Here is a 54,990-nt window from a genome sequence, read left to right as displayed (position 1 = left end):
GCGGAGGTGGTTTTCCTTGAGCAGCTGCTGGACGTGCTTGGGGGCGGACCCACCGGCACCGGTTTCGAAGAGTCCGCCGCCGTTCATGAGCGGGACGACTGAGAGCATCTTGGCGCTGGTGCCCAGTTCCAGGATGGGGAAGAGGTCGGTGAGGTAGTCGCGGAGCACGTTGCCGGTGACGGAGATGGTGTCCTCTCCCTTGCGGATGCGCTCCAGCGTGAAGGCGATGGCCTTGACCGGGGACATGATCTGGATGTCCAGGCCCTCGGTGTCGTGTTCCTTCAGGTACTCGTTGACCTTGGCGATGAGGTTGGCGTCATGGGCGCGCTCTTCGTCCAGCCAGAACACGGCAGGGGTCTGGGAGGCGCGGGCACGGGTGACGGCCAGCTTGACCCAGTCGCGGATGGGCGCGTCCTTGGTCTGGCAGGCGCGCCAGATGTCGCCCACGGAAACCTCGTGCTCGACCAGGACGTTGCCGGCGCCGTCCACGATCTGCACCTTGCCGGCTTCCTGGATCTCGAAGGTCTTGTCGTGGCTGCCGTATTCCTCGGCGGCCTGAGCCATGAGGCCAACGTTCGGGACGGTGCCCATGGTGGTGGGATCGTAGGCGCCGTTGGCACGGCAGTCATCGATGACCACCTGGTAGATGCCCGCGTAGGAGCTGTCCGGCAGCACCGCCAGGGTGTCCGCTTCCTTGCCGTCCGGGCCCCACATGTGGCCGGAGCTGCGGATCATGGCAGGCATGGACGCGTCGACAATGACGTCGCTGGGGACGTTCAGGGTGGTGATGCCCTTGTCCGAGTCCACCATGGCCAGGGCCGGGCCGTCTTCCAGGCCCTTCTTGATCAGGTTCTGGACGCCGTCGCGCACGTCCTCGGGGAGGTCCTCAAGGCTGCTGAGGATGGCGGCGAGGCCGTTGTTGGGGCTGATGCCGGCTGCCGAGAGCTGCTTGCCATAGGTGTCGAAGAGCTCGGTGAAGTAGGCCTTCACCACGTGGCCGAAGATGATGGGGTCCGAGACCTTCATCATGGTGGCCTTGAGGTGGGCGGAGAACAGCACGCCTTCTTCCTTGGCGCGGGCCACCTGTGCCTTGAGGAATTCGTCCAGGGCGGCGGCGCGCATCACGGTGCCGTCGATGACCTCGCCGGCGAGAACCGGGAAGGCCTTCTTCAGGACCTTTACGGAGCCGTCTTCGCGGACCAGCTGGATGGCGATGGTGCCCTCGGATTCGATGACAACGGACTTCTCGTTGGAGCGGAAGTCATCCTGGCCCATGGTGGCCACGTTGGTCTTGGACTCCGGGGTCCAGGCGCCCATGGAGTGCGGGTTCTGGCGCGCGTAGTTCTTGACCGACAGGGGTGCGCGGCGGTCCGAGTTGCCCTCACGCAGGACAGGGTTCACGGCGGAGCCCTTGATCTTGTCGTAGCGCGAGCGGATGGCAGTTTCCTCATCCGACGAGGGGTTGTCCGGGTAGTCCGGCAGTGCGTAGCCCTGGCCCTGCAGTTCTGCAATGGCGGCCTTCAGCTGCGGGATGGATGCGCTGATATTGGGCAGCTTGATGATGTTGGCTTCCGGCGTCTTCGCCAGCTCACCGAGTTCAGCAAGGGCGTCACCGATCTGCTGTTCGGGGGTCAGGTAGTCACCGAAGACGGCGATGATGCGGCCGGCGAGCGAAATGTCGCGGGTCTCCACCTCCACACCTGCAGTCGAAGCGAACGCCTCGATGATGGGCAGGAACGAATAGGTAGCCAGCATCGGCGCTTCGTCGGTGTGGGTGTAGATAATCTTGGACATGCGCGGGCGTCTCCCTGTGGGTCGGCTTGGTTGTGAAAATTCGGTCTATTTCACCATGTACAACTTACCCGAGGACACGGCGTTGAACCGTACCGGAGCCCCAGCGTTACCCCCTCAGTGGGGAGGATTACAGCGATGGAGAACGGCCGACGGCGGCACGCACCCCAGAGCCGAAACGCTGCGGCCGCTCCCCTTTGGAGCCGGCATCAACCCGCCTACACGGCCCTACATGATACGTCACTACTGTTTACAAACCTGTCATATGGCGATAAATTCGCTAGGTCACTCCCAACCCGGGCCCAACCCCGTTCAGACAGGACAACAATGACACGCACCCGGTCCCTGGCCTCCGGCCTCCTGACCTTCTCGGCAGCGGCTGTATTGGCATTCACTTCGGCCGGCGGCGCATCCGCCGCCCCGGCATCGTCCGGCGACGAAACCAGCCCCTCGGTGGCCAGCGTCAGCGTTGACACTGCCGGCGCCGCGGATTACTGGACTCCGGAACGGATGCAAAGCGCGGTCAGCGGTGACGTCCTGGCCGGCAAGGCGCTGGAACGCGGCAACCGCTCCAACGCAGCCCTGGTCGAAAAGGGCAAGCCGTCCACCACCAAGGCAACCAAGGGCAAGCCCACCATTGCCAAGAGCGAAACCCCGGTCAATCACATCGGCAAGGTGTTTTTCACCCTCGGCGGAACGAACTACGTTTGCTCCGGCAACGCCGTCTCCTCGGTAAACGGCAGCACGGTCTCCACCGCCGGCCACTGCGTCAACGAGGGTCCCGGCGCTTACGCCACGAACTTCGTCTTCGTGCCCGCCTATGACAACGGCGCGGCACCCTACGGCAAGTGGACCGCCCGCTCCCTCTACGCCCCCAGCCAGTGGGTGTCGAACGGTGACATGACCTACGACACCGGATTCGCCGTCGTCGCCCCCTTGAACGGCAAGAACCTGACGTCGGTCGTCGGCGGCTCGGGAGTGGCCTTCAACCAGGGCTACGGCCTCACCTATAAGTCCTTCGGCTACCCGGCAGCGGCACCGTTCGACGGGAAGACCCTGTGGAGCTGCACGGGCACCGCGACCAAGGATCCCAACAACCCGCAGTTCGGCACCCAGGGCATTCCCTGTGACATGACCGGCGGTTCCTCGGGCGGCCCGTGGTTCATCGGCACCAGCTCCGAGGGCGTGCAGAACTCGATCAACAGCTACGGCTACAACGGCTCAGCGGTCATGTACGGCCCCTACTGGGGCTCCGTCATCCAGGCCACCTACACCAGTGCAGCAGCCTCCTAAGGAGCCGGACTCCGGCCAGGATCCTGTCAGCCACGCCGACCTGGACCAGACACCCGAGGAGATCCTCGAGTACTGGACCAAGGAGCGGATGGACCAGGCCCGGCCCCGGGAGCTCAAGCTTCCGGCGCCGGGGCCGGGTCCGGTTGACCAGGAAGACCACCAGGACTAACCGGGCACAACGACGACGGCGCCCGTCCCCTTCGCGGGGACGGGCGCCGTCGTCGTTTAACAACCATCCGTTGCTCCCCACCGGCTCCCTAACTCTCGTTACCATGCGGGAAAACGACAATTACGGAGCAGTCGATGAAGGGTGCCGGTCAGTGGAAGAAGTGCCGCGCTCCGGTGAAGTACATCGTGATGCCGGCGGCGTTCGCTGCCGCAATGACTTCCTCGTCCCGCACGGATCCGCCGGGCTGGACGACGGCGCGGACGCCGGCGTCGATCAGGATCTGCAGGCCGTCAGCGAACGGGAAGAACGCATCCGAAGCGGCCACGGCACCGCGGGCACGCTCAGGGGCGTTCGAACCGCTGGTGTTTGAGGCACCGCCGGCACCTTCGACGTCGGACTCCACCGTCACGCCCAGGGTGTTGGCCCGCTCCACGGCCAGCCGGCAGGAATCAAGCCGGTTGACCTGGCCCATGCCGATCCCCACTGCGGCGCCGTCCTGAGCGAGCAGGATGGCGTTGGACTTGGCTGCCCGGCAGGCGGTCCAGGCGAACGCGAGGTCCGCGAGGGTCTTTTCGTCTGCGGCTTCGCCGGCGGCGAGGGTCCAGTTGGCGGGGTTGTCGCCGTCGGCGTCCACCTTGTCGGTGGCCTGGACCAGCATGCCGCCGGAGACCTGGCGGAACTCGGTGGGGTAGCGGCCGTAACCTTCGGGCAGGGCGAGCAGGCGGATGTTCTTCTTCTTGGCGAGGATCTTCACGGCCTCGGGCTCGAAGCCGGGCGCGATGACCACTTCGGTGAAGATGTCCTTGACGGTGTTGGCCATCCCGGCGGTGACGGTGCGGTTGGCGGCGATGACGCCGCCGAACGCGGAAACGGGATCACAGGCGTGGGCCTTGGCGTGGGCATCGGCGATGGGATCGGCGGCGTCGGCGGATCCAACGGCCACGCCGCAGGGGTTGGCGTGCTTGACGACAGCGACCGCCGGCTCAGCGAAGTCGAAGGCGGCGCGCAGGGCGGCGTCGGCATCCACGAAGTTGTTGTAGCTCATGGCCTTGCCGTGCAGCTGGTCCGCCTGGGCGATGCCGGCGGGGGCAGCCTTGTCCACATAGAGCGCCGCCTGCTGGTGCGGGTTCTCGCCGTAGCGCAGGACCTCTGAACGTTCCAGGGACAGCCCGGCGTAGGCAGGCCAGTCGATGACGCCGTCGCCGTCCTCGTCGAGGAACTGGCTGGCGGTCCAGGTGGCCACCGCGTTGTCGTAGGAGGCGGTGTGGGCAAAGGCCTTGGCAGCGAGGCGGCGGCGGGTCTTCAGGTCGAAGCCGCCGGCTGCTGCGGCCTCCACCACCTGGCCGTAGAAGGACGGGTCCACCACGATGGCGACGGCGGCATGGTTCTTGGCTGCCGACCGGACCATTGCGGGGCCGCCGATGTCGATCTGCTCCACGACGTCGTCCTGGGCGGCGCCGGACTTGACGGTCTCGACGAACGGGTAAAGGTTCACCACCACCAGGTCGAAGGCCTCGATGTCCATGCTGGCGAGGGTTTCCATGTGGGCCGGGACGCGGCGGTCGGCCAGGATTCCGCCGTGGACGCGCGGGTGGAGCGTCTTCACGCGGCCGTCCAGCATCTCGGGGGAACCGGTGACCTCTTCGACCTCCTGCGCGGGAATGCCGGCGGCGGCGATTTTCTTCGCCGTCGAACCGGTGGAGACAAGCTTCACGCCCGCTGCATGCAGGCCCTGGGCGAGCTCCTCCAGACCGGTTTTGTCGTAAACCGAGATCAGGGCCCGGCGGATGGGTACACGGTCAATGGATACGCGCTCATGCTGCGTGAAGCTCACAAATGTCTCCGTCTTATCTCGCGACACAGGCCGCGGTTGGTGGGGATAGGGCCAGTTTATCGCGAAGGCCACGGTTGCCCGCCGTGCGCTCCGGAGTGTGAACGTCCCGGGGCGGGCTAAAGTTTTGGACAGGAGGCGGCGATGAATACTTACACCACTGTGCCCAGCGGCGAACAGGTGGTCCAGGAACTGCCCTGGCGATGGAAAGTCCAGGGCAGGATCTTCCTGATCGGGGGTCTCGGGTTCATGTTTGATGCCTGGGATGTGACCCTGAACGGCATCCTCATCCCCTTACTGTCCAAGCACTGGTCGCTCTCGGCCGGCGAGGCGGCCTGGGTGGGAACGGCCAACCTGATCGGCATGGCCCTTGGCGCCTTCATCTGGGGCACCATCGCCGACACGGTGGGGCGCAGGAAGGCTTTCACGGCCACCCTCCTGCTGTTCTCGGTCTTCACCGTGCTGGGTGCCTTTGCACCCGACTTCATCTGGTTCTGCGCCTTCCGGTTCCTCGCCGGCTTCGGCCTGGGCGGCTGCATCCCGGTGGACTACGCGCTGGTGGGTGAATTCACCCCGCGAAAGCAGCGCGGAAAGGTGCTCACCGCCATGGACGGCTGGTGGCCGGTGGGTGCGGCGCTGGCCGGGTTCGTGTCCGCCGGGCTGGTGGCCCTCTACGGCGACTGGCGCCTGACCATGCTGGTGATGGTCCTGCCCGCCCTGCTGGTGTTCTGGGTCCGGCGCAGCGTGCCGGAGTCGCCGCTGTTCCTCATCCGGAAAGGCCGGCGCGAGGAAGCGGCGAAGATTATTGACGGGCTGGTGGAGGCCACCGGGGCGGAACCCCGGGCGTACAGCCTCCCCGACGCCAGGGCAGTTCCTCGGCTCTCCGCCGGCAGCGCCTGGACGCAGCTGCGCTCGGTGTGGCAGTTCAACTGGAAGATCACCGCTGCGGCATGGTCCCTGTTCTTCAGCATCCTGCTGGTGTACTACCTGTCCCTGACCTGGATGCCCAGGATCCTCATTGGCGCCGGGTTCGCCGAGTACAAGGCATTCGTCACTACGGCCTCGATGGCCGCCGTCGGGTTCCTGGGCGTGGTGGTGGCAGCCCTCCTGGTGGAACGGGTGGGCCGCAAATGGATTCTTGCGGTGACCGGACCGCTGTCTGCCCTGACCCTGGTGATCGTGGCTATCGTGGTGGACATCCCCACGGCTGCAGTGTTCTGGCTGCTGGTGTTCGGGTTCGTGGTGCAGGTGGCCATTCCCGTGCTGTACGCCTACGTGTCCGAGCTCTACCCCACCGAACTGCGCGGTACCGGTTTCGGCTGGGCGTCGACGTTCTCGCGGCTGGGGGCAGGGTTTGGGCCGCTGGTTTTCGCCAACTACTTCTGGCCCGAACTGGGGCTGGCCACATCCTTTGCCCTGGCCGGTGCCCTGGTGCTGGCGTCCGTGCTGTGGATGGGCTTCTTCTCCCCCGAAACCCGCCAGCGGCGGCTGCAGTAGCCGCTGCCTGGCGACACGCTTACCCATTTTCGACGCGCACGTTCCCTTTCGCGCACCATATCTAGGGCGCGCAAAGTAATACGCGCCCCGGAAGTGAGGATGCGCGTCGCGGAAGGGCGCTAGGCGGCGGAGTAGGAGGGGTCGGCGGCGAGGGCGGCCAGGGTGGAGACCAGGAGGCGGCGCTCCACCACCTTGATGCGTTCGTGCAGGGTCTCCTCGGTATCGGAGTCCTGAATCGCCACGGCTTCCTGGGCAATGATGGGGCCTGTATCCACCCCGGCATCGGCCCAGTGCACGGTGCAGCCGGTGACCTTCACGCCGTAAGCCATCGCGTCACGCACGCCGTGGGCGCCGGGGAACGCGGGCAGCAGGGCCGGGTGGGTGTTGAGGTAGCGGCCGTTGAAGGTGTCTATGAACTCCGGGCTGACGATCCGCATGAACCCCGAGGACACCACCACGTCGGGTTTGTATGCTGCCACCGCCTCGGTCAGCGCAGCATTCCAGTCGGCCCGCTCAGGGTATGCCTTGAAGTCCACCACGAAGGTGGGGATGCCGGCCGCCGCCGAGCGTTCCACGCCATACGTTCCTTCACGATCGGCGCCCACCGCTGCGATGTCCACGTCGAGCTCCCCTGCCTTGACGGCGTCGATGACTGCCTGGAGATTGGACCCGGTGCCGGAAACGAGGACAACGATACGCATTGGTCCAGCTTAGGTGCAGGCTCGCGTACGCTGGAAAACATGAACAGCGAGCCGGGCCGCAGCGGGCCGCAACGGGTTAAGCCCCCGCTCAGCGACGCAGCCAGGGCCTCGCTCGCCACGACCCACACCCTGTTCCGCATGTTCGTCGTCACGGTGCTCGGTTCGTTCTTCGTGTACCAACTGGACGTCGGTTATCTGTGGCTGGCCACGGTGTTGACGGCTGCCGCCCTGGTCCTCGGCGTCGTCCTGCTGGTGCGGGCCGTGCGCCTGAAGGAATCCAGGCTGATTCTCTTCGGCACCATTTCGGGACTGGTGGTCGCAGCCGTCATGGTGCTGCTGATCGTCACCACCATGGTCCTGTTCGATCAGGTGCGCGAGTACCAGGCATGCATGGGCAGGGCGCTGACCGACCGGGCCACCCATGAGTGCATGGTGCAGTTCCAGCAGGTCCTGCCCACCGGCGTGCGCTAGCCACGCTGCCTCCAGCCCCAAGGGACTCTGACCCTTGCCGTCCTAGTGGACCAGTTCCGCTTCGCGTTCCGCGGCGGCGGGTTTCTCCCGCTCGAGCCAGGGACCGGCTGCGTAGCCGATGACGACGCCGGCACCCACCTCGGCGGCCACCCACACTGCCGTCCACAGCGGGTCGGGTCCGATGGCTGTCAGGCGGCCCAGCCCGGCCGATCCGCGGGCAAGCCAGGCCAGGCACAGGGTCAGCAGGCCGGCTGCCGCGCCGACGAGCAGGCCGAGCACCAGGGTGGAGGCAGCCGCCGTAAACCAGCGGACGTGGACCTTGATGGCGAGCCATTCGTCGAAGTGGTTTTCGCCCTCCCGGAGAAACCACCATCCGGCCATGGCCCCTGCCAGCACGGGGACGATCATTGCCACGAAGGCGTAGTCCAGCGGTCCCGACGGGATGGCGGCGAGGACGGGGATGGATGGAAGCGGGCCGACCGCCGTGCCCAGCGGACCCACTTGGGAGCCCGCTCCCATGGCAAAGCCGGCCCCGGACGTCCAGGCGAGGGCGAAAACCACCAGGTTGGGCAGGAAGCCAAGCTGCGCGATGGTGAGGGCGGCACCTCCCACCGGGCCGGCGTCGAGCGCTTCATAGACGGAAACCACCAGGTTCCAGTGGATGAACAGGTCGGCTGCGAGCAGGACCGCCGCCAGCGTGAGCGCGGAAACCACCGCCACGTAACCCGCCTTCGCCGCTGAGGCGAAATACGATCCGGCCCAGCGGGAATGCTGGCTGGTCCGGGAAATCCAGTCCACGGCGTCGACGCCGATGAGCCGGCTCCAGGAACCTGCCTCCCTCCGGGCCCCGACCACCATGCCGAGCCCGTACGGCACGAGCGGAACCAGCATGGCGTACCAAAGATTGATTCCGACGTCGGCCGTGCGGCAGACGAACCCGGTGGCCATGCCGAATGCGGCGTAGACAGCCCACGAGCCCAACAGGGCCTGCCAGAGCTGGTCAGTATAGGACGCCCGGGCGAGCCGGCGGCCGGCACGCCAGGCAAGGAGGAATGGGATGAGCGTCAGGCCAAGGGGAATCAGGCTCAGGACGTCGGAACCGCCGTGGGTGGCCGCGCCGGACCCAGCGCCTGAAAGCTCCAGCGGAACACCGTGGACCAGGAGCCAGGACTGCCCCGCCAGCCGGGCCAGGACCTCGAACTGGCCGTTCTGGAAACCGGCGGTGGCCCAGACCGCAACGATGGGCGCCACCACCACCAGCGCGGAGATGATGGCCGCCTGCGCCGTTTCGAGGGCACCCTGCAGCCACAACGGCATGGGAAGGCCACGGTCTCCGGTCTGATCAGCGCGCAGTTTCATCGTCTTCCATGGTGTCACGCCGGCTGCCGGCTGCCCGCGAACGACAGGCTCAGGGGCGGTATTGGACATCAATCAAGTGCCCTGCCCCACGGCGCTTTTTCCCGGGCACGGACGTAAAATTGTGGGAAACCAGCACCCAGCGTCCGCCGAGGACGTACTGCGCTTTCCGCTGGGCCGCCGGATGTGGCGGGCCCCGGCGAACGGCCCGGATTCCGTAAGCCGGGAAAACAGGAGCCGCGAATGAGAGATGAACCGTAAGTTCTGAAGATATTCGTCCTACTGGCTGGTGCAGCCACTGCCCTGGGCGCGGCTGCACCAGCACCTTAAACGACCGCGGCGCCGGGAGCCCCAAGGGGATCCCGGCGCCGTTCACCGTGTCAGGGGCGCTGGATCAACCAGCTGCCCGCGGGCCAGGGGCCGAAGCCCCGCCCGGGTCAGCGGCGGCCGCCGCCGTCCGTTTCGATGTTTTCCTTGCGGACTTCCTCGTTGACGGTCACGTCATCGCGGACCACGTCCTTGTCCAGCCGGACCCGCTCCACCGGGACGGCTTCCTTCTCCACCACCGGGCGCTCCTCGTGAAGGACCACCTCGTGCTCTTCTTCGCTGATGGCGGGTCCATCCAGGGCGGCACCGCGGTTGGCATCCGTGATCGGTTCGCGCTCGACCCGGACTTCCTCGCGCTCCACCGGGATGGTCTTGGTGACGTTCTCCGTAGTGACGTACTTCCGCAGCCGTGCACGGCCGGTGGTTTCCCGTTCCTTGCCCACGTGCAGCTGTTCCTCGGAGCGCGTCATGGCGTCGTCCGTGGTGGGGCCGGAGGTGTCGCGGCCAACGGTTCCGCGGGCTGCCTCGTCGCGGTCGTAGGTGTCGCGGTCCGCGCCGATGCCGGCCGTAGGGGTTCCGGCGTTCAGGTCGGCGTCGCCCTGCAGGTCAACGTCGCGGTCCCTGTCGGAGGTCGCCTCGGTGTAGGTCCGGGCGCCGCGGTCGTAGTGGGTGTACAGCCTGTCCTCTTCCTCCGGGGTGAGGTGTCCATCCGCATCGACCCGGGGGGCGTCCTTGACGTGCTCCTTCGTGTACGGAACAACCAGGTCGTCACCCTGGCTGTGTGCACCCTCGACAGGCACGAAGGACTCGGAGGTGCCGAAGAGACCGGTCTTGACCGTGACCCATGTGGGCTCACCGGTGTCATCGTCTGCGTACAGCTGTCCGATCGAGCCGATCTTGGCGCCGTCGGATCCCACCACGTTGCCGCTGCGGTTGAGCAGGGCTTCAAGATTTTCCCTGTTGAGCATGACTCTCCTTGGATATGTCGTTGCACTGGGCCTGCCAGCTCTGGATGTCCCGGACACGGCTTGGACCGGTGCCCGGCTTCCGCCCCGGCTGCTTGAGGCTCTGCGCTGACTGCCTTACTACCGTAAGCATGCTTAGCATCGAATGCCAAGCCTACTTAGTAATTTTCTTTGGCGGCCGGGGCCAGTTGTTCACCCGGCCTTTTCCTGCGGGTCACGCTTCCTCCCCCGCCATTTCAAGGAAGGCGCCCACGGTTGAGGGGTGAGGATCGCAATCGTTGCCGAATCATTTTTGCCGCTGATGAATGGCGTCACGCACTCCATCCTGCGTGTCCTGGATCATCTTCAGGAGCGTGGCGACGAGGTTTTGGTCATCGCACCCTCCTCGCATGACGGGGAGGAGCCCGGCCGTGTCAAGGGAGCGGTGGTCCACCGGCTTCCCGCGGTTCCGCTGGCCGGCTACACGAACGTGCGGGTGGCACTGGGGGGTGTGTACCGGGTCAAGCGAATCCTTGCCGACTACGCGCCCGACGTGGTGCATCTGGCCTCGCCGTTCGTGCTGGGATGGCGGGCCGCGCAGGCAGCGAGCCAGCTGGGCATTCCCACCGTGGCGGTCTACCAGACCGAGGTTCCCAGCTACGCCGGACGCTACGGCGTGCCCTTCCTGGAAAACTGGGCCTGGAGCCGGGTGGAGAACATCCACCTGCTGGCAACGCGCACCCTGGTGCCCTCCACGTTCGCGCTGAACCAGTTGCGCGGCCGGGGCATCCCGCGGGTGCGCATGTGGCGCCGCGGGGTGGACACGGCGCGGTTCTCGCCCGGAAAGCGCGACGACGGCTGGCGGGCCTCGGTGGCCCCCAACGGCGAACGCATCATCGGCTACGTGGGCCGGCTCGCGGTGGAGAAACAGGTTGAGGACCTGGCCGCCCTCAGCGGCATGCCGGGCACCCGGCTGGTGGTGGTGGGCGACGGTCCGCAGCGCGGTGCACTGGAGGCGGCGCTCCCGGACGCCGTGTTCACCGGGTTCCTGGGCGGGGACGACCTGGCCCGGGCGGTTGCCTCCTTCGATTTATTCGTCCATCCCGGCGAATTCGAAACGTTTTGCCAGACCATCCAGGAGGCCATGGCGTCGGCCGTTCCCGTGGTGGCTACCGGGCGGGGCGGCCCGCTGGACCTGGTACGGAATTCGCAGACCGGCTGGCTTTATGAACCGGGTGACCTGTCCGCCATGCGCGCCCGGGTGCAGGACCTGGTGGGCGACGACGCCAAGCGCCGGGCATTCGCTGCGGCGGCACACGCCTCAGTCCAGGACAGGACCTGGCCGGCGCTGTGCACGGAACTTGTCCAGCACTACGACGAGGTGATGGCGGCGGTTTCCCTGCCGCAGCCCGCAACCGACGCCAGGGGGGCGCAACTATGAAGATTTCCGTGATCGGCTGCGGCTACCTGGGCGCGGTCCACGCCGCCACCCTGGCGTCCATGGGCCACAGCGTGGTGGGCATCGACGTCGATGCAGCCAAGGTGCGGCAGCTGGCCTCGGGTGTGGCGCCTTTCCACGAACCTGGGCTGGACGAACTCCTCCGCGACGGGCACCAGACAGGCCGGCTCCGGTTCTCCACGGACCCGGCGGACGCCAGGGGCGCCCAGGTGCACTTCCTCTGCGTGGGAACGCCGCAGGACAAAACATCCGACGCCGCCGACCTCACCTTCCTTGTCTCCGCCATGGAAGCGCTGCTGCCGCACCTGGCCGCGGGCGCCGTCGTCGTGGGCAAATCCACCGTCCCCGTGGGCACGGTGGACATGCTGCGCGGCATCCTGGCGCCCCGGGCCGACGTGCTGCTGGGCTGGAATCCCGAGTTCCTGCGGCAGGGCACGGCGGTGAAGGACTCACTGGTGCCGGACCGGTTGGTCTACGGCGTGCCCGGCGGCCGGGCCGCCGCCTTTCACCCGGCAACCGGCGCGCCGCTGGGCGTGACGGCCGCCCTGGATGCGGTGTATGAGCCGCTGCTGGCGGCCGGGATCCCCCGGCTGGTGTGCAACTTCGCCACGGCGGAGCTCATCAAGTCGGCTGCCAACGCGTACCTGGCCACCAAAGTCAGCTTCATCAACGCCGTGTCCGCGCTGTGCGATGCTGCCGGCGCGGACGTGACGGAACTGGGCGAAGCGATGGGGCTGGACCCGAGGATCGGCGGCCGCTACCTGCATGCGGGGCTGGGTTTCGGCGGCGGGTGCCTGCCCAAGGACATCCGCAGCTTCCGCACCCAGGCGGCCGCGCTGGGGGTACCCGCGGTGGAGGACTGGATGCGCCTGGTCGATTCGGTCAACCTCGGCCAGCGGGAACGGACCGTGAGCCTCGCCGCGGAGCTGTGCGGCGGCATCCTGGCGGGGCGTTCCGTCACGGTCCTTGGCGCCTCCTTCAAACCCGACACCGACGACATCCGGGACTCCCCCGCGCTCGACGTGGCGGACCGGCTGGCCGCTGCCGGCGCGCACGTCACCGTCACCGACCCCAAGGCAGTGAACCAGGCGTGGCGGCGCTACCCTCGCCTCCGCTTCGAGGCATCCACCCGGCGGGCACTCGAGGACGCCGAACTGGTGCTGCTCCTCACCGAGTGGGACGAATACCGGCAGCTTTGTCCCGCCACCGCGGGGGCGCTCGTACGACGGCGGGTGGTCCTGGACGCGCGGAACGTACTGGACGCGGCGGCATGGCAGGAGGAAGGCTGGCTGGTGCGCGGCCTTGGCAGCCGTGCCGGGGCATTGGCAGCGGTGGCCGCACGCTGACGTCCAGCCTGGACGCCTACTGCAGGAGCCCCAGTTCGGCGAAGGCCAGGGCAACGCCGTTGCCGGCCGGGGCGGCAGTGACCCTGTCCGCCACCGCGAGAACGGCGGGATGGCCGCCTTCCACGGCGATGCCCACCGCGGCGTACTCAAGCATCTCGATGTCGTTGGCGCTGTCGCCGATGGCCACGATGTCTGCCCGGTCCAGCCCCAGATGGGCCTCCACCACCTGGATGCCCACTGCTTTGTGGATGCCCGCCATGAAGATCTCCCCGGCGCGCTCACCGAGCGCCGACAGCGAGCTCGGGATCAGCCCCACCTCCGGGCCGAACGTCTCCAGCAGGCGGCCCAGCGGCACCGGTGAGTCGAAGCAGGAGATTTTGGCGTAGGAGGTCCCGCGCAGGTCATCGCTGTACTGCATCGGACCGAGGATGTCCTCCAGCGGGTCCACGTCGGTGCTGAGGACGCCGTCATGCTGCGGGCGGCCGGCGAAGATGGGGCCCAGGACTTCCCTCAGCCGCCGGTCCACCCCGGTCCGGCCGTGCAGCGCTTCGGGCGCTTCCAGGATGTAGGCGGCGCCGTGCGCGTCGAGGGTCTCCACGATGCGTGCGCCAAGGGCCGGCTCGAACCGGGCATCCTTGAGCACTTCGCCGTTGACCTCCACCCGGGCGCCGGCCCCGGTGATGGTGCCGTCGAACCCGGTGTCCAGGATATGGCCGGGAACCATGGACAGCGGCCGGCCGGTGCACACGAAGACGCGGTGGCCCAGGTTCCGGGCGGTGCGCACGGCTTCCACGTGCGCCTCGGGGGCCAACCCATGGTCGGCATAGGTGCCGTCGATGTCGAGGAAGATGGCACGCGGCCTGGCAGTCTGACGGCGCATGGCTGTGCTCCTTGATCTGTTTCGGGACTAGCCATCCTATCGGCGGTGGCAGCAATCCCGCGTGCCTGGCTGTTTCGCCCCAAGGGGCCCTTTAAAGGCGGCGAACACCCGGCCGAAAGCGCAAAGCCGGGTCATTCCGGTGCCTGCCCGGATAAAAGGCCGGCATTCCCGGCTAAAACTGACAGTCATCCTGTGATAATCAAAGTCTTGCAGAGTAGTAAGCCTGCTGATTGAATGATGGAACCGGAAATGGGGGCCCGGCACAACTGACTGACAAGGAGTGGCAACATGGGCATTATCGGATTTCTCATTTTGGGCCTGATTGCTGGAGCCATTGCAAAGGCCATCCTGCCGGGCCGCCAAGGTGGCGGCTGGGTAATCACCATGGTCCTCGGCGTCGTGGGTGCCATCCTCGGCGGCTGGATCGGATCGCTGATCTTCGGCGGTGGACTGGCTGAGTTCTTCGACATCAGGACTTGGCTGCTGGCAATCCTCGGCTCGATCATCGTACTGCTGATCTACGGTGCCGTGACCAACCGCAGTGGCCGCCGGGTGTAGCCGCTTTCGCCTAATTCATCAGTAAGAGGCGCCGGACCCACATCGGGTCCGGCGTCTTTTATGTTCCCCCACGGTGCCCCGACAAATTGAAGTCCGCCTTTCCCGCCCAATTTCCGGGGACGGCCTTTATGATGGCGAAGGGGTGGTGTAATGACCGGTTTTTTCGGCCGTGACAACAATGTGGCATTACATTCTTTTGGCGTGGCGATGGATGCAAGTCCCGATGCTCTGCTCGCCCTGGCGGCGGACGGCACTGTCCAGGCGGCCAACGCTGCGGCGGCACGGCTTTTTGGGTTGGACCAGGATAAGTTCGCCGGGCTGGATCACCGGCTGCTGATCGCAGAGGGCTTCCGCGATGAGGTGGCAGCCCTGCTCCACCAGCTGCTCCGCCGGCCGGATGAGTACCCGCAGCCGCTGGAGGTCACCGGGTTGCGCGGCGACGGGACCGGGTTCCCGGTGGAACTGGCCGCGGCACTCCTCCCCCACCCGGAAGACGCTGCCACTCCTGACGCGGGCGCTGAGGGAACCGCTGCGCGGCTGATGCTCTCGGCCAGGGGGACGGCGCACCGCAAGGCAGCGGATGCCAGCCTGCGCGAGGCCATGTCGCTCCTGACGGCAACGCTGGAATCCACCGCCGACGGAATCCTGGTCATGGGCAATGACGGCCGCGTGGCCGGATTCAACGAACAATTCCTCTCCATGTGGAACCTGCCGCCCGAGATCATGGACGCTGACAGCGATGAGCCCGCGTTGCGCCTGGTCATTGCGCAGGTGGCAGACCCTGTGGCCTTCACCGCGCGGCTGGGGGAAGTGCAGGAGGACGCGGCAGCCGAAAGCCACGATGTGGTGGAGCTGCGTGACGGCCGCACGCTGGAACGCTATTCCCGGCCGCAGCGGGTGGGCGACAGGATTGTGGGCCGGGTGTGGAGCTTCCGTGACGTGACGCTGCGGCGCACAGCCCAGGAACAGGCACACAGGGCCATGATGGACCTGGCCATCCAGGCTGAGAAACTGCGCGCCATGGCATTCCAGGACCCGCTCACCGGACTCGCCAACCGCGCCGTGTTCAACGATGCCCTGGCGGAAGCCCTGCAGGCACCCCGGCTCAAAACGGTGGATGTCCTGCTCCTTGACCTGGACGACTTCAAGGAAGTCAACGACATCCTCGGCCACCAGGCCGGCGACGACATGCTGGTGGAAGTGGCGCGCCGCCTCCGCGGCTGCGTCCCCACCGCCGATGTGGTGGCCCGGCTGGGCGGCGACGAGTTCGTGGTGCTCATGACCGCGTGCCCTGACGCCGACGCCATCGCCGCCTGCATCGTGCGCTGCCTGCACGTCCCGGTGACCATCTCCGGTACGGTCCTCCGTCCCAGCCTGAGCCTTGGAGTGGCCTCGCTGGGCCAGGACAGCGTTGGCCCGTCCGAGCTGCTCCGGCACGCCGACATCGCCATGTATGCCGCCAAGGCCGCGGGAAAGAACCGGTTCCTGCGGTTCCACCCGGACATGATGCAGGCCCTGGTGCAGCGCACCCACATGGAAAGCGGCCTGCAGCTGGCAGTGTCCCGCGGCGAGATCACCGTGGACTTCCAGCCGATCGTGTCCCACCGCCGGGGTCAGGTGGTCCAGCTGGAGGCGCTGGCCCGGTGGGACCGGGACGGCGAACGCGTGCCGCCGTCGATCTTCATTCCGCTCGCCGAGCGCACCGGGCTGATCGGCGAAATCGGGGCCGAGGTCATGGCCTCCGGCATGGTGCAGCTGGCCCGGTGGCTCAGCGGGGACCCCTCGCGGTCCCTGGCCGTGAACGTCTCCGGCGTGCAGCTGCAGGAACCGGACTTCGCCGGGACAGTCCTGCGGCTGGCCGAAGCCAGCGGCGTGGCTCCCTACCAGCTGGTCCTGGAAGTGACCGAGAGTGTATTTTTCGACGCCGACTGCAGCCTGATCCAGCAGCTCAGCAGGTTGCGGGACGCTGGCGCCCGGGTGGCATTGGATGATTTCGGCACCGGCTATTCATCGCTGGGAAGGCTGCAGGACCTGCCGGTGGATACGGTCAAGATCGACCGGACCTTCGTGTCCATGGTCAGGACCGGCAACGAGCGGCTGCCCATCCTCAGTTCCATGATCAACATGGCGCACAGCCTGGGCCTGACCGTCACCGCGGAAGGGATTGAGACGGCGGCTCAGGCGGACTACCTGACGGCGCTGGAGTGCGATTCGCTGCAGGGGTTTTTGTTCTCGCTGCCGGAGCCCGGTGACCGGCTTGGCCAGGCCCTGCAGCACGCGGAAGAGGCGCTGCACGCCCTCAAGGACCGCTAGCAGGAGCTGCGGACTTAGGCAGCTTCCTTGCGGCCCGGACGCTGCGGCTTCGGCTGGGTGGCCGGCGGCTCAGTGGGGGTTGGCGTGGAGGATGCAGCGGCAGCCGGGGAAGATGCAGGGACACCCTGCGCAGCCTGGTCATGGGGGGCCGACGGCGCTTGCTCGCTGAGGGGCCCAGCGGCAGGTCCGCCACTGGTTGCCTGTGCCGGGGCGGCGGCGCGGTTGCGGCGCCAGCGGCGGACCAGGTCGGCGCCGGCCAGCAGCCCCGCGAGGGGGGTCAGTACGGCGGCGGCGTAGACGAAGAGCATCCACGTCAGGGTGGTCAGCGGCGGCTGGTTGTTGTTCAGCAGCGACAGGCCGCCCAGCATGCCCACAACCCAGAACAGCAGCACGGCGGTCAGCACGGCGCCGGCAGGGAAATACTGGTTGGTCACGACTTTTTTCAGGGTTTCCATGCACTTCCTCCTGCCTGGCCGGGGGGACGGCAACAACCGTTCAAGACAAGTATGGGGCCGGGCCGGCACGAAACCGCGCAAGACGACACGGCGAGTGATCAAGCTAACGCGGCCACCCGCCGTCGTCCGGAATCCCGGGCCGGAAACCGGGGCGAAACCCTTCCCGGAAGGCGATCCGGCGAATACCGTAAAGCCTGTCTTGCCCACACCTTTGGAGGTTCCCATGCGCAAAGTCACTGCCGGCCTGTTCCACTCCGTGGACGGGGTGGTGTCCGAGCCTTTCAAGTTCCAGTTCGACAGCTTCGACGATGAGCTCGGCCAGGGCATGACCAGGATGATGAACGAGGTGGACACGGTTGTCCTGGGCCGCGTGAGCTACCAGGAGTGGGCCGGTTACTGGCCCACCGCCCCGCAGGACCAGGACTTCGCTGCGTTCATCAACCCCGTGGAAAAGTTCGTGGCTTCGCGGACGCTGACCGGGCCGCTGGAGTGGCAGAACTCGCAGCTGATGGACGCGCCGCTTGAGGAGTTCATCGCCGGGTTGAAAGAGCGCGACGGCGGTGAGATTGCCGTCTGCGGGAGCATTTCCGTGACCCGGCAACTGCTGTTCGCCGGGCTGCTGGATTCACTGACATTGATGACGCACCCGGTCATCGCGGGCAGCGGCCGCAGGCTGTTCGAGGACGGCGACCCGCTGACGCGCCTGGTGCTGCAGGACCAGTCGACCACCAGCAAGGGCAACGTCCTCAGCACCTATGGTGTGCGCAAGGACTAGCCTCAGGCAGCCAGCGGGGCGCCGAAGAGCTCTTCTGCCAGCCTGGCCAGGTGGTCCGGGATATCCGCTTCGGCTCCGTGGTCGCCGCGGCCCAGGAAGACGGCGGTGCCGCGGATCCCGTTCAGGTCCAGGCCACATTCGTGCATGAGCTGGCCGGCGCGGACGTTGACGGGCAGGAGCGTGGTGACGCTTTCCGCGTTGAGGTAGACGTGCCAGTCCCCGCGGATCACCGATTCCAGCGGCCCGCCCACCAGGGCCTCCAGAGCCTGGAGGTCCGCTGCGACCTGCTCGATCCGGATGGGTTCGGAATTGCTGGCCGGTACTACAAGTGCTGTGTAAGTTCTGTTGTCCATCGTTCGTTTCTCCATAGGTCTTAACACCTGCGGAGACTGCCGTGTTCCCGGCGGCTATGCCTTCCCGGCGAGCCTGGCGATGTCAGCGGGCGTGGTGCGGCAGCAGCCGCCCAGGATCCGGGCACCCCGTTCCCGCCAGCCGGCGGCACCGGCGGCGAGGCTTGCCGGCGCTGATCCCCCTGCGGAATCGCCCTTGCTCTCCCCCTGGTTCCACGTTTTGGTACCGGGATCATAGGTTTCCCCGGAGTTCGGGTAGGCCACCAGCGGCTTGTCCGTGTGCAGGCGCAATGCCGCGAGCGCCGGACTGACCAGGCCGAGGGGCACGCAGTTGACCCCCAGGGCGGCAACATGCGGCTGCCCGTTGAGGAGCCGGGCAACGTCGCCGAGCGGGGTTCCGTCGCTGATGTGGCCGCCGTCGCGCAGGGAGAAGGAAAACCAGCTGTCGACGCCGTGTTCGCGGGCAAGTGCCAGGAGGGCCTCCGCTTCGGCGAAGGAGGGCAGCGTTTCAAACGCCAGGACGTCCACGCCGGCGTTGACCAGGGCGGCGACGCGCGGAGCATGGAAGTCCTGGAACTCCTGGGCGGTCAGGACGTAGTCCCCCCGGTATTCGGAGCCGTCCGCAAGGTAGGCGCCGTATGGCCCTACGGAACCGGCAACCAGCAGCGCCGCGGAGCCGGGGTGATCCGCCAGATGCTGCCGCCGTGCTTCATCCGCCAGCCGGACCGAGAGGGCAACCAGCTCCAGCGCAGCCTCTGCACTGATGCCACGCGCCGCGAAACCCTGGGGGGTGGCCTGGTAGCTGGCGGTGGTGGCGATGTTGGCCCCCGCAGCAAAGTAGTCGCGGTGGACATCCCTGATCAGGCCGGGCTGCTCCAGGAGGACCTTGGCGGACCACAGGGGATCGTTCAGGTCGCAGCCGCGGCGCTCGAGCTCGGTGGCCAGGGCGCCGTCGGCTACCAGGCCTGCGCCGGCTTCAAGCAGGGTGGACAGGAAACGGCGGCTAGGCATCGCAACTCCGGTTGCTTGGGGGCTGTTTTATTCATTATAGACAAGTTTCCATGCTTGTAATGCATATCACTGTGTGCCACGATGACTGCAGCAACGACCATCACAGGAGGAATATTCGTGAGTGTGCACCTGAACAGTGTCCGCAAGCTACGGGTCCACTGGCCCATCAGTGCGGAAACCTTCGGCCGGATAGCAGCCGGAGATGCCAACGCCGTCCAGCAGGATCCGGGGCTGGCTGAACTCCTGCACACCGTTGAGCAGCACCCGGACCTCGGTGATTTCGGGAACTACAAGAACGTCTTCGAATCCGGCATCGGATTCGAAGGATTCTCGTGCGGCGAAGGGGCGTCACCCACGCTCGGCAGGGTGGGCGAGCAGACCCTCTCCCCCACGTTCGTGTTCACCACCTATTTTGATGCCACCCTGGATGAGGCGGTCCTGGAACGGGCCATGCAGGAATTGGTGGCCATCCACCCGTGGGAACTGCCCGTCATCGAGGTGACCGGTCCCGTGAGTGTGGCCGGCAGCCTGCGCCGCAAGACCCCCTCGGCGGCAGCATCATGACGCTCACCACCACTGCCGCCTGGCCCGTGCTTCAATCCGCCCTGGCAGGAAGGACGTTCACGGACCTCACGCACGCCTTCCACCCGGGCCAGCCCCGTTTCGCCGCCTTTCCGGACGAAAACCGGGAGGCGCTTTTCGACCTTGAAAGGGGCGACGGTTTTACGGCCCACCGGTATTCGATCGTTGGCCAGTGGGGCACGCATGTGGACCCGCCATCCCACTTCATCCGGGGTGGGCGCACCCTTGACCGGATTCCAGTCCAGGACATGATCCTTCCCCTTGTGGTCCTGGACATCACCCGGCGGGTGGAACGGGATCCGGATGCAACCCCCACCCTGCGGGACGTGCACGGATGGGAAGACCGGAATGGAAGAATTCCCGCTGGATGCTTCGTTGCCCTGCGGACCGGCTGGAGCTCGCGGTGGCCGGACGGAGATGCCATGGCCAACAAGGATGCGGACGGAGTCAGCCACACTCCCGGGTGGTCCCATGAGGTGCTGTCCTTCCTGGTGGAGGAACGTTCGGTTTCGGCCATCGGGCACGAGCAAACGGACACCGATCCGGGGCTGGCAACCTCGCACGGGGACTTTGGCCTGGAAACCTACATCCTGGCGAAGGACCGCTGGCAGATAGAACTGATGGCTGATTTGTCCGGCCTCCCTGAATCGGGTGCCGCAATCGTGGCCAGCTGGGCCAAGCCCTCCGAAGGAAGCGGCTTCCCCGCCCGCGTCTTCGCCATCTCCTGACCCGGGCGGACGGTCCTCTAGACTCGGACCATGTCGAGGACTTCAAGCATGGGACGGGGCGTCAAAGCCGTCCTGGCGGCCGGGGAACGCCACCTGCGTGGCCTCCCCGGCGGCACGGTGGCAGAGATCGCTGCGGACCTGGGCAAGGACCGAAGCCAGGTTTCCCGGAGTTTGCGGACAGCAGAACAGGAAGGTTTCCTGCGAAGAACCCCCGAACGGACCTTCGCCCTGGACTGGAGCGTCCTGACCGACGCCCTCCTGCTGACCCGGCGCCGGCTGGCAACCGACGGCACCGCTGCCCTGGAAGGCCTCTCGAGGGAGACTGATGAGGGGTGCTTCCTGGGTGTCCTCAGCGGCAGGAGCACCGTAACGGTGGGCGAAAGCGTCCCGGCGAGCAGCCGGCTGGTGGGCTCGTGGCTGGGCCGGCCCTACCCCGCCTACTGCAGCGATGCCGGGCAGGCACTCTTGTGGGAGACTCCGGACGATGATGTCCGCAAAATCTTCGCGGGCGTCCAGTTCCAGCAGCACGGGCCGAACACCCCCGCGGACGTCGAGGACTTCCTGGCACGGCTCAGGAACGCACGGGTCCGCGGCTACTCCATCGTCGACGAGGAAGCGGAGCCCGGGCTCTACTCGCTGGCCGTACCCATCAGGGATTTCAGGGGTGACGTGGTGGCGGCCCTGCAGGTGGTGGGCCTGAAGGGCCGCCTTGAACCCAGCCGGTCCCGGCACGCCGAAGCGCTCGTCCGCCAGGGCCGCTGGCTGGAAGGCATGCTGGGATGGCGGTCTCCGGACAGCCACGCCTAAGGGCCGCCTACCCCTCCGGTCCGGGATGGACCGAACCGAGCCTCGCCGCGGCCTCCGCGAGCACCTCCGCCAATTCCGCTGCGCGGGGCCAAACGTCCGGCTGCCCGCCCAGCACACTCAGCGAAGCGACGATCCCACCGCCGGGATCCCGGACAGGCACGGCCACCTCGACGATGCCGTGTTCGAATTCCTCGTTGGCGACAACGAAACCTTGGGGCCTGTCTTTGGCCATGAGTTCCCAGGCCTCCGCGCAGGAATGCGGGGCGCCGGGACCACCGACGCCAACAAAGTTCACGTCGGAAAGCAAAGCTTCAAACCCCCGCCGCTTATGGTCCCACAACAGCGCCCTGCCCGATCCGGTACACCACACGGGCGTCACCATGCCGGGCTGGACGAAGCTGCCCGCCTGCGAATCGTTGCTGGATGCCAGGAGGAGGATGACCCGGTAACCGTCGCGGACCGAGACCCGGGCGCGCAGCCCCGTAGTGGCCACCAGCGCCTCCAGTTCCGCCGCCGCATGCCGGATCCACCCCGTATTGAGGGTGGCGGCAAGGCCGAAGAAGCCGGTCCCGACCCGGAACGGGCCGCGTTCGCGGCGCTCCAGCAGGCCAAGCTCACAAAGCTCCTGGGTCAAACGGGAGACGCGGCTTTGGTCCATTTCCAGCTCCGCGGCCAATTGGGAGACACCCATAAGCTGCTTCCCCGTCTTTTCCCGGTCAATGACCAGGCGCACTATCCGCAGTCCCTGCGCCAGTGACGACGCCTCCGGGGAGTTATCCACCCTGCTGCTCCTTCCGACCGGCAACCAGCCTATCCTCACACGTGGTCAGCACTGCCCGCCGCCTTACAGCAATCAGGTGGAAGCAACCCGGTCCCGGGCACGGTGATGGCCTGGCGCGGACGTTGGGCCGTCCGCGCCAGGCCATGGAAACGGTTAGCCCTGCGCCGTCTTCCCAGCTGCGGCCCGGCGCCCGTACCTGATGTGGAAGTAGCCGTAGCAGGCGGCGGCGAAAGGAATGCCAAAGTACAGTGCTGCCACCTGGGCCGGGTCCAGGGCGATGCCGACCAGGGAGACGGTGCAGAGAGTGAACGCCAGGACCGGCACCAGGGGGAAGAGCGGCGCGCGGTAGGACAACGTGGCCACGTCCCCGCCGTTCCGGACAAAAGCCCGCCGGTGGAAGAAATGCGAGGCGGTGATGGACATCCAGACTCCCACCACTGCGAAGCCCGCTACCGATACCAGCACCAGGTACACGGTCTCCGGGGCAACCACGCTGCTGATGAGTGAGGCCAGCCCTCCGAGCATGCTCACAGAGAGCGCGATCAGGGGGATGCCGCGGCTGGTCAGCTTTTTAAGCGCCCGGGGTGCGTGGCCTTCGTCGGCCAGGGAGTACAGCATCCTGGCGCAGGAGAACAAGCCACTGTTGCCTGCAGAGAGCAGGGCCGTGATGATGACGAAATTCATAACGTCGGCGGCAAAGGGAACACCCGTTGCCGTGAACACCGTCACGAACGGGCTCTCGTCGAGCCCAACTTCCTGGTACGGGATTGTGGCGGCGATGACGGCGATCGCTCCGACGAAGAACACCAGGAGGCGGATGACCGTACTGCGCATCGCTTTGGGAATGCTGGTGGCGGGATCCTTCGTCTCCCCTGCGGCGACGCCGATCAGTTCAGAGCCTGAGAAGGCGTAGAAGACTGCGAGCGCCGTCACCAGGACGCCGGTGAAACCGTTGGGGAAGAGCCCTCCGTCTGTGGTGAAGTTTTCGAACAGGAAGGGATGGTTGCCCGATCCGCTGAGCGGGTGGAAGCCCAAGAGGGCTGCCCCGCCCAGGACGATGAGCCCGATGATGGCGCCCACTTTGATGATGGCGAACCAGAATTCCGACTCGCCGAAGAACTTGGATGACACAGCGTTGAGGCTGAACAACGTTGCGGCGAAGACCAGGCACCAGACCCAGACGTCAACGCCCGGGAACCAGCGCTGCATCAGCAGGCCCGAGGCTGTGAACTCCGATCCGATGGCGACCGCCCAGCACAGCCAGTAGAGCCAGGCGGTGGCGAATCCCGTGGCGGGACCAATGGACCGGGCAGCGTAGATGTGGAACGCACCGGAGACGGGGTAGGCGATGGCGAGCTCCCCCAAGCAGGCCATGACCAGGTAAACCACGAAGGCACCGACGAGGTAGGCGAGAACGGCGCCCAGGGGGCCGGCCTGGGAAATGGTGTAACCCGAGCTGAGGAAAAGACCGGAACCAATGACGCCGCCCATGGCGATCATGACAAGGTGCCGGGGCCCCATGGAGCGGCGGAGCCCTGATTCCGTTGACGGCGGTGCGTCCGGCTCCGGCTTGAGGGTGAGGGGGGTCGAAGATTCCAAGAGGTGCCTCCAGTGGGGGGATGGTCGGAAGGACGGCCGCGGTTCGGGTGCCGGTCCATGAAGCTCTAAGCGCGTCGACAGTGACGAAAGTAACACAAACCGGCAGTTTTAGTCATCAAAATCATATTCAAATGCGAATGTTGCACGCTTATTGCTGTTACCCCATATGTCGATTTGCCCTTCAGATGGTCGTTTCGCCTCCCCCGCAGAGCGGATGGACATGCCTCAACAGACACCCGGCGGGCACAGGATGGGAGCACCAACAACCACATCAAGGGAGCAGCAATGACCACCTACGACATCGCGCTGATCGGGTTCGGCGGCGTCAACCGGACCCTCGCCGAACTGATCGCCACCAGAGGGGATGCGCTCGGCCGCACCCTCGGCTTTGACCTGAGGGTGGTTGCCATTACGGACCTCCGGCTGGGTTCCCTGGTCCAGGACGGGGGAATCGATCTTGACATGGCCCTGGGCCTGGATCCCGCCGCCGCGACGTTTGCAGCGCACGGCGGGTCAGCGGACCCGGACAACGAGCGCGTGATCCGCACCTGCTCTGCCGGGATCATTTGCGAAGCAACCTTCACCAACCCTGCAGACGGCGAGCCTGCGGCTTCACACGTCCGCTGGGCCCTGGAGTCGGGAAAGAGCGTTTGCACCACCAACAAAGGCCCGGTCGCCCTGCACGGCCAGGAATTGAGCCGGCTCGCGAAACTCAAAGGGCTGCATTTCGAATTCGAGGGCGCGGTGATGAGCGGGACACCCGTCATCCGGTTGGCCAAACAACTGTTCCCCGGACTGGTGCTCCATAGCTTCGAGGGCATCCTCAATGGCACCAGCAACTATGTCCTGGGCAGGATGGAACAGGGCCTCAGTTTTGAGGAATCGGTCCTCGAAGCCCAGGCCCGGGGGTACGCAGAGGCGGATCCCACGGCCGACATCGAGGGCCACGACGTCCAGCTGAAAGTCCTGATCCTCGCCAATGAGCTGCTGGGTGCGGACATCACGCTGGCGGATGTGCAGCGCCAAGGAATCTCAACGCTGTCGCCCGAGGACATCAGTCGCGCCAGGAACGAGGGGCGGCGGTGGAAACTGGTGGGCTCCGCGCGGCGGAACCTGGACGGAAGCATCACCGCCGGAGTTGCCCCCGTGGCGCTCCCCCTGGCCCACGGCCTCGCCGGGGTTTCGGGTGCCAACAATGCAGTGTCCTTTAATACCGATCTCCTCGGCCCGGTGACGGTGTCCGGACCGGGGGCCGGGCGGGTGGAGACAGCCTACGCCCTGCTGTCCGACATCATCGCCATGCATTCCGCACGGAAGCCGGTGGCTGCAGATGCGTGAATCAACCCTCTCACCACTGGATCACGCGACGGCCGCGTTCCGGGAAGTGCTCAGCCCCTACGACGGCCGGGTGGTGGGAGCAGTGGCCCTGACCCCGGCGGAGTCCGTGGACGCGATTGTCCGGGCTGCCAGGTCCGGGGCGGAGCAGGCACGCGCCCTGTCCCGCCATGACCGGGGAAAGCTGCTGGACGCGGCTGCCGCACTGATGGACGCGCGGCAGGCCGAATTCGCCCAGACCATCACAGCAGAGAGCGGCAAAACCATCCGCCAGGCACGCAAGGAGGTGCTGCGGGCAGTCAACACCCTGCGCCTGTCCGCCGTGGAGGCACGCCGGAACGCCGGCGAACTCATTCCCTTTGACTCCTATGAAGGCTCCGAGGACCGCATGGGGTGGTACTCACGGGAACCGCTGGGCATCATTGCGGCCATCACCCCCTACAACGACCCCCTTAATCTGGTGGCACACAAGGTGGGCCCGGCAATCGCCGGAGGCAACGCCGTCATCCTCAAGCCATCCGCGCTGACGCCCCTGTCCGCGCAACTGCTCGGCGAGGTCTTCGCCGAAGCCGGCCTGCCCGCCGGCATCCTCACGGTGGTCCACGGGGACAGGGACGTGGCGGAGGCGATCGTGCGGAGCCGGGAGGTCCGCATGGTGTCCTTCACCGGCGGATTCGCGGCCGGCGAGGCCATCGCCAGGACGGCAGGCCTGAAGAAGCTGTCCATGGACCTTGGCGGGAACGCCCCGGTCATCGTCATGGATGACGCCGACCTGGATGCTGCCGTTCCAGCCTGCGTCTCCGGCGCCTTCTGGGCAGCGGGCCAGAACTGTGTGGGGGTTCAGCGCATCCTCGTTGCCTCCTCCCGGTACCACGAGTTCCGTCGGCGCTTCCTGCAGGAGACGTCACGGCTGGTGGCGGGCGACCCCGCCGAGGAAGCGACCGACGTCGGTCCCATGATCAGTTCCGCCGCCGTGGATCAGCTCCAGGCCAGGATCCGGGCGGCGGTTGCCTCCGGCGCCGCAGTCCTCGCCGGCAACACCAGGGACAACAACGTGCTGCATCCGACGGTCCTGGAGAAAGTGCCCGCCGGCAGCAGGCTGTGGACGGAGGAGGTGTTCGGACCGGTCGTCATGCTGCAACCCTTCACAACCTTCGATGAAGCCGTGGAGACCGCCAACGCCATCGACTTCAGCCTCCACGCCGGGATCTTCACCGGATCGCTGGACGTTGCCCTGGACGCCGCGGGCCGCATTGACGCAGGCGGCGTCATGGTCAACGACTCATCGGACTACCGCTTCGACGGCATGCCGTTCGGAGGCTCCAAGTACGGCGGCCTTGGCCGGGAAGGAGTCCGGTTCGCCTATGAGGAGATGACCCAGCCCAAAGTGGTGTGCATCAAGCGCCTGGGCTGACCACCGGAAGCGAAGCCTGGCCGGGAGCGTTTCCCGGCTGGGCCGGCTTCGCTGCCGCATCCCGCCGGATGTAGTTGGACAGGGTCATGGCCGTCACGGTGTCCGTCACGCCGGGCGTGGCCGCTATCTGCTCCCAGATCTCCTGGATGCGTTCAAGCGACCGCGCTTCCACCCGGACCAGCAGGTCAAAGTCACCGCTGACCACATCGCACAGAACCACCTCCGGGATCGATTGCAGCACGGCGATGACGTCCGCTCCGCGCACCCTGTCCTTCCGGTAGACCATCAGGAAGGCAGAAACTGTGCCGTGCCCCGGGGCGCCGGTCACCACCGTGTAGCCCTGGATATATCCCTGCCGTTCCATCCTGTCGATGCGCTGCCGGACCGCATTGCGGGACAGCATCACCTTTGCGGCCAGCTCCGCGTGGCTGATCCGGGCATTGCGGGTCAGCTCCGCCAGGATGCCCTGGTCGATCCGGTCAAGACTCGCCCGATCCATGTTTCACCCTTCACCGCATGACGTCACGACAGCAGACACGAGTCGGCCCCGGCTCCAGATCGAAAGCACACAGAGATGATACTTCGGCAGCAGCCGCTCCAGAGCCAGCGCAGAGCCTTCAGTTGCGTGCTGTTGGACATGGACGGGACCCTGTTGGATTCGGCAGCGGGCGTGACGGCGAGCGCGGCCCGGGCGCTTGCCGCCGTGGGGCGCCTGTTCCACCGGCCGGGGACTTGGTCCGGCTGGTGGGGCCGCCCATGCTTGAGTCCTTCCGCGAGTACCTCGGACATGACGAGCTCCTCGCCCGGCGGGCGCTGCGGCATTACCGGAAGGCTTACGCGGAGCACGGGGCACACCAGTCGGTTCCGTACGCCGGGATCACCGAACTGCTGAAACACCTCCATGGTGCGGGCGTAGCCATGGCGGTTGCCACCTCGAAGGCCGAAGACCAGGCGCTCCGGATGGCCCGCCGGTTTGGCATGGACCAGTATTTCTCCGCCGTCTGCGGTGCTTCGGACCAGGAAGCCAGGTGGAGCAAGGCAGATGTGATTGCCGAAGTGCTGGACAGGCTGAGGGCAGCGAAGGTGGACGTCTCCGCCCCGCTCATGGTGGGTGACCGCAGCCACGACGTGGCCGGTGCAGCCGTCCACGGCATTCCCACGGTCTTCGCCGGTTGGGGCTACGGCTCGGCAGGGGAAGAAGCAGGAGCCGCGGCCGTTGCCCCCTCACCGGCTGCGGTGCTGCCGGTCTGCCTTGCCCTGGCGGTATCGCGCTGAAAGGTACGACGCCGGCACTCCGCCGGGTGCCGGCGTCGTGCCTTCGCGTCGTGGCCGGGAGGGCGAGCGGGTAAACTTGACCAGTCATGCGCTGTTCCTACTTTGATGCCGGCACCTGCCGCTCCTGCACCCAGATGGGCAGGCCCTACGGCGAACAGCTGGCCGGCAAGCAGCAGCACTGCCAGGGCCTCCTGTCCGGGCATACCGCGATCGAGTGGCTGCCGCCCGTTGCCAGCCAGGAGTCCGGCTTCCGCAACAAAGCCAAGATGGTGATCGGCGGGACAGCCCAGAACCCCACCATCGGCATCCTCGACGCGGACGGCCACGGCGTGGACCTGCGCAAGTGCGGCGTCTGCTCCCCCGGCCTGCTCGCCTGCTTCCCGGTACTGGCCACCTTCATCCGCCGGCTGAGGCTGACGCCCTACGATGTTCCGCGCCGCTCGGGAGAACTCAAGCACGTCATCATCACCGAGTCCCCGGACGGCGAGGTAATGCTCCGCCTGGTCCTCCGCTCGGACCAGACGGTGCCCCGCATCCGGAAACACCTTCCGGACCTCTTGGCCGCCCTGCCGCAGGTCAAAGTGGTCTCGGTCAACCTGCTCCCGGAGCACAAGGCCGTGCTGGAGGGTGAGCAGGAGATCCTGCTGACCGCTCAGTCCACCCTTAACATGCGGGTTAACGACATCAACCTGCACCTCCGCCCGCAGAGCTTCTTCCAGACCAACACCGCGATGGCTGCCGCCCTGTACCGGCAGGGCCGCGAGTGGGTCAACGAACTGGCGCCGGCCTCCGTATGGGACCTGTACTGCGGCGTGGGCGGGTTCGCCCTGCACAGCGCCGCCCCCTCCCGCACCGTCACCGGCATTGAAACCAGCAGCGAAGCGATCGTGTCCGCCCGGCTTAGCAGCGCCGAGGCAGGCCTGGCGGGGATGGACTTCCAGGCCGGCGACGCCACCGCCTTCGCCCTGGCGGCGGTGGAGTCGCCGGAACTGGTGATCGTGAATCCGCCGCGGCGGGGCATCGGCAAGGAGCTGTGCGGCTGGCTGGAATCCTCGGACGTGCGGCACGTGGTGTACTCCAGCTGCAACGCCCAGTCGCTGGCACGGGACCTGGCTGCCCTCCCCTCCTACACCGCCCGCCGGGCACGGGTGCTGGACATGTTCCCGCAGACCACCCACTACGAGGTGATGGTGCTGCTGGAACGCGCCGGCTGACACAGGCACCGCTCAGGGGCGGGCGCGTTCGACGGCGGCCGCGCCGGCTTCCCGCCCGCTGGCCCGCAGGCCTGCCGCCACCCCTTTGGCGTCCGCTTCGGAGCGGTTCTGGCTGAGTTTCTCCTTCGCCTCGATCCGGGTGATCACCAGTTCCACGCCCACGATGGCGCGCAGCTGCCCGGCGATGAACTTCTCCGGGGCATCGTCCACGGCCCAGGGTTCCTCCCGGCCGTCCTCGTGCAGGGCCGTCAGGTGCCGGACGTGCCGTGCCAGCCAGCCGGCGTCGTCATGGACCACCAGCTCGCCGTACACGTGCGCGGTGCTGTAGTTCCAGGTGGGGACCACGCGGCCATGCTCGGCCTTGGAGGCGTACCACGACGGCGAGACGTAGTCGTCCGGTCCCTGGATGATGGCGAGCGCTTCGCCGGTGGGCACACGTGACCACTGCGGGTTGTTCCGCGCCATGTGGGCCTGCAGCGCACCGTGCTCCCCCACCACGGGGTTGTATGCGAAGGGCAGCAGCGTTGCCAGCAGGCCCTGGTCCGTCACGGTGACCAGGTTGGCGGCTCCGGGGGCGGCGAGGAGGTTCCGGAGGGATTCCGGGCGGGCCGAGAAATGGGCGGGGATGTACATGGGGAGGTCCTTTCCGTCGGTTGAATTGGGTTGGTTGGACTGGCTTGCTTGGGCGGATCTGGTTGGGTGGCTTTGGTTTGGCCGCTCAGGAGGATGGCTTGAGCCGGACACGGACGGCCGCGGCAGCGCACAGGATCACGGAGAGGGCGCCGATCACGGTGGTCCAGGGGAGCGCCTCGCCCAGGAAGAGGGCGGCCCAGCCGATGCTCAGGACGGGCTGGACCAGCTGGATCTGGCTGACCTGCGCCATGGGGCCGATGGCCAGGCCGCGGTACCAGGCGAAGAAGCCAAGGAACATGCTGACCACGGCCAGGTAGCCGAACGCGGCCCACTGTGCGGGCGTGGCCGACGGCGGCTGGGTGAGGGCGGAGCCTACGGCCAGTACCAGCATGGCCGGGGCGGCGAGGAGCAGCGCCCAGGCGATGGTTTGCCACGCGCCCAGTTCGCGGGCCAGGAGGCCGCCCTCGGCGTAGCCGACGGCCGCGCATACCACGGCGCCGAGCAGGAGGAGGTCCGCCCAGTGCAGCTGGCCTACACCCCCGGACTGCAGGAACGCGAAGGAAACCGCCGCCAGGGAGCCCAGCACCATCACGGTCCAGAAGGCCGCGGGCGGCCGTTCACCGGTCCGAAGGATGGCCACGGTTGCGGTGGCGGCAGGCAGAAGGGCGATGACCACGGCACCATGGGCCGCGGGAACGGCGGTGAGGGCATAGGAGGTAAGCAACGGAAAGCCGGCGACGACGCCGCCGGCCACCAGCGCGAGGCGCAGCCACATGCGCGGCCGCGGCAGCCGCTGCCGGCTCAGTGCGAGTGCGGCGGCGGCAAGAATGGCTGCCACCACGGCCCGGCCTGAACCGATAAACAGCGGCGGGATGCCTGCGACCGCCACCCGGGTGAAGGGCACCGTAAAGGAAAAGGCCGCGATGCCCACGAGGCCCCACCAGATGCCGGTGGCCCTGCGTGGGAGTATCACTGTGCCAGCCAGGACAGTAGCGCTACTATGTTCTTTCATGAACAACGATAGCAGCTCTCGGATTGTTGCGGCACTCAGGCTTTGGGTGGCCGCGGCCGCTCCGGGGGCGAAACTGCCGTCCACCCGGCAGTTGGTGGCCGAGCACCAGGCCAGCCCGGTCACGGTGCAGAAGGCACTCCAGGTACTGACGGCGCAGGGCCTGATCGAAAGCCGGCCCGGCGTCGGGACGTTCGTCCGTGCGGTCCGGACGGCCCGCCCGTTGGACTACGGCTGGCAAACGGCGGCGCTGCGGTCGCCGTCGTCGACGCTGCCGTCGTCGTCGGGCACCATGCGCAACGTGCCCGGGGATGCCATCTGGTTCCACTCCGGCTACCCGGACCGGGAGCTCCTGCCGGAGCGGCTGGTCAGGTCAGCCCTGGCCCGGGCCGCCCGCGGGGACGCCGCGCTGTCCCGGCCGCCTGCAGCGGGAATGCCGGACCTGCAGCAGTGGTTCGCCCAGGAGCTGGGGCAGGCAACCCCGGTGGGCATTACACCTCCCACGCCGAACGACGTCATCGTGCTGCCGGGAAGCCAAAGCGGCCTGAGCTCCATCTTCCGCGCCCTGGTGGGCGCCGGGCAGCCGCTGCTGATCGAATCACCGTCATACTGGGGCGCCATCCTGGCCGCCGCCCAGACCGGCGTGCGCGTGGTTCCAGTGCCCACGGGTCCGGACGGACCCGATCCTGCCGACGTGGACCGCGCCTTCGCCGAGACCGGCGCGCGTGCCTTCTACGTGCAGCCCAACTTCGCCAACCCCACAGGGGGGCAGTGGACGCCGGAACGTGGAGACCAGATCCTGGACGTGGCCCGCCGGCATGGCGCCTTCCTGGTGGAGGACGACTGGGCCCACGACTTCGGAATCACCTCGGATCCGGTCCCGCTGGCCACCCGCGATGACGCCGGACATGTGGTCTACATCCGGTCCCTGACCAAGAGCGTCTCCACAGCCATCCGCATTGCGGCAGTGACTGCCCGCGGTCCGGCCCGGGAACGCATCCTCGCCCAGCGCGCCGCCGAATCCATGTACGTGAGCGGGCTCCTGCAGGCCGCCGCCCTGGATGTGGTGACCCAGCCCGGCTGGCAGACGCACCTGCGCAGCCTCCGCCAGCAGCTTCAGGCACGCCGGGACCTGCTGGTCACGAGCATCCGTGACCACGTTCCCCAGGCCCATCTCGATGCCCTGCCCAGGGGTGGACTGAACCTGTGGCTCCGCCTGCCGGATGCCACCGATCTGCCACGCCTGGTCCGGGACTGCGAGGACGCGGGGGTGATCATCGCCGCCGGCACGGAGTGGTTCCCGGCCGAACCCGCAGGCGCGTTCATCCGCCTCAACTACTCCGGGCCCAACCCGGGCGCCTACCCGGAAGGGGCTCGACGCATCGGCGAGGCGCTGGCGTTGCAGTCCCACCTCTCGGGCGCCGGCAATACGTGACTCCACGCCTGCTGCGCGAGGGATTGGCGGGCAGCGGGAAGCAACTCAAAGATCATCCAAGGAATCGATCAAGATTGGCGCTTAACCCGTTCCGTCAAAACGGCTGGAGCTACGCTGGCCGTGCACTTCGCATCCAGCACACGCACTTGGGGGATCCATGCCTGCACCTTTCCGCTCTTCAGCGCCGCGCAACCACTGCCAGGAAGACGCCTCCGGCGCCCGAGCCTCCCTGCGGAAGGGCCGCACTCCAGCACTGGCCGCAGGTGCAGCCGCCGTCGTCGTCCTTCTGCTGACCGGCTGCGGCGGCACCCAGGCCTCCCTGACGGCCGGCGCAAGGCCCGCCAGCGAATCTGCGACCGCAACCCCCACGGCGACGCCCCTTGCGCATACCTTGTGCAGCACCGTGAACGCGGAACAGACGGCGGCAGCCAGCACCTATGTCTGCACCGAGGACGAATCGGGCAGGTTGGTCTGGCTTGAGGCTGCAGAGGCCAAAGGCGTTACCGAAAAGCTGGCGGCCGCGGCGGCGGCGAAGGCGGCAGCCGACAAGGCTGCGGCAGACAAAGCGGCCGCAGACAAAGCAGCGGCGGACAAGGCAGCAGCGGACAAGGCAGCGGCAGACGCAGCCGCAGCAGCCGAGGCAGCCGCCAGGCAAGCCGCCGAAGCGAGGGCAGCCCAGGAGGCTGCGGCGGCACAGGCCGCAGCGGAAGCGGCCGCCAAGGCAGCGGCGCCTCCGGCTCCCGTTGCCCCTGCCGTTCCCGGGACCAATCCTGGCTGCGATCCGAACTACTCAGGCTGCGTCCCCATTGCGTCCGATGTGGACTGCGCCGGCGGCAGCGGAAACGGCCCGGCGTACGTCAGCGGTCCCGTCCAGGTCATTGGCCGGGACATCTATGGCCTTGACGCCGATCATGACGGCGTCGGCTGCGAGCGGTAGGGACTAGACGAACTTCTTGACCAGTTCTTCGCTCTTCTCCCAGAGCCCGCGAGCCAGTTCGGCGTCGTAGGCCTGCCGGTTGGCCTTGGCCAGGGCACGCTTGGCGTAGTAGGCGCCGGAGATCCAGTCCGCGCCGGGGGTGCCGTTGATCAGCCACAGCATGGTGTCGGCGCCCTGGTCCGGGCTGAGCATGAAGCGGTTCAACAGTGTCTTGTAGGCGTGCCGGAAGGGGCTGGTGGAGTCCGCCGCGAAGTTGGTCCGGACCACGCCCGGGTGGAACGCCGCCGTCGAAATTCCCTGGTCGTGGAAGCGGCGGTGCAGCTCCGAGGTGAACAGGATGTTGGCGAGCTTGCCCGTGCCGTAGGCGCGGTAGGTGCGGTACCCGTGCTCGGCGTTGAGGTCGAACAGGTCCAGCTTGCCGGAGAAGTTTGCGGCACTGGCGGTGTTGATGACCTTTGCCCCGCTGGCGGTCAGGGTGTCCATCAGCAGGTTGGTAAGCAGGAACGGCGCCAGGTGGTTGACCTGGAACGTCAGCTCGTTTCCGTCCACGGTGAGCGTGCGCTTGCCCATCATGCCGCCGGCGTTGTTGGCCAGGACATCGATGCGCGGGTAGTTGGCTTTCAGCTTCTCCGCTAGTCCGCGGACCTGCGCCAGGTCGGAAAAGTCGGCCAGGTAGTGGTCGGCGCCAATGTCCGTGGCCAGTGCGCGGGTCTTCCCAGCGGAACGGCCGACGACGACCACCTGCTCCCCTGCCTTGGCCAGCGTCCGGGCGGCTGCCGCGCCGATGCCGTCGCTGGCGCCGGTGATCACGATGGTGCGAGGAGTCAAGGGATGTCCTTTGATCGGCGGGAAGCGCACCCGGTCCGGCACACCAAAGGGAACAACGATGGCGGAGCGGCAGGTGTTCCCGGCACCCACAGGCCCCCACAGCGTTTAGAACCACTGTAAGTCCTACTTATTCACTTTTTTGGTGTTATACGTCATACTTATTGCAGCCCGCCACCAGCACCGTTGGCGGTTGCACTCCAACCGAGGAAGCCTCATGCAATCCCTACTCCTTCCCGCCGCCGCAGAGCCTTGGAACGGACACGACACGCAACTGGTCGTGGTCGCCGCCATTGGCATCGCGCTGATCGTTTTCCTGATCGTCAAACTCAAGCTCCACCCGTTCCTGTCGCTGGTCCTCGGATCCGCGTTCGTAGGCCTTGCCTCCGGGGTGGAACTTGGGAAGGTCATCAGCAACTTCGAAGACGGTGTCGGGGGCACCCTGAAAGAAGTCGGCCTGCTGATCGCGCTCGGCGCCATGCTGGGCAAGCTCCTGGCTGATTCCGGGGGCGCAAACCGGGTGGTCGACACCCTGCTGGGCAAGGTCTCCCCGAAAGTCCTGCCGTGGGCCATGGCGCTGGTCGCCGTCATCATCGGATTGCCGATGTTTTTCGAGATCGGCCTCGTGCTGCTGCTGCCCGTCATCGTGTTGGTGTCCCAGCGGTCCGGCCGGAAGCTGATGCGGGTAGCCATTCCCGCTCTCGCAGGCCTCTCAGTCCTGCATGGACTGGTCCCGCCGCACCCCGGTCCGCTTGTCGCCATCTCCAGCCTTAACGCGCCGCTGGGCATCACCTTGGCCCTCGGACTCCTGATCGCCATTCCCACCGTCATCGTCTGCGGCCCGCTGTTCGCCATCTACGCTGCGCGCTGGGTCCCGGTGGACGCGCCGAAGGTAGCCGGTGGCATCGACACCGAACACACCCAGGCCGATCCTGACGTCAAGCGCCAGCCCACTTTCCTCGTGACCCTGCTGACCATCGTCTTCCCTGTGGTCCTGATGCTCCTCAAGGCCGTAGTGGATATCGTCGATCCCAACTCCAAGAACCCAAGCGCAGCGCGCGTCTTCTTTGACTTCATCGGTGAACCGCTTGTGGCAATGACCCTCGCAGTCCTGCTTGCCCTCGTGACCTTCGGCTACGCCGTCGGCTTCACCGGTACCAAAATCGGCACCAAGATCGGTGCATCCGTGGGCCCCATTGCCGCCGTGATCCTGATCGTGGGCGCGGGCGGGGGCTTCAAGCAGACCCTGATCGGAGCCGGCGTCGGTGATGCCGTTGCCAAGTGGGCCACCGGAGCCAACATTTCGGTCCTGGTCCTTGGCTTCCTCATTGCGGTTGCCATCAGGCTCGCAACCGGTTCGGCCACCGTGGCCACGGTGACGGCGGCAGGCATCGTCGCTCCGCTGGCGGCCAGCCTCTCCCCCGGACACGCCGGCCTGCTGGTTCTCGCCGTGGGCGCCGGTTCATTGTTCCTCTCCCACGTGAACGATGCCGGCTTCTGGCTGGTCAAGGAGCTCTTTGGTCTGACCGTAGGCCAAACGTTCAAAACCTGGTCAGTCATGGAGACCCTCATCTCCGTGGTAGGTTTCGCGCTGGTCATGGTCCTCTCAGTGGTGATCCCCTGATGGCCGCTGCACGCACCCCCGAGTCCGTTCAGCAGCCGGTCCTGGTCATCATGGGCGTGTCCGGCTCCGGAAAGTCCACGGTGGCAGGGATCCTTGCCGGCCAGCTCGGCTGGGACTTGGAGGAAGGCGACGACCTGCACCCGGCCGAAAACGTGGAAAAGATGGCGTCCGGCATTCCCTTGACCGACGAGGACCGTTGGCCTTGGCTGGACACGATTGCCTCGTGGATCATCGAGCACACCATGGCGGGTATACCCGGGATCATCACCTGCTCAGCGCTGAAGAAGACCTACCGGGACCGGCTTCGCGAGAAGAACGTCGTCTTCGTGCACCTGTCAGGGTCCAAGGAACAGATCGGTCGCCGGCTGACGGCGCGGATGGACCACTACATGCCCCCGTCCCTGCTTGATTCGCAGATCGCCACCCTCGAGCCGCCGGGACCGGATGAGAACACCATCGTGGTGGACGTGGGGCGGACCCCCGCTGAAGAAGCCGCAGAGGTGGTCAGGCGCCTCGGGCTCTCTCCGGCGTCCGGTTCATCCGCACTGGGGCACCCCCACCCGGGCACGTCCTCCGCCGCCGGCCAGCCCGAAGACCCTGCCGGCGCATAAGCCCGTCCACGTCGGGGGCCGCAGCGCCACGGTGCCCGGCTGGGGCAAAGGCTCCGGCCGGGCACGTAACCTGATTCATTAATCGACGACGTGCACCTCGCCCACCATGCCCATGTAGTCATGGAGTGCGCAGATGTACTTGAACGTTCCGGTTGCCTGGAACTTCACCGTGAAGGTGTGGCCGGGAAGGAGGATTCCCGAGCTGAGGTCGCCGCCCGAGAAATGCCACGGGTCGCCGGACGGGGCAAAGATATTTTTCGGTTCGTTGCCGAAGGTCACGGTGTGTGGAGCACCCATACCGTTATTGACGAAATCTACCTTTTCACCAACATGCACCGTCACGCTTGGCTGCACGAAGCGCATGACCATGGCCACGCCGTCGTCACCGCCCGCCATGACCTTGTGGTTGCTGGCTTGTTCGGCCAGCGAGGCGTCGAGTCGCTGCCCATCGCGGATGATGGACCGCGCCTGTTCCCGTGATTGCCTGTTGTAGTCACCCTGGTTGTAGGGATAATCCGTGCCCTGCTCGCGCACGTGCACGGTTCCCTTCATCATCTTGCCGTGGACCAGGCAGTAAGTAGGTGAAGTCGCCTTCCCGCGGGAACGACAGGCTGTAGCTCCTAACACTTGGGAAGCCGGGCACGTCCACATTCGCCATGATCCCGGAGTTGTAATAGGACTTCCCGTCGTAGTAATCATTCCCTCGCTTTTGCAGCTCATCGGCGCTGAACGGATTGAAATCCTGCAGTGCCTGGCCGGTCGCCAGGAACGTCACGGTGTGGATTTCTGCGGAGTTTGCCTGCCAAGTGATGGTGTCCCGCTCATTGATAAAGATCTCCGACGGAAGGAACGCCATGCCCTGGATCTCCTGGTCGCGGGACTCAGAGCCCACTTGCACCTGCCAGGTGCGGTGTCCCCATCCGTCGGCGGCTGCCGGGCCTGCTGCAGCAAGTGATGCGAGCAGTGCTACAGCGAATGCGAGAATGAATGCCAATTTATTGGATCTCGATGTAATTCCCCGATATTGCTTCATGACAACGCTTTCTCGGACTGCCATCGGCCCAGGGCCGGTGGCAGCTGCAGCCGATCCGGTTGCATTGCAAGAAGGGCCGAACCGGCCGCGGGTTTTTGGAGTGAAGGTGCCGGCTGCCGATGCCGGGGAGCGCGGGCGGCCGGTGCCGGCCAGCGATTGGGCCGGACATGCACCACCCCATCTGGTGCCGAACTGCTTGGAATATTCCTCAAGGCGCCGCCGCCCGCGTGGGTTGTCCACGCTGCATCCGTACGCACCTTCAAGAGTGCTCCTGCACGCGGGGTTTGTCGAGAAGGGATTAATTGTGGTCGGAAACCCGTGCATCCGCGCAGCCGGGTTAACAAAAGCAGGGCCTGCCGTGAATCACGGCAAGCCCTGCTTGGAAACCTAACGGTCCCGGAACCCTAAAAGATTAGAGAGCCTGGATGTTGGTGGCCTGGGGACCCTTGGGGCCCTGCTCGGTGTCGAAGGAAACCTTCTGGTTCTCTTCGAGGGAGCGGAAGCCGGAGGAGTTGATCGCGGAGTAGTGCGCGAAAACGTCCTGCGAGGAGTCGTCCGGGGAAATGAAGCCGAAGCCCTTTTCAGCGTTAAACCATTTGACGGTACCAGTAGCCATTATTTTTGTCCTTCGTGAAGGTGGAGGGAAAATCCCGACTTTCGGGCCCTCCGGCGTGGGGTGTTCAAAAACCGCTACTTCAGAAGAACACGGACTTTCGACCGCGCGTACTGCCTGAACTACCAACTGCATAAACACAACAACAGGTTCAAGACTACAGGAGATTCAGCCCACGCCTAATTACCCCCCCGGGCTATCCCCGGCCGCCGTCATCCAGGGCAGTGCTGTAGCGGGTGAAGCCGGGGCGAAGCCGCACGGAGCGTTCGCCGATCACGGCGATGTCCTCCCACAGCACCAGGAATGATCCGCGGTGCCGCCACCGGAGGATCCGGGCAATTGTGCGGGGCCGGGTGAGGCCGTTCCGCTCGTAGCCCATGAAGGAGGACGCGCTGTGTGGGCCCACCACCAGCCCCAGTAGCCGAGGCTCCGCCATCAGCTGGTGCGGGGTGCCGTCCAGCACGAACCGGGCGTCTGCCACGCGGCCCAGCCGCCCGCCGTCGGCATCAAAGACAGGGGTCCCCAGCAGGTCACCGAGGATCATGGCGGCCTCCCGGAATCCTGGCGATGATCTTGTCCCGCATCCACCGCTCCACCCAGCCGGCATCCAGCGACTCACCGCTGATGCCCAGGCGCAGCACCACGTCCACGTCCGCCACGTCCTTCCAGGAGATGCGGATCAACCGGGACGACGGCGGCCTGCCGCCAAAGATGCGCGTCCCCAGCACCGCCCCGGTCAGGAGGGCAGTAATGACCGGGGCGGGTGTACCGGGCGGGATCTCCGTGTCCAAGGCGGGCCCGCTCAGTTCAAGATCGTCCACGGTGGTGACCGGGACGCCGTCGTGGTCCAGCACCTGGCGGTCCATCAGGTGCAGCTGCGCATCCAGGACCCTGCCGGAGACCGGCGGGGCGGGCGGGAGCGGCCGCTGGGGGGACGTCATGAGCCGGCTCCTGTCACGATCATGAGGGGTATGGCGGCGAGGGAAGCGACCAGGATGATCACCAGGTAGACCATGCCCAGCACGTTCACCACGCGTCCATTGACGTGCTCCCGCATGTACTGCGGATCATTGGCCACGATGAGGATGGGCAGGTAGGTCAGCGGCAGGGCGATCGCGGAGAACACCACCGAGTATTCAGTTACCAGGACGGGATCAACCCCCGTGGCCAGCACGGCAAGGCCCACCAGGAGGCAGACGATCATGGACAAGTGGAAACGCGCGGCCTCGGCCGGCCGGCGGAATTTACCCCAGGACCAGCCAAAGAACTGCGCCAGGGTGTAACCGCTGGACAGGGTGGTTTCCAGGGCGGCGCCGAACGTGGCCGCCACAATGCCCACCAGGACCACCGCCAGCCCCAGCTTCCCCGCCCCTTCGGCCACCGGCAGGACCACCTGCGACAGCGATGTCACCGAGATCCCGGCGGGCAGCAGGACAACGGCCGCGCACGCGGCGATGGCCACGGACAGCAGGCCGCCCAGCGGAAAGCCCACCAGGACGTTGGTGCGTTCCTGGAGGAGGTCCTTCACTGTCCACCCTTCCTCGACCGCGCCTGAGGAGAAGAAGAACACTTCATAAGGGGTCATGGCCGCACCGAACAGGGCAATGGCGTAATAGCTGTACGTCCAAATTGTTTCCTGCCCGGGCACGGTGGGCATCAATTGCCCGGCCAGCGCGCCCCAGTCCGGTTTGAGCAGGAACAGCGCCACCGCGAAAACGATCAAGGTCAGGCCCACCAGGCCGGTGACGTTTTCCATGATGGAGAACCGCACCCGCCAGATCACAAACCACACCGCCAGCGCCGCCACGGGAATCCAGAGCAGGTAGTACACGCTGCTGGCCAACTGCAGGGCCAGGGCCACACCGCCGATCTCCGCAGTGACGGTCATGAGGTTGATGAGGAACGACGCCGACAGGTTGGCCAGCCCGGCCCGCGGCCCCAGCCGTTCACGGATCACCTCGAAGGTGGCCCGGCCGGACGCCGCCGCCACCCGTCCGGACATGTTGGCGAACAGGCAAATCCCCACCACACCAACGCCCACGACCCATACCAGGGACAGGCCGAAGCGGGACCCCACCACGGCGTTGGTCACCAGGTCACCGATGTCCACGAACCCGCCGATCGCGGTGAGGATGCCAAGCGCGACGCCGAGGATCCGCTTCACTTGGATCCCACCTTGTCTTCGAGCTGCTTCAGGGCGTCCTGCGCGCCGGCCAGCGCCTTGTCACCGTCCGCAAGCGAGGGGGTACCGCCGTCGTCCGCCGAAAGTGCGGCGCGGGCGGTGGCAAAGCCGGCGGCGCACTGGTCCAGGACGTCCAGCGCCTGCTTCTGTGTATCGCGGTCCTCCGGGGTGGCCGGCGAGAGTTTCAGGACGCTGCTCCGGCTGGTCTGGATTTCCTTGAGCTCATCGTCCAGGGTCGTTGAGGTGGCGGCGCGGGTCAGCTTGCCGTCCATGTCCTGGCGGAGGGCGATGCGTGCGGTGGCGACGGCTGAGCTGCTGTCCTTGACGGCCGTGGACACGGATTCGTTGGTGCCGCCGCTGCAGGCTGCCAGGACGGCGAGCGCGGTGAGCGGCATTGCCAGCCTGCCGAAGGCCCGGGGCCGGGGCCTTGCGGCCGGGGCTGAGGCTGGCTTGTTCCGCACCGTGGCCTCCAGTCCCCGGGAAGCCCCGGATCCGTGTCCCTGGCAAGGCAGCCAGAAAATAGTTGCCTAGAGCTATATATAGCACTCCCCCAGGAAGTTTGACCTGTTCAGGTGGGACTTTATGCGGGACGCACAGGGGCCTGCCGAACCTCTCGACCACGGCACCAAAGAGGCATATCCTGCATCCACATCCTGCCCGACCACCTGCCACCGGGAGAAGACGCCATGGAGATGCCCAAGGCAACCGAGGAAGACAAAGAACGGTTCCGGCGCGTGGTCCCGGACCATCCCGGCGTGGTGGTGAAGCCCATGTTCGGCAATCTGGGAGCGTTCGTGAACGGCAACATGTTCGCCGGGCTGTTTGGCTCCACGATCGGGGTGAAACTGTCCCGGGAGGACAGGGAACTGCTGGAGTCCTCCGAGCGCACCGTGCCGTTCGGCCCGGCGGAGCGGCCCATGGGCGGCTACACCGGGCTGCCGGACGTGTGGAATGAAGAGGGCGACGGCGATGACACCCGGGCGCGCGCGTGGGCCGGGAAGGCATTGGCGTACGTCGCGTCCCTGCCGCCGAAGGAGCCCAAGGAGCGGCCGAAGGCGGGCAAGGTCCAGCCATGACCCCGTACCGCGTCATCCTGCTCCCCGGGAGCGTCCTCCCGGCGGGGCCGGCGTACGGCGGACTGCTGGAGGCCCTGGGACCAGCTGTGGACTCCGTGGCCAAGGACCTGGAACTCTACGCCGCTGATGCCCCGCCGGCGGACTGGACCCTGGACACTGAGGGCGATGCGGTGCTCCGTGAAGCCGATGCCCGCGGCTGGGACACCTTCCATCTGGTGGGCTATTCCGGGGGCGGCTCAGCCAGCCTGGCGCTGGCGGCAGCGCATCCGGAGCGGCTCCGCAGCCTGGCGCTGCTGGAGCCTGCGTGGGCCGGCACCTGGGATTGGAGCCCGGAGCACGCCGAACTTTGGACAAAGTATGAGCAGTTGAATGGCCTCCCGCCCGGCGAGTTCATGGCCGCCTTCACCCGGCTGGGCGTCCGGGACGACGTCGTCCTGCCGCCTCCTCCGCCCGGTCCGCCCCCGCCGTGGATGGCCAAGAGGCCGGCGGGGATCGGTGCGTTCCTCAAGGCCTTCACGTCGTACAACCTGGACCGCGGCCGGCTTGCCGCCTTTGACCGGCCGGTGCTGTTCATTCTTGGCGGCAGGAGCAACCCGGACGACTATGCCGACAACGCACGCCGCCTGAGCAGGGTTTTCCCCGACTTCCGGCTTGAAGTGTTTCCGGACCGCCATCATTTCGATCCGCCGCACCGGATCGAGCCGGAACGGGTCGCGGGGCTGCTGCAGGAGCACTGGGCGCGGGCGGAAGGACGCCCGGCTGCCTAGCAGCGGGTGCGTGCTCAGCTTGCCGTGGGTCCCGGGCCGTGCGCCTTCTGCCGTCCGTCGCGGTGGGCGAGGTAGGCGTAGACCATGAGGGCGATGCCGGCCAGGATCATCACGGCGGGGAAGGCGAAGTCCAAGGTCATGAACACCACGGTGGCCTGGAGGGCAAAGATCAGGCCCATGACCGCCAGGACAGCGGCCGGGATCAACGGCCACCGCATGCGCTGAACCCTGTCGGCGGCAGGGCCTGCGGTGCGGACCGGAACCAGTGACAGCACACCGAAGGTGGTGGCCAGGCCCAGGAACAGGACGGCGGCGGTGGGTGTGCCCTGCAGTTCCTGGGGAAGCGCCACAATGACCGCCAGGGTCAACATCACCCCGGCGGGAATCAGGGACCACCAGTTGCTGCCTTCGCGGACGAACACGGCGCCGAACCCGGCCCCCATGAAGAGGAACAGGAAGGCGGCTCCCCAGGCAGCGCCGGTGAGCTGCGTGGTGATGATGACCGCGGCCAGCCCCAGGAAGACGGAACCGGGAATAGCGGCCCACCAGTTCTCCCGCCGCCGAAAGAAGAGCGAGAGGAAAAGGACCCCAACGGACGCAAAGATCAGTGGTGCGACGACGGCTGCCGTGTCCATGACGCCCATCCGGTCCAGCAGCAGGAGCCCGCCCAGCGCAATGAGGACGACGCCTGCGATGATGCTTGCATGTGCTGATTTCACCGTGTGCCTCCTGGTTCCGGTGGGCGGCTGCACGCCGCGCTCTCCAGTTCAGGCTAGGACTGCCCGGGGGCCGGAAACAGGGCACAAAGCCCCGGCCCGTCAGCCCGGAATGGCTTCATTGGCCCGAAGGACGGGATTGACGGGCGGCATTCCGAGGACGGGACCTTCAGCCCTATAGCAACGTCCCGGACGCTTGGCATCCTTGAAGAGGCACCGTCCGGGTCCTCAGGATTGCGAGGCCGGAACGGCTCTCCCCTGAACCCCAGTGATATGCGCCGGAGGCACCGCAAGGATGCCGCCAGTAGGCAGGTGCGTCCTGCATGCTGCCGGATTTCGAAAGGACCGTCATGCCCGCTGACATCCTCACGCTCCATCCCGCTCCGCTCCCCCCGTCCGAGGCTGCCCGCAGGCGGGCCATGCTCCTGCATCCCTCCAATGTCACGCCCCGTGCCTCAGACAGTTCCCTGCAGGAGCCTGGCTCCGCGAGGCAAGCCGAAGAACTTGCCGCCCGCTTCGACGGACTCCACCAGGAAATGCTCAACCGTGGGCTGCCGGCCCGGGAGGCCTTGACCGAGGTGGCCCGCACGGCTGCACGTGACATTTGGGATGGCTTCGCCTTACGGCTGCGGCGGCACCGGGCGGCCGGCGAGCAGATCGACGCCAACGTTGTCGCCGTCGCCCTTGCCTCAATCCAGTGCATGACCCGCGCCCTGCCCCGCCACCCCGGTGACCTCGACTACGCAGCCCGCACCGTCAGCACCGCCCGCCGCCGCCTTCAGTACAACGGCGGCCTGCTGCACCGGCTGCACCCGCACCGCAACCCTGCCTTCCAGGAAGCAGTGGCCACCTTGCAGTCGCTGGAGGCCTTCCTCAACAACCGGCACCGGACAGCGGCCTGAACCGGGAGCGCGAAGTGGAAACCATGGTCAGCCTTGACGAGTACAAAGCCGTGTATGGCGGCCGCGAACCCTTGGTGCCGGACGGGGGCGACGGCCTCGGTGACGGCGGCTGCAACATCATCCGGAAGGACACGGGAGGCGTGATTGGACGGTGGAGTTCGTGGGAAATGGCAAGCCGGGCACTCAACCGGCTCCAGAAACTCGGGAGCGGATTTGAGTACCGGCTGGAAGAATCGCACACCTGGGTCGACGGCAAGGATTCGAGCAGCACATGCACAGCGTGCAACCTCATCCGTCGTCCTCCCGGTGCCCTTACCTCCAGGCTGGATATGTAGGCCGGCCGTGGGTACGGGATGATTTACTACTGAGGTTCCTTCCAACGGGGCGGCCGCATTGACCAGGCGGCTGGGGAGGGCAATCGAGCCGACGAGAGCGCCTTATGGACACAACAGCAGCCCCGGACGAGGCCATCCTTCCTCCCCGTCCCATGCGGGTCTTCATTCTGAGCGACCACAGCATGGTCCGGCAGGGACTGAAGGATCTTCTGGAACACCATGGGTTCGAAGTGGTGGGGGAAAGCGGATCAGCCACGGAGGCCACCTGCCTGATCCCCATCCTGCACCCGGACCTCGCGCTGCTGGATGACCGGCTGCCGGACGGTACAGGCATCGAAGTCTGCCGTGGACTGCGTTCCACGGCTCCAGGGGTTGAAAGCTTGATCCTCACCAGCTGGGATCAACAGCACGCCGTGCGGGCAGCGGTCCTGGCCGGAGCGTCAGGCTATCTGCTGAAGCAGGTGGGCGATACCCGGGAGCTGGTCAAGAACATCCGTAGCGCCGCTGAAGGGTATCCGCTGATCGGTTCCACGGTCAGGGACCGGGTGGCCGCAAACCTGCATGCGACGGCCTCCGCGTCCTGGCTGGACGCCATGACCCAGAGCGAGCGCGCGGTGCTGGCCTTGATGGCAAAGGGCCTGACCAACCGGCAGATCGGCGGGGAAATGGCGTTGGCGGAGGACGCCGTTGCCGGATATGTGTCCTCGGTGCTCCTGAAGCTCGGCTTCCGGCGCCGGACCCCCCAGATTCCGGTACCGATCCCCCGCGCGTGGGAGTTGCTGGGCGGTTAGCTGAGCGGCACCGAGCTGAGCGGCACCGTCCAGGTCACACTGGTTCCCTTGCCGGGCGCACTTTCCACCAGGCAGGTGCCGCCCAGGTGTTCCGCCCGGTTCTTCATGTTCTCCAGGCCGCTGATCCGCTCCGGGTCCTCGAAGCCACAGCCGTTATCCCGGACGGTGAGGACCACCTCGCCATCCTGGACAGCGAGATGGACGTAGATCTCCGCCGATCCGGAATGCCTGACGGCGTTGCTGACGCTTTCGTACAGGACCCGCAGCAGTTGTTCGGCAACCTCGTCCCCGACGGCGTCGTCAACCGGTCCGGAGAGCTGGACCCTCGGCAGGAAGCCGGCAGCGTTGGCGGCTTCCTGGACAGCGCGCAGGACCCGGCCGCTCAGGAGTTCCTGGTCCGGCTGCCTGGCCTGGAGGGAGTAGATGGTGTCCCGGAGCTGGTGGATGCAGTCGTCGAGTTCGGTGGTGATGGCCGCAACGCGCCGCTCATGCGCGAGCGGGTCGGCCGTGTAGCGGCGAAGGCCCTGGATACTCAGTCCCGCGGCGAACAGCCGCTGGATCACCAAGTCATGCAGGTCCGCGGCGATGCGTTCCCGGTCGATAAACAGGGCGTGCTCTTCCCGCAGCTGGTTTGCCTTGAGCAGGTCCAGCGTCAGGCCAATCCTCGAGGCGAAGACCGCGCTTTGCTCAACATCCACGTCCGTGTAGCGGGCTCCTCCTGAAGAACGGGCAAGGATCAGCACGCTGTTCCGGTGGCCGTCGCTGTTGCTTCCCAGGGCGGCGACCAGGACCGGCCCCAGCTTTTCGGCCGACGCAGGGTCGAAAACCTGGTGCGGCTCCGCCAGTGCCCTGGATTCACCAGTGGCGATGACCTGGGCCAGGACGGGACCAGCGGCCAGTTCCTGCCCGGCCCGAAGCGACTGGACACCCACGGAGGTCCGGCAGCGCAGGGTCTGGTCGTCAGCCACCGAGGCGATGACGGACAACGCCGAGGCTGAGGCATGCAGGGCGCGGTCGGCGATCATGTCCAGGTTGTCGGTATCGGACCGCGGATGGGCCTTGAGCCTGTCGCTGACCTCCATGCCCGCTTCGAGCCACCGCTGCCGGCTGTTGCTGTCCTCGTACAGGCGCGCGTTCTGGATGGCGACGCCGGCGGCTGAGGCAAGCGCCACCGCGAGGTCCTCGTCCTCGGCGGTGAAGTCGTGGCCGTCGATTTTCTCCGTCAGGTACAGGTTGCCGAAGACCTCGTCCCGGACCCTGACGGGGACGCCCAGGAAGGTCTTCATCGGCGGATGGTTGGCGGGAAAGCCGACAGCGATGGGATGTTCGCCCAGATCGTGCAGCCGTACGGGTCTGGGTTCGCGGATCAGGTCGCCCAGGACCCCATGTCCGGTGGGCAGGTCGCCGATGAGGCGGGCACCTTCCTCGTCCACACCCACCGTAATGAAATGGCTGAGCTGCTGGTCGTCACCAATGACGCCCAGCGCCCCGTACCGCGCGCCCACAAGTTCGCACGCCGACTGGACCACGCGGTCCAGCACCGCTTCCAGGCTCAAGTCCGCGGAAAGGGACACCACCGCACCCAGCAGGCCCTCGACATGTTCCTGGGTGCGGACAAGTTCGTCTGCCCGGTCCACAAATTCCCGCAAAAGTTCGCGGGTCCGCCGCCTGATCGGTTCACGCCACATGAGAAACACCCCAACTATCGACCAGGATGATCCAAGGCGGCCTGCATCACCCTGTATTCACCATCTTTATGACAGCCCCCAGTGTCTCCCACCATCATGCTACCAACGCGCTTCGTTGGGACCCCTAAAGTTACGGCCTGGCTGTACCCTCATGCCGGCGTCCGTGGCGGCGCCCCTTGCGGGCAGCTACCCCGGGTGCCGGCACCCGGAGCGGGGGGACCTTGACGGGGATACTGAACCGGAACGCCCGGCGGGAGATGTGGTGGGTGGCCTGGCGGCGCCGGACGGGCGGCGGCGGGGCCGGCAGCTGCTGGGCGTCACGGGCAAAGAACCATTGCTTGGCGGCCTCCACCAGCACCAGGTACACCACCACCATGCCCAGCAGGGCCAGGAAGAACGGCACCGGCAGGGGGTCGAAGCCCAGCACGCCGGCCAGCGGTGACAGCGGCAGGAAAATACCCAGGGCCACCACGCCCAGGGACGCCGCAATCAGGCCCGCGGAAGGCCGGCTTCGCAGGAAGGGCACCCGGCGGGTGCGGATGGCAAAAATGATCAGCGTCTGGGTGGCGATGGATTCGATGAACCAGCCGGCCCGGAACTCCCCCGGTGCCGCGCTGAAGACGAACAGCATCAGGGCGAACGTAGCGAAGTCGAACAGCGAACTGATGGGACCGAAGAGCAGCATGAACCGCCGGATGAAGGCGATGTCCCAGTGCGACGGCGCCCGCAGCTGTTCTTTGTCCACGCGGTCCCCGGGGATGGCCAGCTGCCCGGAGTCATAGAGCAGGTTGTTCAGCAGGATCTGGCCGGGCAGCATGGGCAGGAAGCTCAGCACTACGGAGGCCACGGCTGCGCTGAACATATTGCCGAAGTTGCTGGACGTCCCCATCAGGACGTACTTGATGGTGTTGGCGAAGATCCGCCGGCCTTCCATCACGCCGTCGGCCAGGACGCCGAGGTCCTTGTCCAGGAGGACGACGTCGGCCGCATCTTTGGCAACGTCCGTTGCAGTATCGACGGAAATGCCGATGTCCGCCTTGTGCAGTGCCAGGGCGTCGTTGACGCCGTCGCCCATGAAGCCCACCGATCCGCCGCTGAGACGCAGCAGGGCGATGATGCGCGCCTTTTGTTCCGGTGACACGCGCGCGAAGATGGTGGCCGTCCGTGCGGCGGCAGCGAGGTCGGCGTCGGACATGGCCTCAACCTGGGCGCCGGTGAGGGTGCCGCCGGAGATCACGTCCAGGTCCGCGCAGACTTTTTCAGCCACTTTGGCGTTGTCCCCCGTGGCGATCTTCACTGAGATTCCCAGCGCCTCCAGCAGGTCCAGGGACTGCCGCGCGTTGGCCTTGGGCCGGTCAAGGAACACCAGGAAGCCGGCCAGGGTGAGGTCCCGCTCGTCCGCCGGAACCAGCTTTTCCAGCCCGGCGGCGGGGCGGAAGGCCACGGCCACGACCCGGGACCCGGCGTCGAACTGTTCCTCCAGCAGTGCCTGCACGGCAGCCGGGGTTGGCCCGCACAGGGCCAGGACGTCTTCGGGTGCGCCCTTGGTGACCAGCTGCGCGGGACCGCCGGCTTCGCGGACCAGCACGCTGGTGCGGCGGCGTTCGTGGTCAAAGCCGATCAAGTCCACCCGCTCGAAGCGCCCCGGATCGAAACCGGAAGCGCCGGGGCTCTCCCACAGGGCCGCGTCCAGCGGGTTCTGGCCGGCGGAGGACACCTTCGCTCCCGCATAGTTTGCCTCGGTGGCCAGCAGGCCCAGGGTGAGCAGGCCGGCGTCGGACATCCCCTCGGTGGCCGGGAGCGCGCGGGTGAAGCTGATTTTTCCTTCGGTAAGCGTGCCGGTCTTGTCCGTGACCAGGATGTCCATGTCCCCCAGGTCCTCGATGCACACCAGCCGCTTGACCAGCACTTTGCGGCGTGCCAGCTGCCGGGTGCCGGTGGCCAGGCTGGTGCTGACGACGGCGGGCAGCAGCTGCGGGGTGATGCCCACGGCGATGGCCAACGAGAACAGCAGGGACTCGATGAGCGGGCGCTGCAGCAGCAGGTTGGCCACGAAGATCAGCGAGGTGAGCACCACTGCCACCTGCAGCAGCAGGAACGAGAAGCGTTTCAGGCCCAGCTGGAACTCGGTCTGCGGCTGCCGTTCGCCCAGGCCCAGGGCGATCCGGCCAAACTCCGCGTTGCCGCCGGTGGCCACCACCACGCCGCTGCAGCCGCCGGACTGCACCACCGTGCCCATGAAAACGCAGGAGGAGAGGTCCGCGAGCGCTGAGCCGGCGGGTACGGGGGCGGGGTCCTTGGCGGCAGGCTGGGACTCACCGGTGAGGATGCTTTCGTCGCAGAGGAGGTTGGTGGTGGTCAGGAGCCGGATGTCGGCCGGGACGATGGCGCCCAGGGAGAGGTGGACGACGTCGCCCGGCACCAGGGCGGTGACGTCCACCTCCCTGGTGGTTCCGCTGCGCTGGACGGCGGCCTGGTGGGTCACGCGCGAATGCAGGGCCTCGGACGCGCGCTCCGCGCGGTACTCGTTGGTGAAGCCGAGGCCCACGCTGGCCAGCAGGATCACGCCGATGACGATGGAGTTGGTGGCGTCGCCCAGGAACAGCGACAGTCCGGCGGTGATGATGAGCAGGATGAGGATGGGGCTGGCGAACTGCCGGCCCAGCACGGCCCAGGCGTTGGCGCGGTGGGTGCGGACGGCGTTGGGACCAAGCTGCTGCAGCCGGGCGGCTGCTTCCTCCTCCGCCAGGCCCCCCGGCCCGGAACCCAGGCGGGCCAGGACCTGCTCCGCCGTCAGTGCCGCGGCGTCGGTGATGGGCAGCTGCAGGGAACTGTGTTCCCTGACGGTCAGGTCTGTCATGCGGGCTCCGGTCCTGCTGCCGGCGGCCCGGGACTGGTGGCGGTTCCCAGGATGTGGGCCATGGGAGGGTTCAGCCGCTGCACGGAAAAGGTGAAGCGGCGGTTGCTGGCGATCCCGAACCCCGCTGCAGTGATGGCTCCAAGGGTGTCGCGGTTGAGGTGGCAGCCGCCCATGAGCCGGCCCCAGGCAGGGGTCAGGAGATCTTCCGCCCTGGCCAGCAGTGGGTGGCGGGACCGGACGTGTTCGTAGTAGGCCAGGGTTCCGCCGGGCCGCAGGACGCGGCGGATCTCGGCAAGGACGGCGGCCTGGTCCCGGACGCTGCATAAGACAAGGCTGGCCACCACGGCATCGGCGCTGCCGGTTGCGGCCGGGATGTCCTCGGCGGTGCCGGCGGCCACCGTCACCGGGACGGAGGCGGATGCGGCCTGGTCCTGCGCCACGCCACGGAGGTAGTCATCCGGTTCCAGCGCCAGCACGTGGGTGACGGCAGGCGGGTACAGGGGAAAGGAGGACCCGGTGCCAGCTCCTATTTCGATGACTGATCCGTGCAGGCCGGCCAGGATGGTGCGGCGATGCTCCGCGGCCCCGCGCCGGTCCATCCCGCCGACGGCGCGGGCGAACGCACGGGCGAAGAACGGGTGCTGCGGGCAGTCAACCCCTTCCTTGCCCGTCACCCCTGCCCCGAGTCCACAGTGCTCATCGGTGCCTCATCCCCCCGCCGTTGTCGTGCCGCGTGGCGGCTCCTCGGTCTCCTGCCCGATTATTCCCCCGCCCCGCCGGGAAGGGACGGGGCTTTTGGCCCGAATCCGTAGCCAGCCAGATGGTCCGGGCGGCCCGCACACCGCAGGAGTCGGTGGCCGCGTGGGCAATGGACACGGCCAGGAGCGAGCCGGTCTCCTGTGCCGCCCACCCGTAGCCGAGCCCGATCAGGCCCGCCCCCAGCAGCACGGGCCAGCGCCCGCGCGGGTGGGGCCGGACGGACAGCGGGACCAGGTGCCAGGCGATGAACCCGAGCGACGGCCAGAGCCAGCCCCGGACTTTGCGGTCGGGGAAGACGGCCAGCGGCACTCCCCGCCACAGTGCTTCCTCAGCCAGGGCGTTGGTGACACCGATGCCGACGGCGGCGAGGGCCGCCGTCGTCCCCGCCTTCCTGGCATTGGGAATCAGCTCGGTGGCGATGGCACCTGCCGGCGGCAGGAGCAGGACGCCCCGGTACAGGGGCCGGTGTCGCGGCTCCGCAGTACCGGGGACCTGCCAGAGTTCCACCAGCCGGCGGCGCCCTGCCACGGCCAGGGCGAGGGTCCAGCAGAGCGCCCAGTAGGCGGCGAATCCGGCCTGGTAGCCGCGCCGCCCGCCGAAGCGGCGGACGGTGTACCGGAAGACCGGCAGCATCACCGCAGGCACCGCTGCCGGCATGATGGTGGCCGCGGTTTCACGCCAGCCGGCTGGTTGGCTCATCGCGGCTCCTACTTGAGGCTGAGCACCTCGTCGATGGGGCGGCCGTTGACGAAGACCTGGGCGCTGGTTGCGCCGGAGGCGGCCATGGCCGTGTACTCCAGCTGTGCCTTGGCCCGGGGAATGTCGCACACACCCCCCAGCATGAACTGGCCGGAGAGCCAGATGGTGATGGTGCTGCCGTTCAGCTCGCCGCCGAGGTAGGTCAGGTTCGACTGGTACAGGACGTTGATCAGCCCGGACAGGCCCACATCCCGGCTCTTATTGGCCAGCAGGGTCCCGACGCTGGGGCCCACCTGGTCGGTGAACCTGACCGGGGCCGTGGTGGTGGCCACCAGGCTGTCGCCGCACCCGATCTTCGGTCCCGAGACGCCGTTGTCGCCCACCGCCACGTAGTAGATGGTCAGCGGGGCCACCTGCTCCGGCAGGCCCGGCGGCGCCGGCTCCTGCGTTGGTTCCTGGGTGGCCGGCGGACCGGCGGGCGCGGACGACGGCGGCGCGGCGGGTGGCGTGGTGGGCGCGGCTGGGGTGCTGGCCGGGCTGGTGGGGGTGGCCGTGGCGGTGGGGCTCGCCGTCGTACTTGGACTTGCGCTGCTAGCGGTGGGGGCAGGTGCTGCGGAACTGCTGGAGGGGGCCGGGGCCGGCGGGCCGAAGCAGCCGGTGAGGACGATCAGGCTGCCGAGCCCGAAGACGGTGAGTGCCGAGAACCTGGGCCTGGCCATAATGCCCCCTAAAAGATGGACACCGCGGATGCGGGTGCCACTTTCAAGCTACGCCTGAGGGTTACCGGGGAACAGGGACTTAAGTCCGAGGCCGCCGGTCCGGGCTCACCATACTGAATCGCCGCGCAGGACGGCGTCGCTGCCGCCGTCCACGTAGACGATCTGTCCGCACAGGTGGGTGTTTTCCTCGCTGTTGAGCCAGGCGAGCAGGCGGGCCACCACGATGGGTTCGGCGATGCCGTTCAGGGGCATCGGGACCATGTTCAGCAGGGCTTTGCGCTCCTCTTCGGTGTCGATGAGGTCGGCGGTCATGGGTGTGGCAATGATGCCGGGCGACACGGCGTTGAGCGGGATGCCGGCCCCGGCCCATTCGGCTGTGGCGGCGTGCCGGCGGACCCAGCGCGAGAGGGCCAGCTTGGTGGAGGCGTAGATCAGGCCGCCGGTGGTGGCGGGTTCCTTGGCCAGGACCTTGGCGCGGGCCATGGCACCCGGTTCATCTCCCGACGCCAGCAGCGAAACAAGTTCCTCGTCGCTTGACATGAGCGCAGCCATCGACGAGACCACCACGGCCCGGGGCGCGTCCGAATCCGCCAGCAGGGGCCGAAGACCATCCACCGTGGCCACCGTGCCGAAGAAGTTCACGGCCACCGTGGCGGGGGCCGGAACGGCGAGGCCGGCCACGGCGTAGATCGCGTCGATCCGGCCGCCGCTGATCTTCCGCACCGCGTCCACCAGGGCGCCGCGTCCTTCTGCCGTGGAGAGGTCGGCCACCACCTCGGCGTCGTGGAGGTCCACGCCGATCACGCGTTCGCCGCGCCGCTCGAGCAGGTCCAGGGTTGCCTTGCCGATGCCGGATGCGGCGCCGGTAATGACGGAGGTACGGGGCATGGCGTCTGTCTCCCTTGGGCTGGATGGGTCGGGCGGCCTCCACGGGCCTGGGCCGGATTCCACTTTGCCGCGCGTCATCGGTCGCCGCCAGAGTCCAAAGCCCTTTCCCAGCCGGGCCGTGAATGACTGCTCTTGTCGCGCCGTTAACCAGCCATTCATATCCTCCTCAAAACCTGTCCAACAGCTGTAAATAGCGTGGGAGCCATGGACAACATCTCCCGCAGAACCCTCATTTCCGCCGGCATCGGAGCAGGCTTGGTCGCCGCCCTGCCGGGTGCCGCCGTCGCTGTTTCCACTGCCGACGACGCCGGCCTCCGCACCGATCCCTTCCTGCTCGGCATCGCATCGGGCGAGCCGTGGCCGGACGGCTTCGTCCTCTGGACCCGCCTGGCCTTGAACCTGGTGGCCGAGGACGGGCTGGGCGGCATGCCGTCGCGGCCCGTCGCCGTGCAGTGGGAGGTGGCCGAGGACCAGGGCATGCGCAATGTGGTGGCCCGGGGCGTGGAACAGGCCCGGATCGAGACCGCCCACTCGGTGCACGTGGAGCTGCGCGGCCTGAAGGCCGGCCGCGAATACTTCTACCGGTTCCGCGCGGGCAGGCACCTCAGCCCGGTGGGCCGCACCCTTACCAGCCCGGCGCTGCACGAGACCCCTGCCGCCCTGGCCATGGCGTTCGCCAGCTGCGCCCAGTACGAGCACGGCTACTTCACCGCCTACCGGCGCCTGGCGGAGGACCACCCGGACCTGGTGCTGCACCTGGGCGACTACCTGTACGAGTACAAGAAGGGCAGCTATGTGATCGGCGGCGGAAACCCGCGCGACCACGAGGGCCCGGAGACCGTCACGCTGGAGACCTACCGGCAGCGGCACGCCCAGTACAAGGCCGACGCCGACCTGCAGGCCGCGCACGCCATCGCACCGTGGGCAGTGGTCTGGGACGACCACGAGGTGGACAACAACTGGGCGGACGACGTCCCGGAGAACCAGGATCCAGGCCAGCTGAACGACAGCGTGGAGCACTTCCGCCGGCGCCGCGCCGCCGCCTTCCAGGCGTACTACGAGAACATGCCGCTGCGCCCGTCGTCGCTGCCGGCCGGGCCGGACATGAAGATCTACCGGAAGATCCAGTGGGGCCAGCTGGCCAACTTCCACATGATGGATACGCGCCAGTACCGCGACGACCAGCTGGCAGGGGACGGCTGGAAGAAGAACGTCACCGAGCGGCTGGCGGAGAACCGGACCATCACCGGCACAGAGCAGGAACAGTGGCTGCTGGACGGCTTCCGCAACTCAACGCAGCGCTGGGACATCCTGGGCCAGCAGGTCTTCTTCGCCGAGCGCGACCGCGCCCAGGCCCTGGAGATCGACGACGTCTCCATGGACGGCTGGGACGGGTACGCCGCTTCCCGCCGCCGCATCACCCAGGGCTGGATCGACGCCAAGGTGCGCAACGCCGTCGTCCTCACCGGCGACGTGCACCGGCACTGGGCCAACGACGTCAAGGTGGACTACAAGGACCCGGCCTCCCCCGTGGTGGGCTCGGAGCTGGTGTGCACCTCCATCACATCCACCGGCGACGGGACCGGCTCCACCACGGACGCCACCATGGCCTGGAACCCGCACCTGAAGTTCTACAACGACAATCGCGGCTACGTGAACACCCGCATCAGCAGGGACGCCATGACCGCCGACTTCCGGGTGCTGGACCACGTCACCACGCCGGGCGCACCCGTCTCCACCAAGGCCTCCTTCGAGATCCGTGACGGGGTGCCGGGGCTGCAGGCGCGCGCCTGAGCCACCGCGCGGGACGCGTTTGTGTGACTTATGAAGGATCAGCTGGGGGCGCCCCGTGCCGGGGCGCGGGTTCCTGCGCCTCCGGCTGCCATAAGTTACGCAAACGCGTCCGGTTACTTCACAGACTGCCCCGCAGCCGGCCGGGATGCCCTTTTCGCCGAAGCATGAACCTGGCGATAACGGCTCCGATGAGCCCGGCGAGCGTCACCAGCTGCACCTCGTCGAAGGAAAGCCCGTCGATATTGGGCTGGAGTTCCGCCTCCGTGGCCCAGCCGAACCAGACTTCGCTGACCAGGATTCCGGCGAGGAAGTAGCCCAGCGCGGCGTAGAACCACAGCCGGCGGCCTCCGGGTTTGCCCACGATCAGCTGGACCACCAGCCCGAAGACCAGCGACATCGCCGCAAGCACTCCCGCACCGGCGATTCCCAGATCCCACCCAGGCATGTCCGTCACCTCCGTGATCCGATCGCTCCTGCCACCAGCCTTCCCGGGAGCTGCCGACGCTTGTAGAGGCGAAGGTCACCGGGATGCTGCGCGGCGGGTTGGAGTGACGGGATGGCCCCCCGCGGGCACGGGTCAGGGAGCGGCGCGCGTGCCCGAGTCCGTGCTTGAGCCGGTGGTCGGAACGAAGGTCCAGTCGAAGGAGCCGTCGTCGTGCAGCGTCAGGCGGAGGAAGCCGCGGGTATCGCTGAACCGCTTGGCGATGTACTTCGGCCTGCTGGTGAACGGGCGGGTATCGATGCCTCCGGTGGAGACCTGGAATGCCGTCATTCCGTCATCAACGCACTTGTCCGCGTTGTTCACCGGACAGGTCCGTTCGTAGTTGTGCTG

At 67.1% G+C, this 54,990-nt stretch carries 56 protein-coding genes and 1 pseudogene (1 of these 57 only partly in view); 26 read left to right on the top strand and 31 right to left on the bottom strand.

The features are described from left to right. Positions 1–1,794, bottom strand: partial view of an NADP-dependent isocitrate dehydrogenase gene (locus RM50_RS09720; RefSeq protein WP_043452247.1) — the 5' portion only. It extends 426 nt beyond the left edge of the window; the window shows 1,794 of its 2,220 coding nt (coding positions 1–1,794); its start codon is at positions 1,792–1,794; its stop codon lies beyond the left edge, outside the window. A gap of 324 nt (positions 1,795–2,118) precedes the next feature. Between RM50_RS09720 and RM50_RS09715 the strand changes: the two genes are divergently transcribed. Next, positions 2,119–3,084 (top strand): trypsin-like serine peptidase, encoded by a 966-nt coding sequence (locus RM50_RS09715; RefSeq protein ID WP_082007030.1) that lies wholly within the window; start codon positions 2,119–2,121, stop codon positions 3,082–3,084. Beyond that, positions 3,068–3,253, top strand: coding sequence for a hypothetical protein (locus RM50_RS09710; protein ID WP_043452245.1), 186 nt, complete (start codon positions 3,068–3,070; stop codon positions 3,251–3,253). The genes RM50_RS09715 and RM50_RS09710 overlap by 17 nt, the downstream gene beginning before the upstream one ends. Before the next feature lie 148 nt (positions 3,254–3,401). Here RM50_RS09710 and purH read toward each other — a convergent pair whose 3' ends face one another. Further along, positions 3,402–5,087, bottom strand: a complete 1,686-nt coding sequence (gene purH / locus RM50_RS09705; RefSeq protein WP_043452244.1) for a bifunctional phosphoribosylaminoimidazolecarboxamide formyltransferase/IMP cyclohydrolase — start codon at positions 5,085–5,087, stop codon at positions 3,402–3,404. 141 nt (positions 5,088–5,228) lie between these two features. Here purH and RM50_RS09700 point away from each other — a divergent pair, with 141 nt between their 5' ends. Beyond that, positions 5,229–6,581 (top strand): MFS transporter, encoded by a 1,353-nt coding sequence (locus tag RM50_RS09700; protein ID WP_043452243.1) that lies wholly within the window; start codon positions 5,229–5,231, stop codon positions 6,579–6,581. Positions 6,582–6,700: 119 nt separating this feature from the next. On the opposite strand, the gene purN is transcribed toward RM50_RS09700, so the two are convergent. Next, complete coding sequence (purN, locus tag RM50_RS09695) at positions 6,701–7,282, bottom strand: phosphoribosylglycinamide formyltransferase (protein WP_043452242.1); 582 nt, start codon at positions 7,280–7,282, stop codon at positions 6,701–6,703. Between the two features lie 39 nt (positions 7,283–7,321). Between purN and RM50_RS09690 the strand changes: the two genes are divergently transcribed. Then, a complete protein-coding gene (locus RM50_RS09690) occupies positions 7,322–7,753 on the top strand; it encodes a hypothetical protein (protein WP_043452241.1) in 432 nt (143 codons plus the stop codon). Positions 7,754–7,795: 42 nt separating this feature from the next. On the opposite strand, the gene RM50_RS09685 is transcribed toward RM50_RS09690, so the two are convergent. Next, positions 7,796–9,112: a cell division protein PerM gene (locus RM50_RS09685; protein ID WP_043452240.1), complete on the bottom strand. Its 1,317-nt coding sequence runs from the start codon at positions 9,110–9,112 to the stop codon at positions 7,796–7,798. Positions 9,113–9,546: 434 nt separating this feature from the next. After that, entirely contained in the window at positions 9,547–10,404 is an 858-nt protein-coding gene (locus RM50_RS09680) for a PRC and DUF2382 domain-containing protein (RefSeq protein ID WP_043452238.1), read from the bottom strand. 259 nt (positions 10,405–10,663) lie between these two features. On the opposite strand from RM50_RS09680, the gene RM50_RS09675 reads away from it, so the two are divergent. Together RM50_RS09675 and RM50_RS09670 are read left to right on the top strand one after the other, a co-directional pair. Beyond that, entirely contained in the window at positions 10,664–11,821 is a 1,158-nt protein-coding gene (locus RM50_RS09675) for a glycosyltransferase family 4 protein (protein WP_043452235.1), read from the top strand. Beyond that, on the top strand, positions 11,818–13,185 hold the full coding sequence (locus RM50_RS09670; protein WP_043452234.1) for a UDP-glucose dehydrogenase family protein: 1,368 nt from the start codon (positions 11,818–11,820) through the stop codon (positions 13,183–13,185). The genes RM50_RS09675 and RM50_RS09670 overlap by 4 nt, the downstream gene beginning before the upstream one ends. 16 nt (positions 13,186–13,201) lie before the next feature. Here RM50_RS09670 and RM50_RS09665 read toward each other — a convergent pair whose 3' ends face one another. After that, on the bottom strand, positions 13,202–14,065 hold the full coding sequence (locus RM50_RS09665) for an HAD family hydrolase (protein ID WP_043452232.1): 864 nt from the start codon (positions 14,063–14,065) through the stop codon (positions 13,202–13,204). Between the two features lie 288 nt (positions 14,066–14,353). Here RM50_RS09665 and RM50_RS09660 point away from each other — a divergent pair, with 288 nt between their 5' ends. Continuing rightward, positions 14,354–14,623 carry a GlsB/YeaQ/YmgE family stress response membrane protein gene (locus RM50_RS09660; RefSeq protein ID WP_043452229.1) on the top strand — a complete coding sequence of 90 codons (270 nt, stop codon included), beginning with the start codon at positions 14,354–14,356 and terminating at the stop codon, positions 14,621–14,623. Positions 14,624–14,830: 207 nt separating this feature from the next. Beyond that, entirely contained in the window at positions 14,831–16,936 is a 2,106-nt protein-coding gene (locus tag RM50_RS09655; RefSeq protein WP_043452254.1) for a putative bifunctional diguanylate cyclase/phosphodiesterase, read from the top strand. A gap of 14 nt (positions 16,937–16,950) precedes the next feature. Here the strand turns inward: RM50_RS09655 and RM50_RS09650 are convergent, their stop codons facing one another. Then, complete coding sequence (locus RM50_RS09650; protein ID WP_043452227.1) at positions 16,951–17,391, bottom strand: hypothetical protein; 441 nt, start codon at positions 17,389–17,391, stop codon at positions 16,951–16,953. Positions 17,392–17,614: 223 nt separating this feature from the next. Here RM50_RS09650 and RM50_RS09645 point away from each other — a divergent pair, with 223 nt between their 5' ends. Then, on the top strand, positions 17,615–18,166 hold the full coding sequence (locus tag RM50_RS09645; protein WP_043452225.1) for a dihydrofolate reductase family protein: 552 nt from the start codon (positions 17,615–17,617) through the stop codon (positions 18,164–18,166). Between the two features lie 2 nt (positions 18,167–18,168). On the opposite strand, the gene RM50_RS09640 is transcribed toward RM50_RS09645, so the two are convergent. Further along, positions 18,169–18,519 (bottom strand): DUF3846 domain-containing protein, encoded by a 351-nt coding sequence (locus RM50_RS09640; protein ID WP_043452223.1) that lies wholly within the window; start codon positions 18,517–18,519, stop codon positions 18,169–18,171. A 54-nt stretch (positions 18,520–18,573) separates the two neighbouring features. Next, positions 18,574–19,527, bottom strand: a complete 954-nt coding sequence (mmuM, locus tag RM50_RS09635; protein ID WP_043452220.1) for a homocysteine S-methyltransferase — start codon at positions 19,525–19,527, stop codon at positions 18,574–18,576. Between the two features lie 117 nt (positions 19,528–19,644). Here mmuM and RM50_RS09630 point away from each other — a divergent pair, with 117 nt between their 5' ends. From RM50_RS09630 to RM50_RS09620, 3 genes are read left to right on the top strand one after another with little or no spacing between them, the layout of a single operon-like run. After that, the gene (locus RM50_RS09630) at positions 19,645–20,091 is read left to right on the top strand and encodes a hypothetical protein (RefSeq protein ID WP_043452218.1); all 447 of its coding nucleotides are present in this window, start codon (positions 19,645–19,647) and stop codon (positions 20,089–20,091) included. Then, positions 20,088–20,837, top strand: a complete 750-nt coding sequence (locus tag RM50_RS09625) for a cyclase family protein (protein WP_043452217.1) — start codon at positions 20,088–20,090, stop codon at positions 20,835–20,837. Before RM50_RS09630 ends, RM50_RS09625 begins: the two co-directional genes overlap by 4 nt. A 30-nt stretch (positions 20,838–20,867) precedes the next feature. Continuing rightward, positions 20,868–21,644 carry an IclR family transcriptional regulator gene (locus RM50_RS09620; RefSeq protein ID WP_043452215.1) on the top strand — a complete coding sequence of 259 codons (777 nt, stop codon included), beginning with the start codon at positions 20,868–20,870 and terminating at the stop codon, positions 21,642–21,644. Between the two features lie 7 nt (positions 21,645–21,651). Here the strand turns inward: RM50_RS09620 and RM50_RS09615 are convergent, their stop codons facing one another. Beyond that, positions 21,652–22,425 (bottom strand): IclR family transcriptional regulator, encoded by a 774-nt coding sequence (locus RM50_RS09615; protein WP_043452212.1) that lies wholly within the window; start codon positions 22,423–22,425, stop codon positions 21,652–21,654. A 153-nt stretch (positions 22,426–22,578) separates the two neighbouring features. Continuing rightward, entirely contained in the window at positions 22,579–24,024 is a 1,446-nt protein-coding gene (locus RM50_RS09610; protein ID WP_043452210.1) for an amino acid permease, read from the bottom strand. Positions 24,025–24,309: 285 nt separating this feature from the next. Between RM50_RS09610 and RM50_RS09605 the strand changes: the two genes are divergently transcribed. Both RM50_RS09605 and RM50_RS09600 read left to right on the top strand, forming a co-directional pair. Beyond that, positions 24,310–25,362: a homoserine dehydrogenase gene (locus RM50_RS09605; RefSeq protein ID WP_043452208.1), complete on the top strand. Its 1,053-nt coding sequence runs from the start codon at positions 24,310–24,312 to the stop codon at positions 25,360–25,362. Beyond that, a complete protein-coding gene (locus tag RM50_RS09600; protein ID WP_043452206.1) occupies positions 25,355–26,773 on the top strand; it encodes an aldehyde dehydrogenase family protein in 1,419 nt (472 codons plus the stop codon). The genes RM50_RS09605 and RM50_RS09600 overlap by 8 nt, the downstream gene beginning before the upstream one ends. Here the strand turns inward: RM50_RS09600 and RM50_RS09595 are convergent. Continuing rightward, on the bottom strand, positions 26,757–27,272 hold the full coding sequence (locus RM50_RS09595; RefSeq protein WP_043452203.1) for an Lrp/AsnC family transcriptional regulator: 516 nt from the start codon (positions 27,270–27,272) through the stop codon (positions 26,757–26,759). The two genes, RM50_RS09600 and RM50_RS09595, sit on opposite strands and share 17 nt — an antisense overlap. Before the next feature lie 257 nt (positions 27,273–27,529). On the opposite strand from RM50_RS09595, the gene RM50_RS09590 reads away from it, so the two are divergent. Beyond that, positions 27,530–28,048: an HAD hydrolase-like protein gene (locus tag RM50_RS09590; RefSeq protein ID WP_346421906.1), complete on the top strand. Its 519-nt coding sequence runs from the start codon at positions 27,530–27,532 to the stop codon at positions 28,046–28,048. 86 nt (positions 28,049–28,134) lie between these two features. Then, entirely contained in the window at positions 28,135–29,262 is a 1,128-nt protein-coding gene (rlmC, locus tag RM50_RS09585; protein ID WP_043452202.1) for a 23S rRNA (uracil(747)-C(5))-methyltransferase RlmC, read from the top strand. A 12-nt stretch (positions 29,263–29,274) separates the two neighbouring features. Here the strand turns inward: rlmC and RM50_RS09580 are convergent, their stop codons facing one another. Further along, positions 29,275–29,895, bottom strand: a complete 621-nt coding sequence (locus RM50_RS09580) for an FMN-binding negative transcriptional regulator (RefSeq protein WP_043452199.1) — start codon at positions 29,893–29,895, stop codon at positions 29,275–29,277. Positions 29,896–29,980: 85 nt separating this feature from the next. Continuing rightward, positions 29,981–30,907 (bottom strand): DMT family transporter, encoded by a 927-nt coding sequence (locus RM50_RS09575; protein WP_043452197.1) that lies wholly within the window; start codon positions 30,905–30,907, stop codon positions 29,981–29,983. Here RM50_RS09575 and RM50_RS09570 point away from each other — a divergent pair. Together RM50_RS09570 and RM50_RS09565 are read left to right on the top strand one after the other, a co-directional pair. Beyond that, on the top strand, positions 30,906–32,339 hold the full coding sequence (locus RM50_RS09570) for a PLP-dependent aminotransferase family protein (protein ID WP_043452195.1): 1,434 nt from the start codon (positions 30,906–30,908) through the stop codon (positions 32,337–32,339). The genes RM50_RS09575 and RM50_RS09570 overlap by 2 nt on opposite strands. Positions 32,340–32,496: 157 nt before the next feature. Beyond that, positions 32,497–33,276 carry a hypothetical protein gene (locus RM50_RS09565; RefSeq protein ID WP_240471929.1) on the top strand — a complete coding sequence of 260 codons (780 nt, stop codon included), beginning with the start codon at positions 32,497–32,499 and terminating at the stop codon, positions 33,274–33,276. Between the two features lie 3 nt (positions 33,277–33,279). Here RM50_RS09565 and RM50_RS09560 read toward each other — a convergent pair whose 3' ends face one another. After that, positions 33,280–34,104 (bottom strand): SDR family NAD(P)-dependent oxidoreductase, encoded by an 825-nt coding sequence (locus RM50_RS09560; RefSeq protein WP_043452252.1) that lies wholly within the window; start codon positions 34,102–34,104, stop codon positions 33,280–33,282. Between the two features lie 214 nt (positions 34,105–34,318). On the opposite strand from RM50_RS09560, the gene RM50_RS09555 reads away from it, so the two are divergent. Next, entirely contained in the window at positions 34,319–35,725 is a 1,407-nt protein-coding gene (locus tag RM50_RS09555; RefSeq protein WP_043452193.1) for a gluconate:H+ symporter, read from the top strand. Continuing rightward, complete coding sequence (locus tag RM50_RS09550; protein ID WP_043452191.1) at positions 35,725–36,336, top strand: gluconokinase; 612 nt, start codon at positions 35,725–35,727, stop codon at positions 36,334–36,336. Before RM50_RS09555 ends, RM50_RS09550 begins: the two co-directional genes overlap by 1 nt. 78 nt (positions 36,337–36,414) lie before the next feature. Here the strand turns inward: RM50_RS09550 and RM50_RS21085 are convergent, their stop codons facing one another. The 7 genes from RM50_RS21085 to RM50_RS09520 all read right to left on the bottom strand — a co-directional run bounded on the left by RM50_RS21085 (position 36,415) and on the right by RM50_RS09520 (position 40,625). Further along, positions 36,415–36,870: a cupredoxin domain-containing protein gene (locus RM50_RS21085; RefSeq protein ID WP_240471928.1), complete on the bottom strand. Its 456-nt coding sequence runs from the start codon at positions 36,868–36,870 to the stop codon at positions 36,415–36,417. Further along, positions 36,830–37,609 carry a hypothetical protein gene (locus RM50_RS21080; RefSeq protein WP_240471927.1) on the bottom strand — a complete coding sequence of 260 codons (780 nt, stop codon included), beginning with the start codon at positions 37,607–37,609 and terminating at the stop codon, positions 36,830–36,832. The genes RM50_RS21085 and RM50_RS21080 overlap by 41 nt, the downstream gene beginning before the upstream one ends. Positions 37,610–37,781: 172 nt before the next feature. Beyond that, a complete protein-coding gene (locus RM50_RS09540; RefSeq protein ID WP_015936345.1) occupies positions 37,782–37,985 on the bottom strand; it encodes a cold-shock protein in 204 nt (67 codons plus the stop codon). Between the two features lie 193 nt (positions 37,986–38,178). Next, a complete protein-coding gene (locus RM50_RS09535; RefSeq protein WP_043452189.1) occupies positions 38,179–38,526 on the bottom strand; it encodes a PRC-barrel domain containing protein in 348 nt (115 codons plus the stop codon). Continuing rightward, positions 38,513–38,923, bottom strand: a complete 411-nt coding sequence (locus RM50_RS09530; protein ID WP_043452186.1) for a hypothetical protein — start codon at positions 38,921–38,923, stop codon at positions 38,513–38,515. Before RM50_RS09530 ends, RM50_RS09535 begins: the two co-directional genes overlap by 14 nt. After that, entirely contained in the window at positions 38,920–40,146 is a 1,227-nt protein-coding gene (locus RM50_RS09525) for an Nramp family divalent metal transporter (RefSeq protein WP_043452184.1), read from the bottom strand. Before RM50_RS09525 ends, RM50_RS09530 begins: the two co-directional genes overlap by 4 nt. Beyond that, positions 40,143–40,625 (bottom strand): hypothetical protein, encoded by a 483-nt coding sequence (locus RM50_RS09520; RefSeq protein ID WP_043452182.1) that lies wholly within the window; start codon positions 40,623–40,625, stop codon positions 40,143–40,145. Before RM50_RS09520 ends, RM50_RS09525 begins: the two co-directional genes overlap by 4 nt. A gap of 225 nt (positions 40,626–40,850) precedes the next feature. Between RM50_RS09520 and RM50_RS09515 the strand changes: the two genes are divergently transcribed. After that, positions 40,851–41,240: a TfoX/Sxy family protein gene (locus RM50_RS09515; RefSeq protein WP_043452180.1), complete on the top strand. Its 390-nt coding sequence runs from the start codon at positions 40,851–40,853 to the stop codon at positions 41,238–41,240. After that, a complete protein-coding gene (locus RM50_RS09510; RefSeq protein ID WP_043452178.1) occupies positions 41,237–42,007 on the top strand; it encodes an alpha/beta fold hydrolase in 771 nt (256 codons plus the stop codon). The genes RM50_RS09515 and RM50_RS09510 overlap by 4 nt, the downstream gene beginning before the upstream one ends. A 14-nt stretch (positions 42,008–42,021) precedes the next feature. Here the strand turns inward: RM50_RS09510 and RM50_RS09505 are convergent, their stop codons facing one another. Beyond that, positions 42,022–42,726: a hypothetical protein gene (locus RM50_RS09505; RefSeq protein WP_043452251.1), complete on the bottom strand. Its 705-nt coding sequence runs from the start codon at positions 42,724–42,726 to the stop codon at positions 42,022–42,024. Between the two features lie 347 nt (positions 42,727–43,073). Here RM50_RS09505 and RM50_RS09500 point away from each other — a divergent pair, with 347 nt between their 5' ends. The 3 genes from RM50_RS09500 to RM50_RS09490 all read left to right on the top strand — a co-directional run bounded on the left by RM50_RS09500 (position 43,074) and on the right by RM50_RS09490 (position 44,751). Then, complete coding sequence (locus RM50_RS09500) at positions 43,074–43,625, top strand: hypothetical protein (RefSeq protein WP_043452250.1); 552 nt, start codon at positions 43,074–43,076, stop codon at positions 43,623–43,625. Positions 43,626–43,648: 23 nt separating this feature from the next. Beyond that, positions 43,649–43,960 (top strand): hypothetical protein, encoded by a 312-nt coding sequence (locus RM50_RS09495; protein WP_043452249.1) that lies wholly within the window; start codon positions 43,649–43,651, stop codon positions 43,958–43,960. Positions 43,961–44,064: 104 nt separating this feature from the next. Beyond that, positions 44,065–44,751 carry a response regulator gene (locus RM50_RS09490; RefSeq protein ID WP_043452176.1) on the top strand — a complete coding sequence of 229 codons (687 nt, stop codon included), beginning with the start codon at positions 44,065–44,067 and terminating at the stop codon, positions 44,749–44,751. On the opposite strand, the gene RM50_RS09485 is transcribed toward RM50_RS09490, so the two are convergent. The 6 genes from RM50_RS09485 to RM50_RS09455 all read right to left on the bottom strand — a co-directional run bounded on the left by RM50_RS09485 (position 44,748) and on the right by RM50_RS09455 (position 52,364). After that, positions 44,748–46,439: a GAF domain-containing sensor histidine kinase gene (locus RM50_RS09485; RefSeq protein WP_043452174.1), complete on the bottom strand. Its 1,692-nt coding sequence runs from the start codon at positions 46,437–46,439 to the stop codon at positions 44,748–44,750. The genes RM50_RS09490 and RM50_RS09485 overlap by 4 nt on opposite strands. Positions 46,440–46,569: 130 nt before the next feature. Continuing rightward, positions 46,570–49,299, bottom strand: a complete 2,730-nt coding sequence (gene mgtA, locus RM50_RS09480) for a magnesium-translocating P-type ATPase (RefSeq protein ID WP_043452171.1) — start codon at positions 49,297–49,299, stop codon at positions 46,570–46,572. Further along, on the bottom strand, positions 49,296–49,973 hold the full coding sequence (locus RM50_RS09475) for a class I SAM-dependent methyltransferase (protein WP_043452169.1): 678 nt from the start codon (positions 49,971–49,973) through the stop codon (positions 49,296–49,298). Before RM50_RS09475 ends, mgtA begins: the two co-directional genes overlap by 4 nt. Before the next feature lie 22 nt (positions 49,974–49,995). Then, positions 49,996–50,757: a CPBP family intramembrane glutamic endopeptidase gene (locus RM50_RS09470; RefSeq protein ID WP_043452168.1), complete on the bottom strand. Its 762-nt coding sequence runs from the start codon at positions 50,755–50,757 to the stop codon at positions 49,996–49,998. A gap of 8 nt (positions 50,758–50,765) precedes the next feature. After that, positions 50,766–51,476: a hypothetical protein gene (locus RM50_RS21075; protein WP_240471926.1), complete on the bottom strand. Its 711-nt coding sequence runs from the start codon at positions 51,474–51,476 to the stop codon at positions 50,766–50,768. Positions 51,477–51,581: 105 nt separating this feature from the next. After that, on the bottom strand, positions 51,582–52,364 hold the full coding sequence (locus RM50_RS09455; RefSeq protein WP_043452162.1) for an SDR family oxidoreductase: 783 nt from the start codon (positions 52,362–52,364) through the stop codon (positions 51,582–51,584). A 204-nt stretch (positions 52,365–52,568) separates the two neighbouring features. On the opposite strand from RM50_RS09455, the gene RM50_RS09450 reads away from it, so the two are divergent. Further along, positions 52,569–54,158 carry an alkaline phosphatase D family protein gene (locus RM50_RS09450; protein WP_043452160.1) on the top strand — a complete coding sequence of 530 codons (1,590 nt, stop codon included), beginning with the start codon at positions 52,569–52,571 and terminating at the stop codon, positions 54,156–54,158. A 118-nt stretch (positions 54,159–54,276) separates the two neighbouring features. Here RM50_RS09450 and RM50_RS09445 read toward each other — a convergent pair whose 3' ends face one another. Both RM50_RS09445 and RM50_RS09440 read right to left on the bottom strand, forming a co-directional pair. Next, complete coding sequence (locus tag RM50_RS09445; protein WP_043452158.1) at positions 54,277–54,603, bottom strand: hypothetical protein; 327 nt, start codon at positions 54,601–54,603, stop codon at positions 54,277–54,279. 132 nt (positions 54,604–54,735) lie between these two features. Then, positions 54,736–54,990 (bottom strand): annotated as a pseudogene (locus RM50_RS09440) (hypothetical protein); the annotation flags it as partial.

Origin of the sequence: Pseudarthrobacter phenanthrenivorans, assembly GCF_000813845.1 — a bacterium.
Taxonomy (GTDB): domain Bacteria; phylum Actinomycetota; class Actinomycetes; order Actinomycetales; family Micrococcaceae; genus Arthrobacter; species Arthrobacter phenanthrenivorans_B.
Note: the sequence above shows the minus strand (reverse complement) of the source record. Positions and strands in the feature narration are given on the sequence as shown.

Bases quoted from the DNA above. Each gene is read 5' to 3' on its own strand.
- RM50_RS09650 (WP_043452227.1), bottom strand. From the start codon at position 17,391: ATGGAAACCCTGAAAAAAGTCGTGACCAACCAGTATTTCCCTGCCGGC.
- RM50_RS09530 (WP_043452186.1), bottom strand. From the start codon at position 38,923: ATGACGTCCCCCCAGCGGCCGCTCCCGCCCGCCCCGCCGGTCTCCGGC.
- RM50_RS09500 (WP_043452250.1), top strand. From the start codon at position 43,074: ATGCCCGCTGACATCCTCACGCTCCATCCCGCTCCGCTCCCCCCGTCC.
- RM50_RS09620 (WP_043452215.1), top strand. From the start codon at position 20,868: ATGTCGAGGACTTCAAGCATGGGACGGGGCGTCAAAGCCGTCCTGGCG.
- RM50_RS09700 (WP_043452243.1), top strand. From the start codon at position 5,229: ATGAATACTTACACCACTGTGCCCAGCGGCGAACAGGTGGTCCAGGAA.
- RM50_RS09495 (WP_043452249.1), top strand. From the start codon at position 43,649: ATGGTCAGCCTTGACGAGTACAAAGCCGTGTATGGCGGCCGCGAACCC.
- RM50_RS09570 (WP_043452195.1), top strand. From the start codon at position 30,906: ATGAACAACGATAGCAGCTCTCGGATTGTTGCGGCACTCAGGCTTTGG.
- RM50_RS09640 (WP_043452223.1), bottom strand. From the start codon at position 18,519: ATGGACAACAGAACTTACACAGCACTTGTAGTACCGGCCAGCAATTCC.
- RM50_RS09600 (WP_043452206.1), top strand. From the start codon at position 25,355: ATGCGTGAATCAACCCTCTCACCACTGGATCACGCGACGGCCGCGTTC.
- RM50_RS09515 (WP_043452180.1), top strand. From the start codon at position 40,851: ATGGAGATGCCCAAGGCAACCGAGGAAGACAAAGAACGGTTCCGGCGC.
- mgtA (WP_043452171.1), bottom strand. From the start codon at position 49,299: ATGACAGACCTGACCGTCAGGGAACACAGTTCCCTGCAGCTGCCCATC.
- RM50_RS09590 (WP_346421906.1), top strand. From the start codon at position 27,530: ATGCTTGAGTCCTTCCGCGAGTACCTCGGACATGACGAGCTCCTCGCC.
- RM50_RS09645 (WP_043452225.1), top strand. From the start codon at position 17,615: ATGCGCAAAGTCACTGCCGGCCTGTTCCACTCCGTGGACGGGGTGGTG.
- RM50_RS09685 (WP_043452240.1), bottom strand. From the start codon at position 9,112: ATGAAACTGCGCGCTGATCAGACCGGAGACCGTGGCCTTCCCATGCCG.
- RM50_RS09455 (WP_043452162.1), bottom strand. From the start codon at position 52,364: ATGCCCCGTACCTCCGTCATTACCGGCGCCGCATCCGGCATCGGCAAG.
- RM50_RS09575 (WP_043452197.1), bottom strand. From the start codon at position 30,907: ATGAAAGAACATAGTAGCGCTACTGTCCTGGCTGGCACAGTGATACTC.
- RM50_RS09595 (WP_043452203.1), bottom strand. From the start codon at position 27,272: ATGGATCGGGCGAGTCTTGACCGGATCGACCAGGGCATCCTGGCGGAG.
- RM50_RS09485 (WP_043452174.1), bottom strand. From the start codon at position 46,439: ATGTGGCGTGAACCGATCAGGCGGCGGACCCGCGAACTTTTGCGGGAA.
- RM50_RS09470 (WP_043452168.1), bottom strand. From the start codon at position 50,757: ATGAGCCAACCAGCCGGCTGGCGTGAAACCGCGGCCACCATCATGCCG.
- RM50_RS09680 (WP_043452238.1), bottom strand. From the start codon at position 10,404: ATGCTCAACAGGGAAAATCTTGAAGCCCTGCTCAACCGCAGCGGCAAC.
- RM50_RS09715 (WP_082007030.1), top strand. From the start codon at position 2,119: ATGACACGCACCCGGTCCCTGGCCTCCGGCCTCCTGACCTTCTCGGCA.
- RM50_RS09665 (WP_043452232.1), bottom strand. From the start codon at position 14,065: ATGCGCCGTCAGACTGCCAGGCCGCGTGCCATCTTCCTCGACATCGAC.
- RM50_RS09655 (WP_043452254.1), top strand. From the start codon at position 14,831: ATGGATGCAAGTCCCGATGCTCTGCTCGCCCTGGCGGCGGACGGCACT.
- RM50_RS09580 (WP_043452199.1), bottom strand. From the start codon at position 29,895: ATGTACATCCCCGCCCATTTCTCGGCCCGCCCGGAATCCCTCCGGAAC.
- RM50_RS09490 (WP_043452176.1), top strand. From the start codon at position 44,065: ATGGACACAACAGCAGCCCCGGACGAGGCCATCCTTCCTCCCCGTCCC.
- RM50_RS09535 (WP_043452189.1), bottom strand. From the start codon at position 38,526: ATGATCCTCGGTGACCTGCTGGGGACCCCTGTCTTTGATGCCGACGGC.
- purN (WP_043452242.1), bottom strand. From the start codon at position 7,282: ATGCGTATCGTTGTCCTCGTTTCCGGCACCGGGTCCAATCTCCAGGCA.
- RM50_RS09555 (WP_043452193.1), top strand. From the start codon at position 34,319: ATGCAATCCCTACTCCTTCCCGCCGCCGCAGAGCCTTGGAACGGACAC.
- RM50_RS09625 (WP_043452217.1), top strand. From the start codon at position 20,088: ATGACGCTCACCACCACTGCCGCCTGGCCCGTGCTTCAATCCGCCCTG.
- RM50_RS09605 (WP_043452208.1), top strand. From the start codon at position 24,310: ATGACCACCTACGACATCGCGCTGATCGGGTTCGGCGGCGTCAACCGG.
- RM50_RS09565 (WP_240471929.1), top strand. From the start codon at position 32,497: ATGCCTGCACCTTTCCGCTCTTCAGCGCCGCGCAACCACTGCCAGGAA.
- mmuM (WP_043452220.1), bottom strand. From the start codon at position 19,527: ATGCCTAGCCGCCGTTTCCTGTCCACCCTGCTTGAAGCCGGCGCAGGC.
- RM50_RS21075 (WP_240471926.1), bottom strand. From the start codon at position 51,476: ATGGCCAGGCCCAGGTTCTCGGCACTCACCGTCTTCGGGCTCGGCAGC.
- RM50_RS09540 (WP_015936345.1), bottom strand. From the start codon at position 37,985: ATGGCTACTGGTACCGTCAAATGGTTTAACGCTGAAAAGGGCTTCGGC.
- RM50_RS09690 (WP_043452241.1), top strand. From the start codon at position 7,322: ATGAACAGCGAGCCGGGCCGCAGCGGGCCGCAACGGGTTAAGCCCCCG.
- RM50_RS09445 (WP_043452158.1), bottom strand. From the start codon at position 54,603: ATGCCTGGGTGGGATCTGGGAATCGCCGGTGCGGGAGTGCTTGCGGCG.
- RM50_RS09510 (WP_043452178.1), top strand. From the start codon at position 41,237: ATGACCCCGTACCGCGTCATCCTGCTCCCCGGGAGCGTCCTCCCGGCG.
- rlmC (WP_043452202.1), top strand. From the start codon at position 28,135: ATGCGCTGTTCCTACTTTGATGCCGGCACCTGCCGCTCCTGCACCCAG.
- RM50_RS09660 (WP_043452229.1), top strand. From the start codon at position 14,354: ATGGGCATTATCGGATTTCTCATTTTGGGCCTGATTGCTGGAGCCATT.
- RM50_RS09450 (WP_043452160.1), top strand. From the start codon at position 52,569: ATGGACAACATCTCCCGCAGAACCCTCATTTCCGCCGGCATCGGAGCA.
- RM50_RS09670 (WP_043452234.1), top strand. From the start codon at position 11,818: ATGAAGATTTCCGTGATCGGCTGCGGCTACCTGGGCGCGGTCCACGCC.
- RM50_RS09550 (WP_043452191.1), top strand. From the start codon at position 35,725: ATGGCCGCTGCACGCACCCCCGAGTCCGTTCAGCAGCCGGTCCTGGTC.